The following is a 49,392-nucleotide window of genomic DNA, read 5'->3' as shown; positions in this document are numbered from 1 at the left end:
CGTTTCCGGTGGCGCGCTGCTGGATGGCGCAGGCGCCGCCTATGAGGCGGGCGACTTCCATCAGGCCCGCAGCCTCGCGCAACAGGCCGCCAGCCGGGCACCCACACAGCGCGCGGGCCTCATGCGCGCCGCATGGTCTGATCTTCAGCTCGGGCATGCCACCGAAGCGGCGGGTGCCTTCAGCCGCCTCTATCTTGAACGCCCGGACGCGGAAGCCGCCGAAGGCTACGCGCTGGCCGCAGAACAGTCAGGCGATCTGGACAGTGCCGCGGCCCTCGCGCGCACGCTGGGCGGCCCGCTTGGGGCAATGGTCACTGCGCGCTACGCGGCGGCCGCATTCAATCAGGGCGATTACCTCACCGCCCGCGCCCACGCACCGGATGCCTATGGCGCGCTAGAAGGAGTCGACCGCACCTGGTATCGCCAGGCCGTTACGGCCCGCAGCCAGGGCGGAACCAGCGGCGAGAACCGTCTGCGCGGCTTTGTCTCCACGACATCTTTCGGCACCACCCGCGGCGCCCACCGCCTCGAGGCCGGCATCGCCGTCTACACGCTCGATCCCGGCGCCAGCTCCTCGCCTGCGCGTGCAGCCTCGCGCGAAACCCTCGCCGCACCCTACCTCGCATGGAGCCGGGAAGGCGACACAAGCCTCGCCGCGCGCATTGGCTTGATGCCAGTCGGCGCCGATGCGGATCCGGTCCTCACCGGAGAGATCGCGATTGCGCATGAATCGGCAGGCCGCGCCGTCGAGGCCCGCGCCTATGTCCGCCCGAAAGCCGACAGCGTGCTTGCCCTCGCCGGCCAGCAGGACACCGGCGGTAATACGTTCGGGCGCGTCACGGAAGCGGGCGCATCGGTCCGTGCCCGCCTGCCGGTCGGCAAGCTGCACGCCGTTCAGGCAGACCTGTCTGCCGGTCAGCTGGAGGGAGAGAATGTCGCATCCAACACGGTCGTCTCGGCGGGCATTTCCGCGTCCCGCTCGATCCGGCGCGACGGCTTTGCCTATCTCGTCACCGGGCCGTTCTACCAGTTCCAGTCCTATGACAGGAACACAAACTTCTTCACGCCCGGCCATGGCGGCTATTTCAGCCCGCAGGCCTTCCATCGCGCGGGCTGGTCGGCCAATGCCCAGACCGATCCGCTCAAAAACTGGATCGCCAAGGCGGATATTGCTCTCGCCCACGAGACGGTTGAAGAGGATCCTGCGCGCACCAACCCGCTCCTGCCGGGCCCTCAGCCGCTTGTCGGCGGCAGTGACAGCACAGGCATCGCAGGCGCCCTCGATCTCGCCATCGCGCGGCGTGTCAATTCCGATGTCATCATCTCGGCAAACCTCTCGGCCATTGCGTCTGAGGCCTATGAAGACGTTCGCATCGGCCTCGCGCTGACCTGGGTGCCGGGCGGGCGCGCAGGCCTCGTGCGGACAGACCTGCCGAACGATCCGTTCAATTCCGCTTCCTGGGTACAGCCATGAATACAAACGCCCCCTCCGAGCGCCCCAATCGCGGCGTACAGCTCACCCGCAGGCTGGAACGCAGCGATCCCTTCCTCATGCGCGCCGTTCAGGCCGCCGCGCTGATCGGCTGCATACTCGGTATGCTGATCTATTCGCTGCAGGTCGTCCGCGAGGATACGCAGGCCAACCGGAGTGCGCTGACGAAGGCGGCTGCCGTCGGCCAGGTCGCGGCGGAGGCCGATACTGCCCGGCTCGATGCGGCGGCACTGGAAGCGGCGCCGCTCATCGCGGCTGCGCTGGCCGAGGGCGCCTCGCCCGCTGCGCAACGGACCCTCAAGGCGAGCGTGAGTGAGCGTCTCGCTCCCACGCCTGTTACGGCGATCATAGTGTTCAGCCCGCGCGGCGAAGCGGTGTCGGTGTTCGGGCAGCTGCCTGCGGATGTGGCGGGCACCATCGGCCCCCGGCCGTCCAGCCGCCGAGCAGGCAATGAACTCCTCGGTCTTGAACTCGTCCCTGTGTCGAAAGGCCGGGCCGCCTATTATCGCGACCTGCCAATGCCGGATGGCCAGCCCGTTCAGGCCGCCCTGGTGCTCCGCAAGGACGCCTTTCAGTCCGCATTGCAGATCGGTGCGGCGGCCGGAAATGGCTGGCGCGCAGCCTTGCTCAACCGGGACGGCGACGCGGTCCTGACAGCCGCCGGAGACCAGCGCGCCTTTGACCAGGCCGATGCGGCTCTTGTCGGCTCCGCCCTTGGCTGGCCTCCGCTCCATGCCGATGAATCCTCAGCCGCCGGCCGCGTGTCTGGGCAGCAAAGCGGAACCTTCGTGGAAACCCGGGCCGTCGCAGGTGGCATGCTCCAGGTCGCCTATGTCGGCGAAGCGCCCTCGGTCCTGTCGGTCCTCGCCGCGCGCCGCTACCAGTTCCTCGCCTTGTTCGGGGCCTCCATCCTGGCTGTCCTGCTCGCCATCTCGGTCGTCCAGAACGAATGGCAGCGTCATGACCGCCACGTCCGCGACGCAGACTTGATTGCCGCCCGCGCCGAGATCACCTGCGACCTGCTGGCCGCCGGGGTGATCGACTGGTCGGTGGCAGACGGCGTCGTCGATTATTCCGAAGGTTGGGCCGACATGTTCTCGCAGGGCGACGAACCGGCGTCGGAGGAGATCTTCGACTGGATCGCCCGCATCCACCCGGACGACCGCCTTGCCGCGCGTGAGGCCTACCAGGCCATGCTCGAAGGCACGCAGTCGGAACTCGTCCACCGCATGCGTATCCGCATGTCATCCGGCCTCTGGGTGCAGGTTGTCGAGCGCGGCCGTGCGATTGCGGGCGTTGACGGCCGCGTCAAGCGGATCGTGCTGGTCCAGACCACCGAGCCGGTCGATGGCAGCGCGCTGCGCAATGCCTTTGGCGGCCTGACCCTGCCGGACGTCCGCGCCGGCTAAAGCCGCCGCATTATCTCGCTCGCCCAGTCCGGCACCAGTTCGCTCGCCTTGCCATAGCGCGCCTCGTCGAAAAAGCTCGCCCCGTCCGAGGGTTCGAGGTTCAGCTCCAGCGTCCGCGCCCCGGCCCGGCGCGCCAGCTGCACGAAACCGGCCGCCGGATAGACATTCCCGCTGGTCCCGATCGACACGAACAGGTCGGCCCGGGCAAGTTCTGTTTCGATTTCATCCATGTAGAGCGGCATCTCGCCGAACCAGACGACGTGCGGGCGCATCAGGCCGACGGCTTCGCAGGTGGGGCAGGGCGTCCTGACGCCGATATCATCGGGCCAGCGCACCACACCTCTGCACGCTTCGCACCGCACTTTCAGCAGTTCGCCATGCATGTGCAGCACGTTCTGGCTTCCCGCCTGTTCATGCAGGTGGTCGACATTCTGCGTGATCAGCGTGAAACGGCGCCCGGCAGCCTGCAGGGCGGCCTCAAGCTCGGACAGGGCCAGATGGGCGGCATTCGGTCTGGATGTCTTCAGCTGCGCCCGGCGCGCATTGTAGAATCCCTGAACGAATTCCGGATTGCGCGCAAAGCCCTCCGGCGTGGCCAGGTCTTCGAGCGGGTATTTGGTCCAGATGCCATCCACATCGCGGAATGTGCCGAGCCCGCTTTCTGCGGAAATTCCGGCACCGGTAAGCACAACGACACCGCGCTGTGCGTAAGCATTGGACATGTGGGCGGCCTCGTCATAATCTAAACACACGGTTAATGTAGGGGACCGGGGGCTAAGTTGGCAATTGTAGGGGACATTCTGACATGCTGCCGAACCTGACCGCTAAAACCACCAGATATGCAATCGGTGCGCTTGTTACCAGCTTTCTGGTGCTCGCCGCCTGCGACCAGCAGAATACGCGGCTGGAGCGGGCCCGCGAACTCGCAGGCGCCACGCTCGACCAGATCAGCGGCCGCGCCGTTGTCGAGCCGGGCGCCGAGCAGACCCTGCTTGCCGCCTCCGTCATGGACCGGGCCATTGCCGGCACCGTCGTTAACGAGATCGCCTTCCAGGCCGAGAATGAGCGCGCCATGTTCGCCATCGGCTCGATCATTGCGAAACCCAAGGACATTGTATCCGTCGCTCTTGACGAGGAAGACGTCCTGTTCATGGAAGAAGAAGAGTTCTTCGAGGAGGTTGAACCGGACGCAGCCATGATGGAAATGGCTCCCGGTGCTGCGGACGATGCGCCTGTCATGGCCGCTCCGCCACCGCCAGCCGCCATGGGAGATATCCGCCCGGCGCGCCTCATGCCGACGGTCAAGCTCGATCCGTCTGCGCCCGAGGAAACCCGCGAAGAGATTGCGAAGGCAACGCGCGATATGGAACAGACCGCCGCTGCAGAGCCTGTACCCGTCGCCCGAACCCGCAGCCTTGCGCCCCGGACGATGGAGGCTGCCATTCCGGCGCCCCGAACCCTCGAAGCCAGAAAGCTGGCGCGCCGTTCGGTCATCACCGGTGATGCGATCCGCAAGCAGCAGGACGCCAATTCCGTGATGCTCGATACGCTGTCCAAATACGGCATGGACGGGCAGGTTGCCCTGTCCCGCGAAGGCCAGATGGTGATCCAGATCGGCGCCGATGGTGCCGATCCGACTCAGTTCACGCCCGAGAAGCTCGCGGCAACGCAAGCCAGCTTCCTCGCGGTCGACAGCGGCGCCGGCTGCCCGGATTCGACCGACCTTGTGACGGTGCAGTCGAACGCGGCCCTTGCAACCGAGTGTATCGTGAAAGACCTGCGCGCATCGGGACAGTTCGAATATGTCGAGAAGGACTATATCTTCCAGAACCAGTTCGTCCGGCGTCCCCGCGAGACCGGTCCGGGCACCAGTACCGGCACGACCACGCCCGCCGATGCCATTCCCGGCGACACGCCTGAAACGCCTGTCACGCTGACCGACGTCACGCCCAATGACCCGCTCTGGAGCCTGCAATGGAACTTCCAGAACAATGGCACGGACGAAGGCACGTCGCCTGGCGGCGCGGGCTTCCAGGATTTCTGGACCCGGCAGGCCAATAAAGGCTCCAGCGATGTCATCGTCGCCGTTGTCGATACCGGACTGCAGATGCAGCATCCCGACATCAAGGATTCGCCGAATGTGGCGCCCGGCTGGGACATGGTTTCCGATCCGCGCATGGGCAATGACGGCGATGGCCGCGACGCCGATGCCAATGATCCGGGCGATATGTGCGATCCTTCCCAGCCTTTCGCGGCAGACACGTTCCACGGCACGCACGTGGCCGGCACGATTGGCGCAGCCGCTGCGGACAATGCCACAGGCGTGGTCGGCGGTGCCTGGAACGTGAAGATCGTGCCGGTGCGCGCGCTCGGCAAATGCGGTGGCCGCCTGTCTGACATCAATGATTCCATCCGCTGGGCCGGCGGCCTGATCCCCGGAGAGGATTCTGAAGGCAACGAAGTGTGGAATGACAACCCGGCCGACATCATCAACCTGTCCATCGGCCTGTTCGAATTCTGTCCAGCCTCGCTGCAGGACGCGATCGATTCCGTCACCGAGCGCGGCGTGATCGTGGTCTCTGCAGCCGGCAATGCGCGCGTCTCGACGCAGTATTACGCGCCAGGCGGCTGCCAGAATGTCATCTCGGTTGCGGCAGGCGATGCGCGCGGCCAGATCGCGCCCTACTCGAATTTCGGGCCGAACGTGACCGTCATAGCGCCGGGCGGCGACCTCACCCGCGACGACAATGGCGACGGGCGTCCGGATGGTGTCCTGTCGACCAAGGCGGCCAGTAATTGCTACGATCCGGTCACCGGTGAAGGCGTCGACACCTGCTTCTACGCCTATGAACAGGGCACCAGCATGGCTGCGCCGCATGTCTCGGCCGCGCTCGCCCTGCTCAAGGCCCGCACACCTGAGGCCACCGCAGAGGAGCTGAAAGCCACGCTGATTGCCGCCCTCGATACGCGTGAACCGCTCCAGTGTTCAGGGTCATGCGCGCTCTATCCCGGCACGACACCCATTCCGGGCAGCCCGGACATGTGTGCCCGGCCGTGCGGCGGATTGCTCAATCTCGCCAATGTGCCGCCGGTCAATTCCGGCGGAGGTGCCCAATAGGCATGGCGGGCGTTCGCTCCCCCTTTCATTTTGGCGGCCCGCTCGGTCTTGCGGGCCTCACATTGCTTGCGGGTGCGACCGGCCTCTTCGTCCTTGCCGGCTCGCCGGATGGTACTGACCAGCCGGTCGTGCCGCTCTCGGGCCTGGCGGATATGCAATCAGCGCCTCAACCAGATTCCCGCGTGGATCGGGGGTCTGACCCGCTGATCGGCACCCTGCCGGATGTTCCGTCACGGCGCGATCCGGCCGGGATCCCGTCAGACGATCCCGCCCTCCGGCCTGAACAGGCCGGTCCGAACGTGATCACGGCCCAGGCACAGGGCGCTGAAGTCATCTTCATCGTGCGCATCAAGGGCGCGCCCGAAATCGATTCGGTGGCCCGTCTCTACAAGAAAGACCCCGCCGCAGCGCAGCAGGCGTTTGACGACTATGTCCGGCGCACCCCCGCGCTCCGGGATTTCTCGCTCGTCGGCGCCAGCTATTCCGGAGAGGTCAGGCTGTCCTACCAGATGCCGATGGGTGTGGAACCGACCCGTTCGGAAATCCGTTTGGTGCAGGAGAAAATCATGGCTGTGGAAGGGGTGGCCTATGCCGATCCCGACTATGTTGCCCATCCCGGGAAGGAAAACTGATAATGAACACGTCCAGCATGATCGCCCTTGCGGCGGTCCTCGCCTTCGCCCTGACGGGGTGTGATCGGCTGAAAGCGCCGGATTCGCCGTCGGAAGCCCCCGCCGACCCGGCCACTGAAACAGCCGAATTGACACCGGGCGAGCCAGACCTTGTGGTCCGGCCACAGGCGGTCGAGAACACGGCAGGCATCGATTGGGAAGCAGCTCGCCGCGACATGGCCTCAGTGCCCAGCGACCAGCGCGCGCAGGGCAATTTCCAGGTCGAGTCCGGCGCTGCAGCCGCGCCCGTCCCGGTTCTCCTGCCCACCGGCATTGTCGTGCCCCAGTCGGCTGAAGGCGGCGTCAAGTTCCAGCCCATGAGCGACGGCTATTTCGCGACCTATCCCGGCGTCGACTATGACATCGTGGTCAACGGCACGAACGAAATCATCGGTGCAGGCGATGAGCCCCATGCAGGCGTCGATACCGAACCGGCCTTTGAATCGACCGCGTCCGGGGCCCAGGTCGTGTTCTCGCGTTACGGCGCAGACTATCTGATCGAATTCGAATGCAAGAATATGACGGGCGCGTCCCCGACCTGCATCACGCAAGACGAAGCGCTGGAGATCGCGCGCAAACTGGTTATCGCGGGGACACGCTAATGCTGAAGAAGGCTTCATTCGTCCTGGCAGCCTTTGCCCTGACGGGTCTGGCGGCGTGCGATTTCATCCGGTTTCCGGGTGATGGCGGCCCGCCCCCCAGTACGCCTGAACCCGGTCCCGCTGTCCCCCCCGGGGCGCCCGGACCGCCCCCTCCCGGCACACCCGTCGACGACCCCTATGGCGACACCGGCACGTCCGCGCCGGATAAGCCTGATGACACCGGCACGCCGGACACCGACCCGGTTTCGGCCGATGATCCGGTCACCTCGCCAGATACGGACGTCGACGTGCCCGATGACACGCCCGCCGATGTGCCACCCGCGACAGACCCGGCCGATGCGCCGGATGCGGGCGACACGGTGCCGGACGTCACCGAGCCGGTCGACGACCCCGTTACACCCCCGGCCGACACCACCGACACGCTCGACACCCCTCCTGTCGACCCCGTGACACCTCCCGAGCCCGAGCCCACACCGGAGCCGGTCTTCAGCTATCATGCGCCCGGCGCGCTGCTGCCCGGCACAGGGCAGGGCTCGATTGACCAGATCGTCCATGCGCCGGACATCGTCTTCCCGATCGCGGGTACTCCGGCCTACCTGCAGTCACAGGTCTTCACCTTTGGCGGCGGCGTTGGCGGCGGCGACCAGTGCGACGCGCGCAACTACGCCTATCCCTGGCGTGACAATTTCTGCGAAACGCGCAGTGCCAATCGCGGGTCTCCCCTGTGTCCGGCCCCGAAAATCCACCAGGGACAGGATATCCGCGTCGGCACGCCCGCCCAGTGCAACAGCCTGCGCCAGGCCTCCCCGGCCGACCGCACCCTGCATGAAGCCGTCGCTGTCGAAGACGGCGTGATCTCGAATGTCGGGTCCTATTCGGTCAGTCTTCGCGCCGGTGGCCGTATCTACAAATACCTCCACCTCAACATGGCCAAACTTAAGGTGAAGACAGGCGACGCCGTCACCGCGGGCCAGCCGCTCGGCTATGTCTCGAACGATTTCGGCGGCTCGGCCACCACGTTCCACCTGCACTTCGAAATCGTCCAGAACACGGCTGATATGGGCTGGATCCATGTCCCGCCCTATCTGTCACTGGTTGAGGCCTATGAGCGGCGCGAAAGCGGTCGGGGCGAAGAGGTCGAACAGAACCTGTCGGTCGCCTCCGTTCCCTTCGTCATTCCCGAAGGCATGGAAATCGTCGAATAGGCTCAGGCGGGCCTGAAGGCCAGCGCGACGCCATTGTTGCACCAGCGCTGCCCCGTCGGCGCGGGGCCGTCATCGAACACGTGACCCTGGTGTCCCAGGCAGCGCGCACAATGGTATTCGGTACGTGTGTAAATCAGCTTGCGGTCCAGGCTGGTCGCCATGGCACCCGGCAGCACATCGTAGAAACTCGGCCATCCGGTGCCGCTGTCGAATTTTGTCGCAGACGAAAACAGGGGCAGGTCGCATCCGGCGCAATGATAGGTGCCGTCACGTTTTTCCGCATTCAGCGGCGAAGTGAAGGCGCGCTCGGTATCGGCCTTGCGCAGCACGTTGAACGCTGCCGGTTCCAGGCGCTCGCGCCACTGGTCCTCGGTCAGGGCCCGCCATTCATTCCCGGCATAGGCGTCAGCTGTCTCGCCAGGTTCGGACTTGTCGGCGCCCGCGGAAGAACAGGCCGCCACGGCCAGCGCAGCCGAGCCTGACAGGAGAAGGGTGCGACGGGAAAATCTGTGTGCCATGCGTGTCATACGTTCCTGCCTAGCAAGCGGTTCATACACACGACACACACAAGCGCGTGAGCCCGTCAGATGCTGTCATCGACCCAGACTTCCCCGTCCAGGTCATCCAGCTTGCCCTGCAGATGCGCCCGTACATCCTGGACGGCCTGGTTGTAAACCGCCGGGCCCAGGGCCTTCAGCATCAGGTCGACGATTTCACCGGCCCGGAATTCGCTCAACTGCTCGTCAAACTCGGTCCGGAATTTCTGCCGGACGAGGCGGCACAGCGCGTCGCGGCGCTCCGGGGTCAGCGTGATCTCCTTCACGCCTCCGACCCGGGCTCCGGCAAGGGATTGCGCCCGAAATTCACCGCGCCGGAATCCTGCCCGGCGTCGATGATCGCCTTGCGGATCGTCCGTGCCCGCGAAAATTCGCGCATCAGCATGTCGCCGTCGCCCCAGCGGATGGCGCGCTGCAGCGCCGCCAGGTCTTCGGAAAACCGTCCCAGGCATTCGAGCACGGCGTCCTTGTTGTTAAGGAACACGTCGCGCCACATGACCGGGTCGGAGGCCGCTATACGGGTAAAATCGCGAAAGCCGCCGGCCGAGTATTTCACCACTTCGCCCTGTTCCACGGTCTCCATGTCGAACGCGGTCGAGACAATGTTGAACGCGATGAGGTGGGGCAGGTGGCTGGTAATCGCCAGCACGCGGTCATGGCGCGCCGCATCCATTGTCTCCACCTTGGCGCCAAGCGCCTGCCAGAAGCGCGTCAGCGCATCGACGGCCGCCATGTAGCCGTCTGACGTGTCATTGCCGGGCGTCAGGATATGCCAGGCCCCCTTGAACAGGCTCGCAAATCCCGCTTCCGGGCCGGATTGTTCGGTACCGGCAATCGGGTGGCCAGGGATGATGTGAACCCGTCCGTCACCGGCCGCCGCCAGCGCCACGGCCGCTTCGCCCTTGACCGAGCCGACATCGGTCAGGATGGCCCCGGCCTTCATATGCGGCACGGTGGCTGCCGCAACCGCGCTCAGAGCGCCCACAGGCACGCACAGGATGACGCAGTCCGCCTCCGCCACCGCCGCTTCCAGTGTCTCCGCCACTTCGCCGAGGCCCAGTTCGCCGGCCCGGCGCCGCACATCGTCACTGGCATCATACAGGCTGACAGATCCTGCCGCGCCATACTCGCCGGCAGCGCGCGCAATCGAGGCGCCAATCAGGCCGGCGCCGACAATAGCGATCGATGAAAAGACAGGTTCAGGCATGTGGCGGCACTCGTGTTCAGGCAATCTGCGCTGTTCTCGTGTGCAAAGGCAGGGCCGAGGTCAAGTGCGGTTGCGCGTTAATCGCAGGCCGGGGCGGCCGCAGAATGGCCGCAGCGACGGTTTGGCGCGGGTTACATCTGGCCGCGCCTTACTACATAAAGAAGCAGTTAGCGGAGAATGACATGCCGAATTCGTCCCCCATCCTTGCGGGTCTTCGCCTGCGCTGCGGCCGGTGCGGCAAGGGCAAGCTGTATTCCGGCTATCTCAAGCTGAACATGGCCTGTCCGGTCTGCGGACGCGACATGACCACAGCCGACACGGCCGATGGCCCGGCATTCTTCGTCGGTTTCGGCGTGCTGGTCCTGCTCGCGCCGTTCCTGTTCCTGCTGCCGATGAGCCCGTTGCCGGTCGTCGCCAAGGCCATCGCATTCGCTGTTCTGTGCGCGGCGCTGATCGGGCTTTGCCTCATCCTGTTGCCCATCGCCAAGGCGGTCCTGCTCAACCTCCAGCTTCACCATGATGCCGAACAGGTAACCGCCTCGGACATCAAGCACCGCTAGTTCACCGCGCTCCAGCCGCCATTGCGATGCAGGCTTCCGAGCAGTTCTTCAGGCCGCTTCACACCGTGCAGCTTGTCGGCGGCATCCGGGCGGCCGAGCGCATAGCCCTGGAGGAAATCGCATGCCAGCAATTGCAGGATCGCGGCCTGGTCCTCGGTTTCGACGCCTTCGGCGACGACCTTCATGTTCAGGCTGTGACCCAGGGCAATGATCGATTTCAGCAACTGGCGGCCGGTTGGCCCGATATCCAGCTGCTGGATGAAGGCCCGGTCGATCTTGAGCCCATCGAATTCGAATTGCTGCAAATAGCTCAGCGAGGAATAGCCCGTGCCGAAATCGTCGAGCAGGACCTTCACTCCCAGTTCGCGCAGTCGTTTCATGGTCCGCTGGGCTTCACCCGTATGTGAGATCAGGACGCCTTCGGTAATCTCGATGTGCAGCAGGTTCGGGGCAATGCCATGACGCTCAAGCGCGGCTTCAACGCTACTGGCAAAGCCATCGACCCGGAACTGGACCGGCGACACATTGACGGCGATCGGGATGGTCTTCTGGCGCTTGATTTCCAGCATGGCCTGGTCGAGCGCCCAGGCGCCCAGTTTGGAAATCAGGCCGCTTTCCTCGGCGATCGGAATGAATACGCCCGGTGAGCCTGCCTGGCCCGGCTTGCTCGGCCAGCGCATCAGGGCCTCGGCACTCATCACCTTGCCGGTGCGCGCGCATACGAGCGGCTGATAGACAAGCTGGAGCTGGTTGTTCATCAGCGCCAGGTCGAGTTCGGAATTGATCGTGCGGCGCAATTGCAGCGCCTCGTCCATTTCAGGCGAATAGACGCGGATGCTTTCCTGCTTCTCGCTCTTGGCGGCAAACATCGCCACATCGGCGCGCCGCAGGATTTCCGTCGCAGGCGAATCGTCCTGCCTGGCGGGGGCGATGCCGATACTGGCCTTGATATTGATCACATCCTCACGGATGCGGAAGGGCGCCGACATGGCCTTGTCGATCGACTGCGCCGTCTGGGTGGCGCGGTGGACCGAGTCGGGGCGCGTGATCAGGGCTGCGAATTCCCCGCCGCCGACACGGGCCAGAAGGTCCTTCTCGTGAAGGCAGCTGGTCATCCGCATGGCGACGGCCTTCAGGAGTTCGTCGCCGGTCTCGTGTCCCAGCGTGTCATTGACCACTTTGAACCCGTCCAGGTCCATCACCATCAGCGCGGGCTCGGGGCCATCCTCGCTCAGCGCGGCACTCAGCCGGTCATGCAGGGTGGCCCGATTGGGCAGCTTGGTCACCGGGTCTGTCGAGGACAGTTGGGCGAACTGTTCACGCACGGCGGCCAGCTGGGCCGTATGACGCGTGCCCTGCCACAGGATGATCGCGGCCAGCAGTGCCAGCGAGATGTTGGCGAGGAGGATTGCGGACAGCACGCTCATGCGCCTGCCTCGCCCGAAAGACCCGGAATTGAATTTGACATCGAAGCAGCCCTGACTCTGTCTTTAGGCCTGCTCTTCTAATGTCTCCCGGTGCACGAACGCTTGCGCCGGACATGGAAACATCACTGTCCGGGTTAACTTCAAATTTTCCATCATTGCGGCGTACGTCAGGTCAGCCCGTCAGGGCCTGTTCGTCACGCTCGCCGGTCCGGATGCGCACCACCGAATCCACGGTGAGGACGAATATCTTTCCGTCACCGATCGTCCCGGTATTGGCAGCGGCGGAGATGGCGTCGGAAAAGCGCTCCACATCGGCGTCGGCGCACGCGACTTCCACCCTGACTTTCGGCAGCAGGCGGACTTCGTATTCCGCGCCGCGATAGACTTCGGTCTTGCCCTGCTGGCGGCCATAGCCACGCACTTCTGAAACCGTCAGTCCGGTGGCGCCGGCTTCCGACAGCGCATCAATCACGGCGTCGAGTCGGCTGGGCTTGAAGATTGCTGTGACGAGTTTCATGGTCTGCTGGCCTTTATGTTTTGTGCACTTGCGAACGTATCTGCAGCACGGCGCGCGTCAATGCCTTTCGCGGCCATTGCTTGTCGCAGGCTTGGCCAGGCGCACACGGTCAACGACCGGGGCCACCGCGCCTCCGCCCGGTGAGGCATAGAGCCGCTTGACCGCCTCGACCAGGACCACGCCGCCGAAGCCGGGCGTGATCAGGCGTCCGATCGCGTCCCATCCCTCTGCCGCCGCCGTCACGATCCTGGCCGATACGGGCGGCATGTACAGGGCGCTCGAACTGGCGGTCACCTGGAACAGTCCGATGGACATCAGGTTCATCAACTGGGCCCGGCTCCAGGGGCGGCCCTGCCCGAATGGCGTGCGCGTGGCCCGTGACCAGAGCCCCGCCCGGTTCGAGGCGGCCAGCACAATGCGCCCTTCCGGCGCCATCACGCGCCAGATTTCGCGGAGATAGGCCCGCGGGTCGCCAGTCTCTTCCAGGCCGTGCAGGACGATCACCCGGTCGAACATGCCATCGGGAAAAGGCAGGCGCAGGTCGCCGACCGACACGGCGGCATTGCCCCGTCCGGTCGGGTCCCACTTCACCGGCCCGTGGTCGAAAGGCACGGCCGCCACGCTGCGGCCTGGCTGGTCACCAAACGCATCCAGCACGGGCAGCGCGTATCCAAGCCCCAGCAGGGAGAGATTGTTCGCGTCGCCCCAAAGGTCGATCAGCTTTGTCGACAGGATGCGCGCCGCCGCGCTCCCCAGCGGGGAGGCATAGAACCGTTCGAGCGTGACCGCATCCTGACGCATCGTCTTCCTTGTGTTAGATCAAGGGCTTGTGACCGCTTATAGCGGCAAAGGAGACCCGAAAACATGTTCCAGATACACCAGTTTCCCTGCCTGAATGATAATTACGGATTCCTGGCGCACGACACGGCCTCCGGTGAAACCGCCGCCATCGACACGCCGGATGCGGGAAAATACCTCGCCGAGGCCGCCTCCCGGGGCTGGACCATCACGCAGATATGGAACACGCACTGGCACCCCGACCATGCCGGCGGCAATCTCGCCATCAAGGACGCGACCGGTTGCACGATTACCGGCCCGGCGGGTGAAGCGGCCAAGATTCCCGGCATCGACCGCGCCGTGAAGACGGGTGACTTGGTCACCCTCGGTGCGCTGGAAGCCCATGTGATTGACGTGCCCGGGCATACGCTTGGCCATATCGCCTACCATTTGCCAGCCGAAGCCACCGCCTTTGTCGGCGATGCGGTCTTTGCGCTCGGCTGCGGGCGCGTGTTCGAAGGCAATCCGGGGATGATGTGGGACAGCCTGTCCCGGCTGAAGGCCCTGCCGCCCGCAACCGCGCTTTACTGCGCCCATGAATACACCGCATCGAATGCGAAATTCGCCGTGACGGTCGATCCGGATAATGCGGCGCTTGCTGACTATGCCCGCGAGATCCATGCCAAACGGGCCCGCAACGAATGTACCGTGCCGACACGGCTTGCCCGAGAACTCGCCACCAATCCCTTCCTGCGCGCCGACGATCCGGCCCTGCAGGCGGCGATGGGCCATCCCGGCGACCCGGTCGCCACCTTTGCGGAAATCCGCGGGCGCAAGGACCGGTTCTGATGGACGCCATCTCCGGAGACCTTGGCGCCAATGAGATCATCCGCATGCTTGGCCTGCGGCCGCATCCGGAAGGCGGCCATTATGCCGAGACGTTCCGTGCCCCCTCGCTGCCCGGCTACCGTCCCGCCTCTACCGCCATCTATTTCCTGCTGCAGGCAGATGAAGTCTCGGCCTGGCACCGGGTCGATGCCGACGAGGCCTGGTTCTGGCATGCCGGCGGCCCGCTTTCGCTGACGCTCTCGCCGCCCGGCGGCAATGGCGCGGAAGCCTTCCATCTCGGCCCGGACCTGCGCACCGGCCAGCGCCCGCAGGTCATTGTGCCGGCCCATCATTGGCAGACCTCCGAAACGCTCGGCGCCTGGACGCTCGTCAGCTGCACGGTCGCGCCGGGGTTCGAATTCAAGGGGTTCGAACTTGCTCCGCCTGACTGGCGTCCAAGGCCCTGACGGTCCCTGCCAGACAGGTTTGGCGCCGGGGTCGCCCGCAGGCCGGGCCTCCGGCAGAAACCTGTCCTACAGCGCGCATCCTGGCATATTCTGTGCCCGTTCCGCCCGCGCCCCTGCTGGCGGGACAGCGCGGGAGACGAGGCAGGGAATCGCGACCCTGAACCATCCTCACACACCAGACTGAAACGCGATTCCGGCACTCGCCTCCCGCGTCTTCATAAAAGAAAAACCGGACGGCGCAGGGCCGGTCCGGTTCTTCGGTTTGACTGCAATGCCTGCCAGCCTAGCCCGCGATGTATTGCGCGCCGTTCACGGTCATGGTTGCGCCCGTGATGAAGGCGGCTTCGTCGCTGGAGAGATAGGCGCACATGGACGCAATCTCTTCCGCCTTGCCGAGGCGTCCGACCGGAATGGTCGCGATAATGCCTTCCAGCACCTTTTCCGGCACCGCGCGCACCATTTCCGTATCGATATAGCCCGGACAGACCGTGTTCACGGTGATGCCCTTCTTGGCGCCTTCCTGGGCGAGCGCCTTGGACATGCCGATCAGGCCCGCCTTGGCGGCGGAATAGTTGGCCTGGCCGAACTGGCCCTTCTGTCCGTTGATCGACGAAATATTGATCACGCGGCCGAAATTGCGGTCACGCATGCCTTCCCAGACATGGCGCGTCACGTTGAACGCGGAGGTCAGGTCGATATTGATGACCTCCTGCCACTGCTCGAGCGTCATCTTGTGGAAGGGCGCATCGCGCGTCACGCCGGCATTGTTGATGATGATATCGACGGGGCCGAGGTCGGCTTCGATTGCGGCGATGCCCTTGCCGACCGCGTCATAGTCGGCGACGTCGAACTTGTAGGTCCTGATACCCGTTTCCTGTTCGAACGCTTTGGCGGCTTCGTCATTGCCGCCATAATTGGCAGCCACCTTGTAACCCTTGGTCTTCATCGTCTCACTGATCGCCCGCCCGATGCCGCGCGTGCCCCCTGTGACCAGAACTGTTTTTGTCATGCCTTTTTCCTCCGGCGTTAAGTTGCATCCACTCGTAGCCTTCATGGCCCTCGGACTTCAACTAGGACATTGGTCACACGCAAAATCTGTGCAAACATTGCTGCATAGCACAATAATTGCTTCTCCGATCTGGAGAATAGAGGGCAGGACATGGCCAAGCCAAACGGATCGTCACAGACGATCATCATCAAGAAGTACGCGAATCGGCGTCTCTACGACACATCGACCTCATCCTACGTGACGCTGGACCACTTGTCCGAGCTCGTCCGCGAGGGCCGGGATTTTGAAGTGCGCGATGCCAAATCCGGCGAAGACCTGACCCGTCAGGTCCTCACCCAGATCATTTTCGAGCAGGAAACAAAGGGCGAAGGCGCGCTTCCGCTGAATTTCCTGCGCAAGCTGATCGGGTTCTATGGCGGCGGCGCGCAGACCTTCCTGCCGGCCTTCCTCGACATGTCCATGAACAGTTTCGCTGACACGCAGAAGGAATGGCGCAAGGCGGCCAACCCGATGTCCGCGTTCGAAAAACAGGCCAAGCGCAACATGGCCATGTTCGAACAGGGCATGAAGATGTTCATGCCGACACTCTACAAGGCGTCCCAAACCGAGAAAACCACACCGTCAAATCCGATCCTGGAATTCCAGGCCGAGGCGCTCGCTGCCATGCAGGCACAGATGCAGGCCATCCAGGACCAGCTCGCCGACCTCGCCAAGAAGGAATAGGTCCGGACTCACTGCAAACGAAAACGGCCTGCCCCGGAAACGCGGCAGGCCGTCTTGTTTTCAGCGATTGAAGGCCGTGTCAGACGTCCCCGGCCACCCCGAAGTCGCGCCGTGCCGACACGATGGTCACCACGACACCGGCCAGCACGTCCAGCAAGGCCATCGACATCAGGATGAAGAAGGTCGAGGTCGCGAAGTTCGGCAGGAGCAGGAACTGGATCAGGCAGACGATGAACAGCATCATCGAGATGGCGTGATTGATGATGGTCGAGGTGCCCGTACTGGTCGATTTGAGGATTTCGAGGAACAGGAACACGATCGCCAGCAGCAGGATCGCGTCGCCCTTGGTCAGCATCCAGTCGACGCCGGAAATCATCGGCATGTGCATGAACGGGCCGTTCAGCAGGTTCAGGATCGGCGCGCTGGTCGCCCGCACCAGTTCACCCTGCGCATTCACGGTCTCGACCGCGCCGCCAAAGCCCAGCGCCAGCAGGTTGTAGAGTGCCACCGGAATGACCAGCAGCGGAAAGATTCCGAAAATTGCGCGCATCATGTACCCCTTTTCATTCGAGTCGTTCGAAGCGTGTTTCTCACGCTTCTCGCGTTCCATTTTGGCGACCGCAGCTCCCGCAAGTGCGATCCGTGTCTTGTTGCTCATGTCATCACCACCCGTCATCCGGCTGAGTTAAGATCAGGTTTACCGTATCCGGCACGGCGATGCGAGCGGATTTCCCGAAACGCGGGCAGCGGCCGGGCATATGGGTCGAGAATAGCTGTAATCACGGGCGATTTCGCGTCGCGACGCGAAATTGGCGCCTAGATCTCGTCCGCGCCGCCCGGCTGGCGCCGGCGGCGGATCAGCCACATCACGCCGCGCAGGTCCGACAGGGCATCGTTCAGGCGGCCGAAATTGGTATAGTTCGACGTGCCGCTGCCGCGCGGGCGATGGTTCACGTCCCGGTATTCGACATTGTAGCCCTCGGCCCGCATCAGGGCCGGGACATAGCGGTGCATATGGTCGAAATAGGGAAGGGAGATATAGGCGTCGCGATACAGCGCCTTGGTGCCGCATCCGCTGTCGTCGCAATCATCCTTCAGCAGCCGCTGGCGGATATTGTTGGCAAAACGCGATCCGAACCGTTTCCACGGCGTGTCCTTGCGGCTGGCCCGGCGGCCCATGACCATTTTCAGGTCGGCGGGCGCATCGGCGCGGGTCAGGGCGCGGTAAAGGTCCGGCAGGTCGGCCGGGTCATTCTGGCCGTCGCCGTCCAGCGTACCGATCACCGGCGCCCGCGCAGCCAGGATGCCCGACCGGATCGCACGGCTTTGCCCGGCATTCCTGCGGTGTCCCAGAACCCTCAGCATCGGGAAGCGTGACTTCAGTTCCGACAGCACGGCGCGCGTGTCATCGGTCGAGGCATCGTCGACGAAAACCATTTCAAAGGCGCGCCCGTCCAGGGCCCGCACGATCTCTTCGATCAGCATCTCGACATTGCCGGCTTCGTTGTGCACGGGCACGACAACAGAGAATTCAAGGGAATTGGCCAAATCACTGAGCCTTCAGGCTTGCGGGGAAAACGAACAACGCCTCATAACGAGGCAAACCCGCAAAAGCGAGACCTTACCTCATCTCGTTCTGATACAGGACTTTCTGTCCAAAATCACGAGACGGACCGGACGTGACCCGCTAGAAGGCAGAGCCATGACACTTCTCGACCGCCTCTCGACCGGCTGGAAAGCCTGGGTCCTCCTCTTCGTGCTCACCTTCGCTGCCGCCGCGCCCGGCGTGTTCACCCTGCCGGCGCTGGACCGCGACGAGAGCCGTTTCGCGCAGGCCTCCAAGCAGATGCTTGAATCGGGCGACTATATCCGCCTGCGCTACCAGGACGAGCTGCGCAACAAGAAGCCCGCCGGAATCCACTGGCTGCAGGCCGGCTCCACCGCGCTGTTTACCGGCGCCGAAGCCAAGCAGATCTGGACCTATCGCGTGCCAAGCTGGCTCGGCGTGGCCCTTGGCACGCTTGCCTGTTTCTGGTGCGGCATCCCGCTGATCGGGCGCCGGGCGAGTTTCCTCGGCGCCGCCCTGTTCGGCGCGACCCTGCTGCTCACCAGCGAGGGGCATATCTCGAAGACGGACGGCGTGCTCATCTTCCTGACGACGCTCAGTATCGGCGCGCTCGCCCGGCTCTACATGCAGGGTGACCAGTCGAAACGCATGGCGCTCCTGTTCTGGACCTGCATGGGCCTCGTCTTCCTCATCAAGGGCCCCGTCGGCCCCATGGTCGCCGCCTATGCGGGCGTAGGCGCCTGGGTCTGGACACGGGCGGCGGGCGGCAAGGGCGGCGACTGGTGGCGCGTGCTGCTCTGGTGGCCCGGCCCGCTGATCTTCGTGGCGCTCGTCCTGCCCTGGTTCCTCTGGATACAGGCCGCCACCAGCGGCGAGTACATCAAGGGCGCCGTCGGCAAGGACCTCAAGGACAAGTTCACCGGAGCCTCCGAAGGCCATGGCGGCTGGGCCTTCTACCACCTGACCCATCTGCCCGCCTGGTTCTTCCCGGCCACGCTCCTCCTGGTGCCCGGATGTGCCGCCGCCTGGCAGCGCCTCAAGCCCCGGGGTGACCTTGGCTGGAAATGGCTGCGCGATTCAGCGGCGATCTCGGCCATCGTGTTCGCCTTCCTCCTGGTCCTCTTGTACGTCCTGCCCTTGCTGCCGCGGCCGGACGGCACGGGCCTTGCCGCATCCACCCTGAATTCGCTCGCCTCGCTGAAGACCCTTCCGGCCTATCCGGCCCTGCTGCTCGCCGCCTTCTGGTACATATCGGGCCGCGACGACTGGAAGGCGCGCTGGCCGATCGGCATTGACGGGCTGACGGACGAGACTCGCGCCATCCGCTTTCTCGTCGCCTGGGCGGGCCTGACCTTCATCTTCTTCGAACTGATGCCGACAAGGCTCAGCCACTATATCCTGCCGGCCTATCCGGCCATGGGCCTGCTTTGCGGCTATGCGGCCGTGCAGCTGATGGAAGGCGCGCGCATGCCCGTCAGCCGCTGGATCTCGCTCACCCTGTTTGCCATCGGCGCGATTGCCCTGCTCGCCGCCTCGTTTCCAGGTGTGGCCGTGTACTTCATGGAAGAGACGGCAGGTGATTTCACCACGGCCGCCGCCAGCCAGGTGCTCGAATCCTGGACCGCCTATCGCAGCTTTCCGCTTTGGCTCTGGTGGATCGGCTTTGCCCTGTCAGGCCTCGCCATCATCGAGTTTGCCCGCCGCCATGACGGCCTCGCCATCCTGTTTGCGATTGCCGCCAGCCTCGCGATCGGCTGGCACATCCGCATCTACATGCTGCCGAGCCAGGTCTGGATGCAGCCAACCGAGACCGCCCGCGCCGCGCTGGAAGAGGTCTGCGGCGTCCCGGGCGAGGATGCCGAGTGCAACACGACTGCCCCGCAGCGCATCCTCGCCCTCGGCTATGCCGAACCGAGCTATATCCTCACCCTCGGCACCCAGAACCTGCACCCGCCGGAAACACCGCTCGACCTGCCCGCCGAGCCGTCAGCCTACCCGGTCGTCTACCTCGTCAATTTCGAGGACCGCAAGGCCGAGCCGCCCATCGTGGAAGAAGTCGCCAGCCTGCGCGCCCAGGCCGAAAGCATGGGCCTCTGCGTCACCGAGTCCGAGCCCTACTATGCGCTCAACTATTCGAACGGCGACCCGGTCAATTTCCGCGCCATCCGCTTCGATATGGGCGGGTGTCCGGGCACCGGGCCGGATCAGTGATTTACAGTCCGGCACCGTCCGCCTAGCTTCTCTCCAAAATGGAGAGACAAGATGAACATGAAATCACTGGCCCTGGCTGCCTCCGTCCTTGTGCTTAGTGCAGCGCCAGCGCTTGCAGATGAAGCGCTCCGCGCAGACATTGCCGCGGATTATGACACCCATCTCGGCGCGCTGTTCACCTATTTCCACACCAACCCGGAACTCTCCTTTCGCGAAACCGGTACGGCGAAGATTCTGGCCAGGGAAATCCGCGCCTTCGGCTTTGATGTGACAGAAGGCGTTGGCGGCACCGGCATTGTCGCGGTGATGAAGAATGGCGACGGCCCGACCGTCCTGATGCGCGCCGACATGGACGGCCTGCCGCTGAAGGAAGACAGCGGGCTCTCCTATGCCTCCACGGCCACGCAGGTCGATATTGACGGCGTGGAAAAGCCCGTCATGCATGCCTGCGGCCACGATGTGCACATCACCTCACTGGTCGGCGCGGCGAAGCAACTGGCGGCCCGCAAGGGCGAATGGTCAGGCACACTGGTCCTGGTTGGCCAGCCTGCCGAGGAGCGCATTGGCGGCGCCCATGCCATGATGGATGACGGCCTCTATACCCGCTTCCCCAAGCCGGACTATGCCATTGCCTTCCATGTCGCGGCCGATGTCCCGACCGGACGCATCCAGGTGCCGCTCGATATCGTGGCGTCCAGTTCCGACAGTGTGGACATTCTCGTTCATGGCGTTGGCACGCACGGCGCCTATCCGCACATGGGTATCGACCCGGTCCTCATTGCCTCGCAGATCGTTGTCTCGCTGCAGTCGGTCGTTTCGCGGTCGATTGCTCCGCTTGATCCCGGCGTCATCACCGTTGGCGCCTTCCATGGCGGCGCCAAACACAACATCATCGGTGACAAGGTCGAGATGCAGCTGACGGTTCGCTCCGATCATCCGGACGTGCGCACGCAATTGCTTGACGGCATCGACCGGGTCGCCCGGGGCGTTGCCATTTCCATGGGCGTTCCGGAAGACCTGATGCCGGAGGTCGTCCGCTCAGAGACCGAATCGACACCGCCCACGATCAATGATGCCGATACGGCCCGGCGCCTGCGGGATGTCTTCGTGGCCGCGCTGCCGGAAGGTACGCTGTTTGACCAGCCGCGCGACGGCATGGGCGCAGAAGACTTTGCCTATTTCGTTGCACCTGAAACCGGTGTCAAAGGCGTCTATTTCAGCGTCGGCGGCACACCGGAAGCAGATGTGGCAACAGCACCGTCCCACCATTCGCCCTTCTTCAAGATCGACCCGCAACCTTCCGTCACGCTGGGAACCGAGGCGATGGTTCTGGGCGCAATGGCCCTTATGAAGCCGGTCAGCTAGAAGCTGTAGTCCAGCCGCACGCCGTAAGTGCGCGGGTCTGACCGGAACGTGTTGTAGCCGATGAAGCCATAGCCGGAGAGGGCATAATCCTCATCGGTCAGGTTGCGCCCCCACACGGTCAGGCTGAGGCCTGTATCCGTGAACGTGAAGACCGCCTCGGCCTGCAATGTCGTGAACCCGGCCTGCATCCGCGTCTCGAGGCCTTCCGGGTCGAGATAATAGTCGCCGCGATACTTGGCATGCGCCGCAAGGCTCGCGTCCACGCCCCGTGTCATCGCGAAAGCATAGCGCCCGCCCAGCGTGGCCGACACATCCGGCGCGAAGGGCAGGGGATTGCCGTCGAATTTTGCGGCATTGCCGCCAATATCGGTCACCTGATCGATCCCGGTGTCGAGCAGGGTCAGCCCGGCATTCAGCGTCAGGCCGCTGGCCGGCTGCCATGTCACCTCCCCCTCGGCGCCATGCACGGTCGCGGCATCAAGGTTCGACAGCGAGTTGGACGTGATGCTCGAACCGTCCGGCAAGGGGAAGTTCACGAAAATCCGTGCCTGCGGCGCATCGTAATCCTGCCAGAAGGCGGCAAGGCTCCAGCTCAGCGTATCCGTCGCCCGCGCCTTGTAGCCAAGCTCGTACGCCGTCACCGATTCCGCATCGAACAGGCCTTCGCTCGCAAAATGGGTCGCATTGTTCTGGACTTCGCCATTGAAGCCGCCCGACTTGTAGCTGTCTGAAACGGACGCATAGGCCATGCCCGGACCCATGTCATAGGACAGCGCCGCATTGCCGCTGAGACGCGTTTCGTCAATCGCGTTCGATCCGAAGGCAAGGCCCAGCCCGCCGACATTATTGTAGCCCACAATGCCGTCATCGAACACATGCCGCCCGCCGCCATGCCCTTCGATACGCTCGTCGGTCACGCGCAGGCCCAGCGTGGCCGTCAGGCGCTCCGTCAGGTCGAATTCATTATGCGTGAAGGCGGCCAGCGCCGTGCGCGACTGGTTGATGTCGGTCACCAGAGACATCGCCGTTCCGGGCGATACAGGCGCCGGGCCCGCGCGGCTTCCCGCGCCGACATAGGGGCATGTGCCCAGCAATGTGTCCTGGTCCAGCACGCCGCACCAGATCGTATAGGTCTGGCTGAAATCATCGGCCGATGCGCTGAGGCCCACCAGCGTATGGCCTCCGCTCCAGTCCGTCTGCAGGCGGAACTCCTGCGAATACTGGCGGAACGCACGGTCATAGGCGAGGTTTGCGTTCAGGCCGGGATTACCGAACAGGGCGACGGCGCCGTCAAAGTCAAAACCGTACTGCTGGCCATAACCTTCAAAGGCCGTCAGCGAGGCAAACTCCCAGCGCCCCAGCGCGCGGCTATATTCGGCTGACGCGCCATAGAAGGCATTATCCGTGTCCTGCAGGCCATCGCCCGCAACGGCGATCTCGTGGTTGCCAAGGGCTAGGCTGTCATTGCGCGGCGCGGCATTGACGCCATTTTCTTCCTCGTAATGCGTACGCACCAGCAATTCCCCGCCGCCCGCATTCTCCCAGAGCAGGCCGAGGCGCAGGCCGAATTCGTCGCGCACGCCGCCCGCGTCGACCGGGCCGGCCGTATTGTCCAGCGCCGCATCGCGCGAAAGATACCGCCCGGCAAGGCGGTAGCTGAGGCCGTTACCCGGCGCGGTCCCATAGGCGCCGCCAAGGTCCACGCGGCCGAGATTGCCATAGCCGGCCCGCACATAGCGGCTCTGGCCCTCGCCCGGCCGGACCGAAATGAAATTGATCGCGCCGCCAGAGGCATTGCGGCCATACAGCGTGCCCTGCGGGCCCTTCAGCACCTCGATCCGCTCCAGGTCGTACAGCATCAGGCCGGTCTGGACGTTGGTCGCGAGATAGACGCCATCGGCATAGACGGCCGCCGCCGTCGGCGTCAGCGCCTGATGGTCCACCGCGCCGATGCCGCGGATCTGGAAGGCCACCTGCGTGCCATTGGCCACCGCCGCATCGACGCCGGTCAGCAGGTCGGTCACATCCTCTGCCCCCAGATAGGCATCCGTCAGCCGCAGCGCATCGGCCCCGATAACGCTGACCGACATGGGAATGTCAGCCAATGGCGTAGCGCTGGGCGTAGCGGTCGTCACAACCGGGTCCAGGCGCCGCGCCGGGTCGCTGGGCTCAGCGGCGGCGGGGGCAAAAATTGAGGCAAGGAGAAGCGAGGCGGGGAGGGCGTGAAACGGTTTCATCCGCCGCGCTTAGGCGACCTGAGAATCCTTTGCAACCGTTGCAAATGTTACGGTTCTCATGACGCTGCAGTCACCGTTTTGGTGACGCTGCAGTCATGTTTTCAGGGCCGCAACCCGTGGGTGACGCAGCGCTAGCGCGGCGCGCGCTTGGCCAGGATGCGCTGCAGCGTCCGGCGGTGCATGTTGAGGCGGCGGGCCGTCTCGGAGACATTGTGATTGCACAGCTCATAGACGCGCTGGATGTGTTCCCAGCGCACCCGGTCGGCCGACATCGGGTTTTCCGGTGGCGCAGGCTTCTCGTCCTTCGTGGCGGTGAGCGCGCGAATGATATCGTCCACATCGGCGGGTTTCGACAGATAGTCGACCGCGCCGGCCTTGACTGCGGCAACCGCCGTCGCGATGGCGCCATAACCGGTCAGGATCACGGCGCGGGCCTCCGGGCGGTGCTTTTGCAGCACATCGACCACGTCCAGCCCGCTGCCATCTTCAAGGCGCAGGTCCAGCACGGCAAAGGCCGGCGGGTTCAGGCGGGCAATATCCTTGCCTTCGCTGACGGTTGAAACGGCTGACACAACAAAGCCGCGCTGGGCCAGCGCGCGGGCCAGGCGCTGAACAAAGGGGCCGTCATCGTCCATGACGAGACAGGTGCGGTCCTCCACGTCCTTGAGGCTTTCGTGCACGTTTACAGACACCGGGCGGTCCATGTCCGCATTCCTTCTAGTGATTCCAGAGCAATATAGGTCTTTTGCACGCGCTAGGCCAATTTAGAAGCCTCTAGCGCTGCACGTGGCCAAAGGGCCTGCACAACGGCGCCGCGCTTGGGGGGTGTGCGGTTGCGCGTGGCGATGCGTCCGCCGGTGCGTTCGATCAGGGTTTTGGCGATGAAAAAGCCCAGCCCCATGTCGCCGCCGCCGAGTTGCGCCTCGCTGCGCTGCGAGACATAGGGCTCGCCGAGCTTGGGCATGACCTCGGCGGCAAAGCCCGGGCCGTCATCGGTGATCGTGATCAGGATCTGGTCGTCAGTCCAGGAGGCAACGGCCGTCACCCGCGTATCGGCAAAGCTTACGGCATTCTCGATGAAGGCGCCCAGCGCGTGCAGGATTTCGGGGCTGCGGTTCAGCACGGGCGCCTTGGGTTCGCCCCGCTCGCCGGGACCGGCCCGCACGACCAGTTCCACGCCCAGCCCCTTGAACGGGGCCGCCGATTCCTCGACCAGCGCATCCAGCGGCATCAGGGCGTGCACAATGTCAGTCGCCTCGCGGGCCTCGCGGATGGTCGCCAGGATGGCGCGGCACCGGTCGGCCTGTTCGGCGATCAGGTTCACGTCCTCGAAATGCGGATGGTCAGGGCCGATTTCCGACAGGAGTTCCTTGGACACGAGGTGAATGGTGGCAAGCGGTGTGCCCAGTTCGTGCGTCGTCATGGCCGACATGGCGCCCAGCGCCGACAGTTTTTGCTCACGGGCCATCACCACGCTGGCCGCATCGAGGGCCCGCACGAGGCGTGCTTCGTCCTGGCTCACCCGTACCGCTGACAGGGAGAAGAACACAACGCCGACCGCAAGCGCGGTAAACTGGCCCCACTGGAACAGCGGCGGCAGGCTGATCACTTCGCCGCCCGCCCAGGGCAGGGGCATGGTGAACAGGGACATGGCGGCGGCCGATGCGAGCGCCAGTGCGGCGATCATCGTGGCGCGCGCCTGCGACACCGACAGGGCCGCCACGGTCACAGGCGCCAGCAGCAGCAGCAGGAAGGGGTTTGACAGGCCGCCCGTCACGGTGATCAGCGCGGCCAGCTGCAATGTGTCAAAGGCCAGCTGCAGGCTCGCTTCCCACCCCCGCGTCAGGCGCTGGCTCTGGAAGGCAAAGGCCAGGAACACGTTGAGCCAGGCGGACGCGGCGATGATCGCCAGACACAGGGCCAGCGGCACTTCGAACCCCATGACAAAGGCCACGAACAGGACCGCCGCCGTCTGACCCGCCACGGCCAGCCAGCGCAGCGTGATGAAGGTACGCAGCCGCGTCCGGCCCAGCGCCGATTGCGCCGACCCCAGTCCTTCGGGCGCCAGCGTGAAAACGGCGTCGTCCAGCCCGTAACGGGAATCTCGGGTGATATCATCCATGCCCTGCTTATGCGGCAGCGTGACGCTTGCGCCAAGCGGGCTGATGGCGGCATATCGCGGCCATGACCCTCCCTTACCGCACCCTTGCTGCCGCGCTTGGCGTCCTTGCCGCCACCGCCTGCACCCCCTCCGACACCACGTCCGCACCCGCCAAGGCCCGGTCCGGCGGGGCGCAATCGGGTTGCCTCAGCCGGTCATACCCGGAGATTGGCGGGCCCATCTCGCTCGTCAACGACAAGGGCGAAGCGGTTACTGAGGACAATTTCAAGGGCCGCCCGGCCTTGATTTATTTCGGTTTTACCTATTGCCCGGATGTCTGCCCGATGACGCTGGTCAGCGTGGCGCGCGCCTACAAGATGCTGCCCGACGGCCTGGAACCGCCGCAAACACTGCTGATCTCGGTCGATCCCGAGCGCGACACGCCCGAAACCCTCGCGCAATACGTCACAACGGCTGCGTTTCCCGAGAATCTGGTTGGCCTGACCGGCACCAAGGAACAGGTCCGTGCAGCCGCCGATTCCTTCATCGCCGACTATTCGCGCATCGACGATGACAGCAGCTCAGCCGGCTACACGATGGACCATACGAGCCTGCTCTACCTGATGGACGAGGACTGGAAGCTGAAGACCTTCTTCACCCACGAGGACACGAGCGAAACCATCGCCGCGTGCCTCGCCGAGGTGCTGGAAGACTAGGCAGGGCCCCGTCCGGCGGACAGGGCCCCACAAGGACTATGCGAACAGGCTGGCCGCAAAGAAGGCAAAGAACCCGCCGATCAGGAACGCCGCAAGGCTGATCCACCAGACAATCCAGCTCATGCGCCGGGCCCGCGTGCAGGCCCGCGCGGCGGCCGGATCTATCGGGCAGGGCAAAGAGCGGGCATGCCACTGCGATGCTCCGGAGAGCGCGATCATTGTGCCCGCGATCCCGAACACGAGCGCCTTGTTCCTGCCGAGCCAGGTGATCTGCGGCACGGCTTCAATTAGTCCGGCCATGACCGCGCCAGCCCCCAGGCTCACCAGCAGGGCGGGCAGGGCGCAGCAGACCAGCGTCCCGGTCGAGGTGAACAGGGAGAGAAAGGCCGGCAGCGTGCTTGGCGACCGGATATCTTCGCTCATACGCCACCTGCGCGCTTGATTTCCACGAGCGCGTAGCCGGACTTGCGAATCAGCTCGCCGACAGTTTCGTCATCAAGCGTCTGGCCCTTCTTCATGCCGAGTACGACTTCGCCCTTGTCAAGGTCGACCTTGACGGTCTCCACGGCAGCCTGCTTGCCGAAGACTTTCCGGATCGACTGGGCGCAGAAATCGCAGACCAGGCCGTTGACTCTGGCGGTGACGGTTTCGCCTGAAGCGGCAGGCGGGGCCTCTTCTTGCGCCGCCGGGGCCGGTCGAACGGCGTCGGCATGCGCGGAATGGTCCATGGCGGAATGGTCCATCGTAGAATGGTCCATAGGGGCCGGTTCCGCCGTCTCCTGCGCTAAGGCTGGTGCAGCGAGCAGGCAGAGGGCGAGGGACGAGAGAGCAATCGTGACTGTTTTCATGGGTATATTCCTTTTGGGTTCAGAACCGGATGATCCAGTTCGCAAGCAATTCTTCTGTTTCTACGGTGTAGCCGAGCTCGACCATCTGGACGCCCTTGAAGAACCGTATCAGGGGGGTGGTCGTGACGGGCTCGGCTGCGTCCGGCTGGTTATCCACCTGCAGCATCAGCCAGGTGTGGAGATCGCCATAGTCGCCGATATACGGCGCGACACCGATGCGCCCGCTATGGCTGACACTCTGATTGCCGGGAAAGTCCGTGGCGCGCGTCTCGAAGGACGTGAACCATCGGCGGGTTTCCCAGTCAGCGGCGAAACCGGCAATTCCGGCCAGTTCCGGTCCGGCGCTGCCGAACGGATCTGCCTGTCCTGCGGCCAGTTTCAGGTAGAGATTGCCCTGGCTGGAAGGGCCGTTCCATCGCTTCAGAAGGCGATTGTACTGAATGCCGGTGAACTGGATATCGTCAGCCCAGTTCCGCTCGGTATAAAGGCCAACGGAATCGAAGGCTGTGGGTGAATAGTGGATGTGCAGTGAGGAATAATCCCCATTGTTCATCTGCATGGCTGTCCAGCCGCCCGCATAGGAAACGGGCCTGGCCTCGGCAACCGGCGCAAGGATGGCCCATGCAAGGCAGGCCGCGGCAGGCGCGGCGTATGAAATGAAGGTCAATACCTTCTCCTCTGTTTCGGATTGATCCTGGGTCTACAAGAACAGGATCAGGCCCGCGGAGGTGGCGGTTCCGGAACAGACGGGTAGGAGGTGGCCGACTCGCCAAGGGGCTTGTCGAACAGGGGCGGGTAGGGCGCAGTCAGGCCGCCGGGGTGCGGCGCGCCGGGCAGGGACGCGACAATGGCGGGGCAGCAGCAGGCGGTCATCCCGGGCATGTCCGTGCTGTCGGCTGGCACCGGGTCAGTGTCATGCATTGCGCCCATGTCGCAATCATCTTGCATGGTCATCGCGCCGTGATGGGACATTTGCATGCCGGCGGAACGGCATTCGTCCTGCGCTGCGGCCGCAACGCCTGACGCCAGCAGCCAGAGGCTCAGGCAGAGGATGAAGAGTCTGGAAACCATTCAGCTTCCTCTATCGCCGCGGACGCGTGGCGGGTCAATTCACGAAGGCTTGACCTATTCAGCCGTCCAGCCGCCATCAATGGACAATTCCGCGCCATTGATCTGGTCAGCGTCCGTCGAGCAGAGGAAGGCGGCAAAGCCGGCAATCTGCTCGACGGTCACGAATTCCTTGGTCGGCTGGGCTTTCAGGATCACGTCCTCGATCACCTGGTCGCGCGTCAATCCCCGCGCCTTGGCCGTATCGGCAATCTGTCCATCGACGAGAGGTGTGTGGACATAGCCGGGGCAGATCAGGTTGCAGCGCACGCCATGCTTTGCCCCTTCAAGGGCGGTCACCTTGGTGAGGCCTGCGAGGCCGTGCTTGGCGGTGACATAGGCAGACTTGTACGGCGAGGCGACCTTGGCATGCGCGCTGCCCATATTGATGATGCGGCCCCAGCCCTTTGCCTTCATGCCTGGCAGGGCCATGCGGGTCGTGTGGAAGGCGGCCGTCAGGTTGAGGGCGATGATGAGATCCCATTTTGCAACCGGAAATTCCTCAATCGGTGCAACATGCTGCACGCCGGCATTGTTCACCAGAATGTCCACGCCGCCAAAATCGCGCGCTGCATAGTGCATCATGCCTTCAATCGCATCCGGATGGGTGAGATCGGCCCCGGAATACCCGGCCTTGACGCCAAATTCCTTTGCCAGCCCCGCGCGCTCTGCCTCGATCGCCGCTTCCTCACCAAAGCCATTCAGGATGATATTGCACCCCTGGCGCGCAAGGCGGGTTGCAATCGCTTTCCCGATCCCGCTCGTCGAGCCGGTGACGAGTGCAGTTTTTCCGCTTGGCATGATGATGTCTCCTTGAGGCGCAGGCGCGCTCTGTTTAGGGATAGTGGCGGCCTCGGGAGGGCCATCGCGAATATGTGTTCAGGATAGGTTGGTTCAATGGACGGTGAAATCGGTGCTTTTGTTGAGGCGTTTCCGCGCTTCCTGCTCTGGACGACTTCTGCCGGAGTCATGCTGCTGGTCGCAAGCACTATCTATGTCTTGTTGACGCCCTGGAAGGAACTTGCCCTCGTCAAGGGCGGCAATGCCTCGGCGGGGCTCGCCCTGGCCGGCGCGATTGCCGGGCTGGCGATTCCGATTGCCTCGACCCTGGCCTCGAGCGTGTCGCTGCTGGATCTGCTCATCTGGGGCGTCATCGCGCTGTTGCTGCAATTGATCGTGTACCGATTGGTCGATGTCGTGCTGCGTGACATTCCCCAGCGTATCGAGCAGGATCAGGCGGGTGCCGCCATCGTGCTGATCGCAGCAAAACTCTCGTCCGCGATCATTCTGGCTGCCGGATTGTGGGATCCTGCGCTACAACGGTTTTAATTAGAGGAGGCTCCTGCGCAGATGAGGTCGTTTGATTGGGCACTGTACCTCCTGGTTTTCTGCGTCATTGTCGGGACGCTGTTTGCCAATGAACGCAATGCCGACGCGCCTGAGCCGCCCCCGACCGTTTTCGAGTCCGACGGCCCGACCCTGCCGCCGCCATCTATTCTGGACGAACAGATCCTCGTGCAGGTCGACGCGCCGAAGGATGGCATCGGCACGGCCTTTGCCATCAACAATAATGGCGACTGGATAACGGCCCGGCATGTGGTTGACGGCTGCAACAGCGTCGGCCTTCTGGTCGCTCCGGACCAGTATGTGCCGGTTGAGCGTGTCACAGTTGATCCCGACAGCGATCTTGCGCTGATTTCGACCGGCCGCAGCCCCAGTTCCGTCAAGCTCGCCCTCGGCAAACCCTTGCGGGTCGGCGACGAGGGCTACCATGTCGGCTATCCGCAGGGGCGGCCGGGCGAGGTGGCGACCAAGCTGCTGTCGCGGTCCAAACTGATCACGCGGGGGCGCCGCGATGGCGCTGAACCCATCCTGGCCTGGGCCGAAATAGGCCGCACGCAGGGCCTGACGGGCACGCTTGGCGGTATTTCGGGCGGCCCGGTCTTCGACAAGGATGGCGGCGTGCGCGGCGTGATCGTTGCCGAAAGCCCCCGGCGCGGCCGCATCTACACGGCGGCGCCATCCTCGGTCGAGGCGTTCCTGACCAGCCTTGACGTTTCGACGGTCGACGGACCGCAGGAAAGTTTCTCCGTGCATACTTACGGGCCGCAATCGGACAATGCCCGCCGCAGGCTGCAGGTGGTCAAGGTCGCCTGCCAGGTGCGGCCATGACCGATTTTGCCAGCCGCCTCACCCTTGCATCGCGCACGCTGGGACCGCTCTGCGTCGGCATCGATCCCCACCCCGGACGGGTTCCGGCCCTGTTTGGCGGCGATACGCCTGACGGTCTCGCCAGCTGGGGGGAGGCGATCATTTCGCAGGTTGCCGGACGCGCCTGCGTGATCAAGCCGCAAGTCGGGCTGTTCGAGCGGCTCGGCCCCGATGGCATGCGTGCCTTCCAGCGGGTTTGCGAGGCCGGCAAGGCGGCCGGACTGATCGTGATTGCGGATGCCAAGCGCGGCGATATCGGTTCCACCGCCGAAGGCTATGCGCAGGCCTATCTCGGCAAGGGCGCGCCCTTTGCCTGCGATGCGGTGACCGTCAATCCCTATATGGGCGTGGACACGCTGGAGCCCTTTCTGGCTGCAGCCGAAGCCAACGGCAAAGGCGTTGTCGTGCTCGCCCGCACATCCAATCCCGGCGCGGCGGACTTCCAGACGCGCGACATGGGCGGCGCGCCGCTTTATGCGCGCGTGGTTGAGGCCCTGCAGCCGGCGATTGCGCGGCTTGAGGGCGAAAGCGGCTGGTCGAGCCTCATGCTGGTCGCAGGGGCGACCGGGCCGGACGAGGCGCGCGCCCTGCGGAAGCTGGCGCCGAGCTGCCTGTTTCTCGTGCCCGGCTATGGCACGCAGGGAAGCGGCGCACAGGATGCGCTGGCCGGCTTTGTCCGTCGCGGAAACCATCTGGAAGGCGGCGTCGTCAACGCGGCGAGGTCAGTGAATTTCCCTCCGGGCGCCGCTGAGGCAAGGGACCTGGCTGAATGGCAGTCCGCTATCGCCGGCGCCATTGACAGCGCGCAGGCTGACCTGACCGCATTGAGTGGCGTTGCAGAGACCGCCAGCAGCTAACCCAGCGACATCTCTCGACAAATGCAGCTTAGGGTCTAGCATCCCGTTTCAAATCAACAGGCGGCGAAAGACCGTTCCAGACAAACCGAGGGGAGACATCAGGCCATGACTCATTGGCGATCATTCATCATGGCGGGCAGCGCACTGGCCCTGCTCGCGGGCTGCGCCCCGAAAGAAAAGGCAGAGGTGGCCGACAAGCCGGTCGAAACCGCGTTCGCGGCAGTTGATACCGACCGCATCAGGACGGCGAGCGGCGGGGCCGAATGGCTCACTTATGGCGGCACCTATGACGAGCAGCGCTATTCGACCCTGACCGGCATCAATACCGAAAACGTGGGCCGCCTCGGCGTGGCCTGGACCCATGACCTTGCAACGAACCGCGGCGTCGAGGCGACGCCCATCGTTGTCGATGGTGTCATGTATGTCACGTCGGCCTGGTCGGTTGTCTACGCGCTGGATGCCAAAACGGGCGATCCCTTGTGGACCTACGATCCCGACGTGGACCGCGCCGTTGGCGTGAAGGCCTGTTGCGATGTCGTCAACCGGGGCGTCGCGGTGCTGGATGGCAAGGTCTATGTCGGCGTCATCGATGGCCGCCTCGAAGCGCTCGACGCCAAAACCGGCACGCGCGTGTGGAGCACGGTCACCGTTGACCAGGCCAAGCCCTATACGATCACGGGCGCGCCCCGCGTTGTGAATGGCAAGGTCCTGATCGGCAATGGCGGCGCCGAACTCGGCGTGCGCGGCTACCTGACGGCCTATGATGCGCAGACCGGCAAGAAGCTCTGGCGTTTCTACACGGTGCCCAATCCCAAGAAGCAGCCCGACCTTGAAGTGTCCGACAGCGCCTTTGAAGCCATCGGCAACGTCACCTGGGGTGATGAAGGCGCATGGGTGACAGATGGCGGCGGCGGCACGGTCTGGGATTCGATCGTGTATGATACGGTGAATGACCAGATCATCTTCGGTGTCGGCAATGGTTCGCCGTGGAACCGGACCTTCCGCGACCCGTCCGGCGGCGATAACCTGTTCCTGTCATCCATCGTGGCGGTTGATGCCAGTACAGGCGCGTACAAGTGGCACTTCCAGACGACGCCCGGCGACAACTGGGACTATACCGCCACGCAGTCGATCATACTTGCGGACCTGCCGCTCGGCGAAGATGGTGCCCCGCGCCGTGTCGCCATGCAGGCGCCCAAGAACGGCTTCTTCTATGTCCTCGATGCGGCCACCGGCGAATTCCTGTCAGGCGATGCCTTTGTGCCGATGAACTGGGCGACCGGTCTCGACGAGACTGGCCGGCCGATCGAAGTAGCCGCGGCACGCTATGGCAAGGAGCCATACCAGCAGCTGCCCGGGCCACTCGGCGCGCATAACTGGCAACCGATGGCCTACAGCCCGGACACAAAGCTCGCCTATATCCCGGCGCAGGAAATCCCGCAGGCCTATGTCGAGGACCCGCGCTTTGTTTCCAAGGCAGTGGGCTGGAATACCGGCGCCGACTTCTCGGCCGGCATCCCGCCCATTGCTCCGCCTGACGTGGCCAAATTCCTCCGCTCGACCCTCAAGGGCCGGCTGATCGCCTGGGATCCGGTCAAGCAGGAGCCTCGCTGGACGGTGGAGCATGAGAATGCATGGAATGGCGGCGTCCTGACAACGGCCGGCAATCTCGTCTTCCAGGGCAAGCTGAACGGCGACTTTGTCGCCTACAATGCGGAAACCGGCGAAAAACTGTGGAGCCAGAACGTGAAGTCCGGTGCGGCTTCGGGGCCGGGCACCTATTCGATTGAGGGTGAGCAATATGTCACCATCACGACCGGCTGGGGCAGCGCATTCGCACTGACGGCCGGGTATGCCTATGACGACAAGGTGCCTTCGACCGTCGGCAAGGTCGTCACGTTCAAGGTTGGCGGCACCGGCCTGATTGCCGACGCCGAGTTCGCGCCGATTGACAGGACCGTGAAAGCCGAAGCGTTCGGTGACGAGGCGATGATCGCCCAGGGCGCCATTGCCTTCTCGCGCAACTGCATGGTGTGCCATGGCGCACTGGCGGCAAGTTCCGGCGTGCTGCCCGATCTGCGCTGGTCAGCCATCACGGGCAATGCCGAAGCCTGGAAAGGGGTTGTCCTCGACGGCAACCTGGCGGCCAACGGCATGGTGTCCTTTGCCGAATTCGTCAGCCCTGAAGAGTCGGAGGCCATTCGCGCCTATGTTCTTGCGCAGGGCCACGCCATGACAGCTGGTGACGGCGGCGAAGAATAGGCTCATCATGGCCTGCAAATGATGTGGCGCGTCCCCTTGGGGCGCGCTACACTTTTTTGATGCAGTTCCTGATCGGCATTCTTGGCATCCTTGTGGCTATCGGCATTTGGTCGTGGCGCTTGCGCATGGCGCGCGAAGGCGCGCGCGAAGCGGCCGAGCTCGCCCGGACAGCGGCCAACTTGCCGCGCCGCATGGCCTTCAAGTACAGGTCGGGGCGCAATGGTCTCGACCTGATCGACGATCCGCGCGAAGCGGCCGCCATCATGATGATGGAAGTGGCGCGGGCACGGGGCGGTCCGCTGACAGACCGGCAAAGCCACTCGATGATCGAGGAAATGATGGAGCATTTCCGCTTCACCAGGGCCGAGGCGGACGAACTGGTGGCGCATGCCGCCTGGGTGACGAACAAGGCGCCCCTGCCGCAGGAAACCATGCGCCGCCTCAGCCAGAAGATCGTTGGCGACCGCTACCTTGGCCCGAAGGAAGTGGTTGACCTGGACAGCATGCTGGTGGCCGTTTCCGAGGCGGAAGGCACACCGACGCGGGACCAGCTGTCCCTGCTGCAGATCTTTCGCGACCGCGCCGGCCTGAAGACATGAACCGGCCTTCGGTTGCGAAGTCGGGAAGCAGCCATTAGGGCAGGCGGATGACCGAGACACTTCCTGCTGCCTACCGCGCGCGCATTCGCAACGACAACTGGAACAATTATTCCGTGCTGCGCCACGGCGCGTTTGACGGCATGCTTGTGACGTCGAAGAATTCCGGCACGCACTGGCTGAAATACATGCTGGCGGTTGCGATTGCCGACACGCACGGTATCGAGCGCCCGAAATACTTTTCCGAAAATGCGGTGCGGCCCTATATCGGCTGGCCGAAGGACAAACCCGTTTTCCCGCAGATCCCCCGCCTCGCCTTCAGCCATACAATCCCTCACCGCCTTGTCGACTGGGGCTGGGCCCGGCGCCTGGCCGGCCTGCCGCCTTATGTGCTGGCCGTGCGCCATCCCATGGCGATCCTGGCGAGCCATCACGCCAAATGGGAATATGACATCCAGGTCGACTGGCTGACCTATCTGCAGGGCGACCCGGCCGGGAAGCAGTATCGCTGCGACATCTACTGGCTGGCGCGGTTCTGGAACCGCTGGGGCGATGTCCAGGCGGATGCGCCGGAGCTGATCCTCAATGTCCATTACGAGGACACGCTGAAGGATGCCCGCGCCGTGCTGAAAGCCGTGGCCGAGCACTGGTCGCTTGACCTGGCGCCGGATGCGATCGATGCGGCGCTGGCAGCGGGCACCAAGGAAGAAATGGCCAAGCATACCGATCCGGACGCCGAGCCGAACGTGCTGCAGAACCGCAAGACCTCGCTGGATGAGCTGTTCACGGGCCCGGCCATGGACCTTTACCGCAAGCAGGTGAGAGCCCTGTTCCGGCGCGATCTCGGTTACTACCTGCTCACGCCTCCGGCTTGAGATATCCGCTGGAGCGGCCTTCCGGGCCATACTTGATCCACCAGGGCTCTGCCTTGGCCTGTTCTTCAAGGACAAGGAATTTCGGGTCGTGCAGCACAGCGTCGGCATAGGCCTGAGACACGGGGCCAAGGGGCAGGTCATAGGTGCGGAAGCGGGTGACGACAGGGGTGTAGAAGGCGTCGGCGGCGCTCCATTCGCCGAACAGGAACGGCCCGTCCTGGCCAAAGCGGCCACGCAGTTCGCTCCAGAGGGCGTCGACCCTGGCGACATCGGCTGCCAGTGCGGGTGTCATCTCTGGCCGCGGGTGGCGTGCGCGGATGTCCATCGGGCAGAGACTGCGCAGCGCCTGAAAGCCGGCATGCATTTCCGAAACGGCCGCGCGGGCCACGGCGCGGGCGGCGGCCTCCAGCGGCCAGACCTGGCCGGGCCTTGCCCATTCGGCGATCCATTCGGTAATGGCGAGGCTTTCCCAGACCGTCAGGCCGTCCCAGATCAGGAGCGGCACTTTGGCGGTAGGGCTGATCTCCTTGAGCCTTGCCGACGTGTCCGGGAAGTCGAGCGGCACGATGATTTCTTCCACCGGCAGGCCGACATGGCGGGCGACGAGCAGGGGGCGGATCGACCAGCTGGAATAGTTCAGGTTTCCAAGGACGAGCTGTTTCATGCCGGTTTGCCGTCCCCGATCGACCAGCGCACTTCGTGGATTTTCACCTCACCGAACACACCTGCCTGCGTGTAGGGGTCCTGCGCGGAGAGGGCTCGTGCGGCGGCAAGGCTGTCTGCGGTGACGAGGAAGACCGACCCGATCATGGTTTCGCCATCCTCGGCCAGAAGCGGACCGGCCATGCGGATGGTGTCACCCAGGCTGACCGCCCATTCAAGATGGGCCGGGCGGGCCTTGGCGCGCAGCACGGCGCCGCCATCCGTCTTGTCCAGGCAGTGAAAGCAGAACAATGGCATGGGCGATCCTCGCGACTTGGTTGAGTGTGGGAATCGCTATGGCATATTGCTTGCGAACCGCCTAGGCCGAGACCATTCCGGCAGATATTCACTGAATGAATCATTGATCCTTCAGGAATTGGGAGTATGATTTTGGAATGAACGATATAACAGACACCCGCGAACAGATCCTGAACGCCGCCATGGAGCGGATCCATCACTATGGTTACGGCAAGACGACCATGTCCGAGATTGCCCGTGACTGCAGCATGTCTGCCGGCAATATCTATCGCTTCTTTGCCTCGAAGATCGACATTGCCGAAGCCATGGCGCGCAAGTTCAACGCCAAGGTTTTCGAGGACTATGCCGCCATTGCGCGCAAGAAAACATCAGCGTCTTCAAGGCTCCGCGAGTTTTTCGAGATGAGTCTCGAGCGGACCTACAGCGCCATTGAAGAGGATGCGAAAATCCTGGAAGTGGCCAATGTCCTCAAGCAGGAACGCCCGCTCTATTTCAATGAGCAGATGGCGCAGGAACGCGTCTACATGGTGCAGATCCTGAATGACGGCGTGCAGTCCGGCGAATTCCGCCCGCTCGACCGGCCCGAGGAAACGGCCGAATTCATGCAGTCGGCCTTGATGAAATTCCGCTTTCCGCAACTGTTCTCGGCCCTGTCCCTCCCGAAATTGCAGCGGGAGCTGGATGGCGTTCTCAACCTTCTCCTGGCGTCGCTTTCCTGCGGGGCCCGCACGCCGGACAGTTAACAAAAACTAAACGCTGAATAAAATCGAAATTGTTCATTGATTATTTTTTAGAGCCCGCTATATTGAGGTCATGGAAGACTATGGTGCCTTCCACTAGACCCGATACAGAGCCCTCAAATGACCCTCTCGAAAACTGAAGCCCGCCAATCACTGTATGCCCTGATGGCAGCCATCCCCTTCGCCGTTGCCATCTTCGCAGCCACGCTCGCCCTTGCTGAATTTGCAGTCTAGTGGCGCCTGATCAGGCCTTGGCGCCCTTGAGCCCCGTGGCATAGGCTGGATCCCGCGTCGCCGACGCTTCATCCAGCGGCCACCGGGGTCTCGCACCGGCGCCAAGGTCTCCCGCCCCGTTGACAAGGCCCGCAGCCATACGCTCGGCCCCGACAAGGGCAATCATCGCCGCATTGTCGGTGCAGTGTCGCAAGGGCGGCGCGATGAGCTTCCCCCCGCACGCTATCGCTTCCGTTTCGAGCGCCTTGCGAATGGCCTGGTTTGACGCCACGCCGCCTGCCACCACGAAACGGATGCTTTCCCCCTCACCCGGATCAAAGCCCTCAAGTGCGCGGCGCGCCTTGCCGCCCAGCACATCGCAGACGGCTGCCTGAAAACCGGCGCAGAGATCAGCGAGGCGCTGATCCGTCAGCGGCGCTTCGGCGGCGGCGCGGGCGACGGCTGTTTTGAGGCCTGCAAAACTCATGTCGAGGCCGGGCCGGTTCATCAGCGGGCGGGGGAAATTGAAAACATTCGGATCACCATTCCCTGCAAGCCGTTCCACCGCCGGGCCGCCCGGAAAGCCGAGGCCGAGCAGCTTGGCCGTCTTGTCGAAAGCTTCGCCGACAGCGTCGTCAATGGTCGAGCCGAGGCGTTTGTACCGGCCAAGGCCGCGCACCTCGAGGAACTGGCAATGGCCGCCGGAGACCAGCAGCAGGAGATAGGGAAAGGGGCAGTCGCCGCCGAGCCGGGGGCTGAGCGCATGGCCTTCAAGGTGGTTCACGGCGATGAAGGGCTTGCCCGCGGCCTGCGCAATGGCCTTGCCGGTCATCATGCCGACCAGCACGCCGCCGATCAGGCCGGGGCCGGATGTGGCGGCCACGCCGTCGAGCGCGTCATAGCCAATGCCCGCCTCGCGCATGGCGGCGGCGACCGTCCTGTCGGCAATCTCGGCATGGGCCCGCGCGGCAATCTCCGGCACGACGCCCTGATAGGGCGCATGTTCTTCCAGCTGCGTATGGATCACGTCCGACAGCAGCGTCGCGCGGCCGTTTTCAAGACGCAGCACGGCGGCGGCGGTTTCGTCGCAGGAGGATTCAATGCCGAGGATGGTGAGCGGGCGGGTCATCGGAGGGCATATAGCCCTGTCCGGCCCGTCGTAGAAGCACCGATGTCGGTGCGCATTCCGGGGCGCGAAAAAAAGTTTGTAAGAAATCTGCGGGCCGCCAGACTAAGCGCCTATGACACAGACACGGGATCAGGATGCGCACTACCGCGAAGCGGCCGAGGCCTTCGGCCCGGCGCTGCAGCGTCTGGCGCGCGCCACGGAAGCGAATGCCGAACGCCAGAGCCGACCTGTTGCAGGACATGCATGTCGCCCCCTGGCGCAGCCTGTCCCGGTTTGACGGCCGCTGCAGCCTCAGCACCTGGGTCTACAGGGTGGCGCACAATACAGCGGCGAGCCATGTGGACCGCGAGCGGCGGAGCAACACGGGCGCCGTCACGCTGGACGATGCCGGCGACCTGCCGTATGCCGAAAGCCTGTCTCACATCGTCGAGCGCAGCGACGCCCTGGACCGCCTGAATGGCTGGATCCGGGGGCTAAAAGCCGCTGACCGCCAGATCATGACGCTTTACCTGGAAGACCTGCCGGCCAGTGACATTGCGGAGATCGCCGGCCTGTCGCCCGGCGCGGTGGCGACCCGCATTCCCGCCTCAAACATCAATTATCGAAGGATTTTCAGGAGCAAACCCATGCCTGACCGCGATCCCCTGCAATCCCTGTGGAGCCAGCAACAAGAGGAGACATTTGCCATGTCCATGGCTGAAATACATGCGCGTGCAACCCGGTTCCAGTCCGGCATCCGCTCACGGAACCTGACCGATTATGCGGCGGGCCTGTTCGTCATCGGCGTTCTGGGCTGGGTGGCCTGGCAAGTACCGGAACCGGTCGTGCGGCTGGGCGCGGGGCTGATAATTGCCGGCACGGTCTATGTCATGTGGAAACTACATGTGCTGGCGAGCGCGTCCGCCCGGGCAGTGATTGACCAGGCCGTGAGCCTCGCCGATTTCCACCGCAGGGCGTTGCAGCGCCAACGCGACGCGCTGGCCACGGTCTGGCGCTGGTATCTTGCGCCCTTTGTGCCGGGCATACTGGTCTTTGTTGGCGGCACGTCGCTGGTGGCAGACATCGGATTGCCCCTGATGGCCCGCCTGACCAGTTTTGCCTTCAGCGCTGCCCTGGTGGCAGGCCTGTTCACGGCCATCGCCTGGCTCAATGCCCGCGCCCTGAAGCAGATCGACGCGCAGATTGCAGAACTGGAGCAATAGGCGCTTGCGTGGGGAGGGCCTCATCCTGAGCGACGTCGAAGGATGGGTCCGTGCGCCGATGATGTCTCGCCCGCACCCGCCCTTCGACTTCGCTCAGAGTGAGCGCTTGGGGGCTGCCTAGTCGTTATCCATCCTGAGCGCCGCCACGAACGCTTCCTGCGGGATTTCGACCTTGCCGAACTGGCGCATGCGCTGTTTGCCCTTCTTCTGTTTTTCCAGAAGCTTTTTCTTGCGGGTGGCGTCGCCGCCATAGCACTTGGCGGTGACGTCCTTGCGCATGGCCGAGATGGTTTCGCGGGCGACGACCCGGCCGCCAATGGCCGCCTGGATCGGGATCTTGAACATCTGGCGCGGGATCAGGTCTTTCAGGCGTTCGCACATCTGGCGGCCGCGGCTTTCGGCCCGGTCGCGGTGGACCAGCATCGCGAGCGCGTCGACGGGTTCCTCGTTGACGAGGATCTGCAGCTTCACAAGGTTCTCGGCGCGGTGGCCGACGATCTCATAGTCGAAGCTGGCATAGCCACGGCTGATGGATTTGAGGCGGTCGTAGAAGTCGAACACGACCTCGTTGAGCGGCAGCTCGTATTTCACCATGGCCCTGCCCCCGACATAGGAAAGCTCTTTCTGCACGCCGCGGCGGTCCTGGCAGAGTTTCAGGATGGCGCCGAGATATTCGTCGGGCGTATAGATCGTGGCATTGATCCAGGGTTCGCGGATCTCGGCGACCTTGACGACATCCGGCATGTCGGCCGGATTGTGCAGCTCGATCTCGGTGCCGTCGGTCATCGTGATCTCGTAGACCACGCTCGGCGCAGTGGCGATCAGGTCGAGGTCGAACTCGCGGCTGAGGCGTTCCTGGATGATTTCGAGGTGGAGGAGGCCGAGGAAACCGCAGCGGAAGCCCATGCCGAGCGCGGCGGAGGTTTCCATCTCCCAGGTGAAACTGGCATCGTTGAGGCGCAGCTTGCCCATGGCGGCGCGCAGGTCGTCAAAGTCACCGGCATCCATCGGGAACAGGCCGCAGAAGACGACCGGCTGGACTTCCTTGTAGCCCGGCAGGGCCTTGTCGCAGGGGCGCTTGTCCTCGGTGATCGTGTCGCCGACAGCGGTTTCGCCGACTTCCTTGATCGAGGCGACAAAATAGCCGACTTCGCCGGGGCCTAGGGCATCGGTTTCGGTGAGTTTTGGATTGAATGTGCCGATCTTGTCGATCTCGTAGACGCCGCCGGTGCGCATCATGCGGATCGATTGCTTCGGCCTGAGGACGCCGTCATGGATGCGCACGATGACGACCACGCCGAGATAGGGGTCGTAATAGGCGTCGACGAGGGCGGCCTTGAGGGGTTTGGAGGCGTCGCCGTCGCGCGGGGGCGGCAGGCGCTTGACGATGGCTTCGAGCACGTCGGGAATGCCGAAACCGGTCTTGGCCGAGGTTTCCACCGCATCGGAGGCATCGAGGCCGATGACATCCTCGATCTGGTCCTTGACGCGCTGGACGTCAGCAGCGGGCAGGTCGACCTTGTTGAGGACGGGGACAATCTCGTGGTTCTGGTCGATGGCCTGGTAGACGTTGGCCAGTGTCTGGGCCTCGACACCCTGTGAGGCATCGACGATCAGCAGCGAGCCTTCACAGGCGGCGAGGCAGCGGCTGACTTCATAGGCAAAGTCGACATGGCCGGGCGTGTCCATGAGGTTCAGCTCATAGGTCTCGCCATCCTGCGCCGTATAGGACAGGCGCACCGTCTGTGCCTTGATGGTGATGCCGCGTTCTTTCTCGATATCCATCGTGTCGAGCACCTGGGCGCTCATTTCACGGTCGGTCAGGCCGCCGCAGGCCTGGATCAGGCGGTCGGCAAGCGTCGACTTGCCATGGTCGATATGGGCAATGATCGAGAAATTACGGATTTTGTCGCGTGGGGTCATGGGGCGCATATAGCGGCGCTTGGCACGCACGGGAAGTGGGCTTGGGCGGCATGCCGGAACAGCCGCCGCCACACGCATCGCAGCCGTTACTGGCATTTCGCCTTGAAGCTGCCACATGGTTCACGCAAACAGATGACGGGCGAAGGTGTTAATGGGGGCGAATCGTGGGATTTATGTCCAATGAGCACTGATACGACGGGCCGGTCATCGTCCAACCTACAAGTCCTGTCCGGCCAGCCGGAGCTGAGGCCTACCCAGATTCACGACGATAACGAGAAGATGCCGGCATTGCCGGGCGAACCGGCGCAGGTTCTCGAGCGCCAGTTCGCGCGCCGCATGGAAGCGGTTGAAACCCGCTGGAGCCCGCGGCAGGACAGTTTGCGAGCCCAGCTTGAGCACACGAATGAGATCTGGGACGACATCCAGGCCTCCGAACAGCGCCAGCCGCGCTATTCGTCCGCATGGTTCTACTGGCCCTTCATGTTCGCGCTGGCCGTTGCGGAAGTGCCGATCAACCGGTTCAGTTTCGAATTGTTCTTCCAGGAAAGCCCGGCGGTGGCCCTGCTCGTCTCGTTCCTCGTCGGCGGCCTTCTGGTCACGCTGGCCCACCGGATGGGCATGCTGATGTGCCGGTTCGGCTATAATGCGAAGCGCAAGAACTGGTGGGGCGAGGCGGCGCAGATCGCGCTCGTCGTGGCGCTGGTCATCGGGCTGGCCTATGGCGTATCCATTCTGAGGCAGGGCTATCTCGCCTTCATCACCCAGCCCGACATGGGCTTCGGACAGGCGCTGGAGAGCCAGCAATTTGGCGGCGCCGCGATCGTCGCACTCAAGGCCGGGCTCGGACTGGATGGCTGGATATTCATGCTGATCAACCTGGCCGTCGTCGCCGTTGGGGTATCGGCCGCCTATTTCTGTCACGACCAGCATCCCGATTTCGAAAAGGTCGACCGCCAGAAGCGCAAGCTTGAAAAGCAGGCGGCCCAGATGCGCGCCAAGCGCGCCGATGAAGAGGCGCTCGAAAAACGCCGCTTTGCCAACCAGATGCGCAGGCTTGGCGCCTGAATGAAGCGGGTCCTGCTGGCCGCCGCGCTTGTCCTGACGGGCTGTTCCGGTTCATCGGGCAGCGAGCCGGGCGCACAGACGGCCGGCTATTGCGCATTCGGCCAGACCTCATCGCTGTTCCTGATCGACCAGACAACGCCCTATGACGACACCGACCGGGCCGTCATTACAGAGAGTATCGGCACGGTGGTCGACCGGCTCGGGCCCGGCGACCGGATCGTGCTCGCCACGATTGGCGAACACTATACCCAGTCGAGCCGCCTGATTAATGCCTGCAAGCCCGGATGCCCGGAAGGGCAGGGCGCGCTCGATTCCATGGTCGGCGGCTGCAGCAGCATGAAGGCCCTCGCCGACGAACGCCAGTTCATGGCCAGCCTGGCGCAGACGCTGGCGCCGGCCGTGCAGGGCTCGTCCTCGGGCGACTATTCGGCGATCATGTCGACCATTGCGCAGTGGACGCAGGCCCCTCCCGGCGGCCAGTCGTTCAATCATGTCTATATCTTCTCCGACATGCTGGAAAACAGCCAGGCGGTGCCGTGGAGCGAATTCCGGTCGATGGCGCCTGATGCCGCCATGGCGCTGGCCGAGCAGTACCGGTATCTGCCCGCCGTGCAGGGCGCCGACGTGCGCATCGTGGGCTTCGGGCGCTCTCACAATCCGGGCCGCCCGCCGCTCGATCCGGAACTCGATGCCCGCCTGCGCGAATTCTGGGCGGCGTATTTCCGCGCTGGCGGTGCTTCGGTGACATTCGAAGGCGCGATCCGGAACTGAAATAATGACACACCTGATGGAGACTACAGCATGCTGCGCCCCCTTGTATCCCTCGCGCTCGCGGCAACGCTGATGGCCGCCTGCGTACCCTCGCCCCACGGCGCCGCACCGTCACTGCCCGCAGGCATGCTTTATGCGGGCGCTGAACAGAATGGCGGAGAGGCCGTGATGCGGGCCGGGCAGGTGATCCGTGTCGAACTGGAAAGCATCCCGACGGCCGGTTATGTCTGGCAGATCGACCAGTTGCCGGATTTCCTGGAACTGGCCGGAGAAGCCACCCGCCCGACGGATCCGGACTTCCAGAACCAGCAAGGCGTGACCGGCGGCAACCATTTCATGGCCTTCGACCTGAAAGCCACCGGGCCGGGCACCGGTACGCTTCGCCTCATCGAGGGCAGGCCGTGGGAGCTTGAAGCAGCGGACAGTACCGGGCCGGATGCCGTCTGGACCCTCACTGTCACCGTGCAGCCTGCAGGCTAGGCCCCTCAGCCCCTAGTCGTCGGCACGTCGATATGCACCGGTGCGCCGGGGCCAAGGTCGATGCCGAGGAAGATCCAGGCCATCATCAGGGCGACGCCGGTGATCAGCATCCACATTGAATAGGGGATCATCATCGCCGTCAGGCTGCCGAGGCCGAAATCCTTCTGCCAGCGCTGCGCGAAGACCAGGATCAGCGGGAAATACACCATCAGCGGCGTGATGATATTGGTCGCCCCGTCCCCCACGCGATAGGCCGCCGTGGCGCCTTCCGGGCTGATCCCCAGCAGCATCAGCATCGGCACCAGAACAGGCGCCAGCAGCGCCCATTTCGCACTCGCCGAGCCGACAAACAGGTTCAGCGCCGCCGAGAAGAGCACGATCAGGCCCAGCACGACCGGCAGCGGCAGTCCGCTGTTCTGGATCGCATCGGCGCCGTGCACGGCCGATATCAGGCCGAGGTTCGACCAGCCGAACATGGCCACGAAATGCGCCGCGGCGAAGGCCAGCACGAGGTAATAGCCCATGTCCTTCATCGCCTCGGCCATCATGGCGACGAGGTCGCGGTGGTTGTTGATCGTGTTCGCCGCCGCGCCATAGGCCCAGCCTGCGGCCAGGAAGAGGACGAGGAATCCTGCCACCAGCGAGCGGAAGAAGGGCCCGGCCTTCTGGTACCAGGGGTCGCCCTCCGTGCCCGGGCCGTCGGCCAGCAGCGGCGTGCCCGGCCCCAGCGTCATGAACGCCCACAGCGCACACACGCCGAGCAGCGCAAGCCCCGCATAGCGCAGGCCCTTCTTCTGCTCCGGTGTCAGCGGCTTGTCCTCGTCGCCCACCGCCACCGCAGCCCCCGGCGCAGGCGTCCATGTGCCAAGCCGCGGTTCGATGATGCGGTCGGTCACATACCAGATCACCGGCAGGTAGATGACCAGGAGCGCGATGATGAAATACGTGTTGCCCGCAATGTTCATGGTCCAGCCGGCATCAATGCCGCTCGCGCCATAGGCCGCCTCGGTAATGCCGAACAGCAGCGCATCAAGCTGGCCCGGCGAGATGTTCGCCGAAAATCCGCCCGAAACGCCCGCAAAGGCGGCGGCGATCCCGGCCAGCGGATGGCGCCCGGCCGCAGCGAACAGGATGCCCGCCAGCGGGATCATCACCACATAGCCTGCATCGGCGGCATGGTTTGACAGCATGGCCACCAGCGCCACCATCGGTGTCAGCAGGAATTTCGGCGCCCCGCGTACCGCCGCCCGGATCGCGCTGGAAAACAGGCCGGAGCGTTCGGCCACGCCTGCGCCGAGCATCACCACCAGCACATAGCCGAGCGGATGGAAGTGCGTGAACGTCGCCGGCATGTCCACCCACAGGCGCTGGATATTCTCGGGCGAGAACAGGCTGGCGGATTCGATCACCAGCGCCGTGCCCTGTTCGGTCAGCTGCGTCGGGTGCAGCGCCGCCACGCCTGCCCAGGCGCATATCTGCGAAACCGCCATCAGGCCGAGGATCAGGTAGAAGAACAGGAAAACCGGGTCCGGCAGGCGGTTGCCCGTCTTCTCGATCCAGCCCAGAAATCCCTTGTTCGTGCCCGCTTCGGCCATGCCAGCCCCCTGATGCTGCTATTGGATCAGCCGACTTTATTGCCGAATGCCGTTGTGGCAATGGCAGGGGCGGCATCCGGCGCGGCTGCAGGCTGGTTCCGCCCCGGCAAATGCAGTACCAGAGGGGCAGATTGCACATACGGTTCCCGCCCATGCCCGACACACAGCACAGCCCCGCCCGCACCGGCATCACGGATGAAGGCTATCTCACCGATTGCTGGTATCTCGCCGCGCCATCGTCCGAGCTGAAGCCGGGCAAGCAGCAGCGCGTCACGATGCTGGGAGAGCCGGTCGTGGTGGGGCGCACACCGGCGGGCGAGGCCTTCGCCCTGCGCGATATCTGCCCGCACCGGCTGGTGCCGCTATCGGCGGGCAAGCAGCTGCAGACCGATGGCGAGTGGACACTGCAATGCCCCTATCATGGCTGGCGCTTCGGCACGGATGGCGGCTGCAGGCTGATGCCGAGTCTGACGGCAGATTCCAGCTATGATGCGTCAAAGGTGAAGGTGCGCCGCTATCCGGTGCATGAGGCCAATGGCGCGGTCTATGTCTATATAGCGCACAATGCGCGCGTGGAGGCGGCGCCCGCCGTGCCGCCGCCGGATTTCGGGCCGCTGCCGGACAAGCCCGGTTTCGTCATCCATGACGTGTTCAACGCGCACATGGACGATGCCGTCGTCGGCCTGATGGACCCGGCGCATGTGCCCTTCGTGCATAACCAGTGGTGGTGGCGCCCGCCCTCGGTGGGGCTGAAGCTGAAAGAGAAGCAGTTCGTGCCGGCGACACGCGGCTGGGCGATCGAGCGCCACCAGCCCTCGTCGAACTCATTGCTCTACCGCTGGGTGTTCGGCGGCAAGGTGGAAACCGAGATCGTGTTCCAGCTGCCGGGCTTTCGCTGGGAGATCGTGTCGAACGAGACGGCCCGCCTGCTGACGCTGACCTGCCTTACGCCGGAAGGGCCGAAGCGCACGCGCATCACGCAGTTTACCTGGTGGACCGGCGCGCCGCTTCTGAACCTGGCGGTGCCCATCGCGAAACCGGCGGGCCGCAAGTTCCTGCGCCAGGATGGCGACATGGTGGACCTGCAAAATCAGGGCATGGCGCACCAGAAGGCCATGCTGTGGATCGACGATATCGACGTGCAGGCCAAATGGTACCAGCGCCTGAAGCGCGAATGGACCGAGGCGCGCACCGAAGGGCGGGCGTTCGCAAATCCAATCGAGCCGCGCGTCCTGAAGTGGATGAGCTGAGCAGGGTTCCGGAACACTTCCGGTCCGGGAGGCGTTACCATAGCGCCTGCATCCCTGACGGGAGCGGGTTCCCGCAACCCCGCGATCCTTCCGCCAGTCCCGCCAAGAGGAATACATGTTGAAATCCCTGATGATGCTGCCGGTTGCCGCCAGCGCCCTGCTGCTCGCCGCCTGTTCCGACCAGACCGCAACCACCCCTGAGGCACCCATGGTGGTGGTGCCCGAAACGGCCGAGCCTGTCCCAAGCGAGACGGCCGCCACGCCGACCGAACCTGCCGCCCTGCCGTCGCTGGTCGATGTGCTTGGCTCAAGCCCGGATTTCTCCACGCTGGTCTCGGCCATCGGCGCAGCGGACATGAGCGAAACGCTGTCGGGCACCGGCCCCTACACGTTGTTTGCGCCGACGAACGCGGCCTTCGCTGCGATGGATTCCGTCCTGCTGGAAGACCTGCTGAAGCCGGAGGGCAAGGACAAGCTGGTCACGGTGCTGAGCTATCATGTGCTTCCGGGCAGGATCAGCACGGCTGAACTCGCCGGCAAGTCCGAGGCCAAGGCGTCGCTCAACAACAAGGACATGCTGGTTGACGGCACCGGCGCCAATATCATGGTCAATACCGCCACCGTGGAGATTGGCGACATCGAAGCGGCCAATGGCATGATCCATGTGATCGACCAGGTCCTGGTGCCGCGCTTCGAGGAATAGGCTTTCCAGCCACGCCCTTTGTGGCCGCGCCTTCCCGGAGGCGCGGCCGTTTTTGCATTCACAAAGGAACAAATGGGGAAAATGCAAGCTGTCATTAACCTCGCTCCCTGATAGGGTAGGGGCCATGACAGCGACGATTCGTATTCTCGGCATCGACCCGGGCCTGCGCCATACCGGCTGGGGCGTTGTGGAGCAGACTGGCGCGCGCCTTACGCATGTGGCGCATGGCGTGATCTCCGTGGATCCTGACATGGAGATGGCTGCGCGGCTCGCCGGCATCTTCACGGCGGTTGCCGAAATTACCCGGGAGCATGGCCCGCATGCGGCGGGCATTGAGGAAACACTGGTCAACGCCAATCCGCGTTCGGCGCTGAAACTGGGCCAGGCGCGCGGCGCGGCCATGGCGGCCCTGGCGCTGGGCGGCCTGTCGGTCGCCGAATTTGCCCCGCGCAAGATCAAGCTGGCGGTGGTCGGCACGGGCACGGCGGACAAGACGCAGGTCATGTTCATGGTGAAGCGCCTCTTGCCGCGCGCCGGGGACATGAAGGCGGACGCCGCCGACGCGCTCGCCTGCGCCATCTGCGCGGCGCACCACCTGCCGCTGGAGATGAAACGGGGCGCGGCATGATTATCGGGCGCCTCACCGGGACGATTGCGGCCATGGGCCTTGATCATGTGCTGATCGACGTGAACGGCGTCGGCTATGTTTGCCAGGCGGGCACGCGGCTGCTTAGCCGCGTGCATGCGGGCGAGCAGGCCGTGCTGCATGTCGAGACCAAGGTGACCGAGGCGGCGATCACGCTCTATGCCTTTGGCACGGATGAGGAACGGGCCTGGTTCGTGCGCCTGCAGGATGTGCATGGCGTGGCGGGCAAGGCGGCGATGGCGATACTGGATGCGCTGACGCCGGCCGAGATCATGGATGCGATTGCGCTTGGCGATGCGCGGGTGCTGGAGCGGGCCAAGGGTGTCGGCAAGAAACTGGCGGAGCGGATCGTGCTGGATCTGTCCGGCAAGGCGCCGCCGATGGGCCGGTTCGGCCGCTTCGATGCGGCGAGCGCAGCGGGCATGGCAAGTGCGCCTGCCGCCGCCACGACGGGCCCGCGTTCGGAGGCGATCTCGGCACTCGTAAACCTTGGCTATACGCAGGGTGACGCGGCAAGGGCGGTGGCGGCTGCGGCGTCCACAGTGCCTGACACGGATGTCGGCCCGCTGGTCAAGGCGGCGCTGAAGGAGTTGGCGCGATGAGCCGCGAAGGGGAATTGTCCGATCCTAATGCGCAGGGCGGCGATGCGCTGGACCGGGCGCTGCGGCCGCAGACGTTTGATGACTATGTCGGCCAGCGCAAGGCGAAGTCGAACCTGAAAGTCTATGTCGAGGCGGCGCGCGGGCGCAGCGAGGCGCTGGACCATGTGCTGCTGTTCGGGCCACCGGGGCTGGGCAAGACAACGCTGGCGCAGATACTGGCGCGGGAAATGGGCGTCGGCTTCCGGGCCACATCCGGGCCGGTGATCGCCAAGGCGGGCGACCTCGCCGCGATCCTGACCAATCTTGAGCCGAACGATGTTTTGTTCATTGACGAGATCCACCGCCTGCCGGCCATTGTGGAGGAGATCCTCTACCCGGCGATGGAGGATTACGCCCTCGATATCGTGATCGGGGAGGGGCCCTCGGCGCGCTCTGTCCGGCTGGACCTGTCGCCCTTCACGCTGGTCGGCGCGACGACGCGGGCGGGCCTCTTGGCGACGCCGCTGCGCGACCGGTTCGGCATTCCGCTCAGGCTGGAATTCTATGAGCCGGAAGAACTGGCGCGCATTGTCATGGCGGCGGCGCGCAAGC

General features: G+C 64.3%; 52 protein-coding genes. 29 read left to right on the top strand and 23 right to left on the bottom strand.

Going from position 1 to position 49,392, the window contains the following annotated elements:
* A partial coding sequence (locus VR74_RS10055; RefSeq protein WP_045696389.1) for a cellulose synthase subunit BcsC-related outer membrane protein occupies window positions 1-1,474 on the top strand: 1,474 nt, incomplete at its 5' end.
* A complete protein-coding gene (locus tag VR74_RS10050) occupies window positions 1,471-2,901 on the top strand; it encodes a PAS domain-containing protein (RefSeq protein WP_045696387.1) in 1,431 nt (476 codons plus the stop codon). The genes VR74_RS10055 and VR74_RS10050, both read left to right, overlap by 4 nt.
* On the opposite strand, the gene cobB is transcribed toward VR74_RS10050, so the two are convergent.
* A complete protein-coding gene (gene cobB, locus VR74_RS10045; protein WP_045696385.1) occupies window positions 2,898-3,623 on the bottom strand; it encodes a Sir2 family NAD+-dependent deacetylase in 726 nt (241 codons plus the stop codon). The two genes, VR74_RS10050 and cobB, sit on opposite strands and share 4 nt — an antisense overlap.
* A gap of 83 nt (window positions 3,624-3,706) precedes the next feature.
* Between cobB and VR74_RS10040 the strand changes: the two genes are divergently transcribed.
* Genes VR74_RS10040 through VR74_RS10025 form a run of 4 tightly spaced genes read left to right on the top strand, consistent with a single transcriptional unit; the run spans window position 3,707 to window position 8,497 of the window.
* Window positions 3,707-6,019 (top strand): S8 family serine peptidase, encoded by a 2,313-nt coding sequence (locus VR74_RS10040; RefSeq protein ID WP_299950090.1) that lies wholly within the window; start codon window positions 3,707-3,709, stop codon window positions 6,017-6,019.
* A 2-nt stretch (window positions 6,020-6,021) separates the two neighbouring features.
* Window positions 6,022-6,651: a hypothetical protein gene (locus tag VR74_RS10035; protein WP_045696383.1), complete on the top strand. Its 630-nt coding sequence runs from the start codon at window positions 6,022-6,024 to the stop codon at window positions 6,649-6,651.
* Window positions 6,652-6,653: 2 nt separating this feature from the next.
* Window positions 6,654-7,292 carry a hypothetical protein gene (locus VR74_RS10030; protein WP_299950088.1) on the top strand — a complete coding sequence of 213 codons (639 nt, stop codon included), beginning with the start codon at window positions 6,654-6,656 and terminating at the stop codon, window positions 7,290-7,292.
* A complete protein-coding gene (locus tag VR74_RS10025; protein ID WP_045696382.1) occupies window positions 7,292-8,497 on the top strand; it encodes a M23 family metallopeptidase in 1,206 nt (401 codons plus the stop codon). Before VR74_RS10030 ends, VR74_RS10025 begins: the two co-directional genes overlap by 1 nt.
* 2 nt (window positions 8,498-8,499) lie before the next feature.
* On the opposite strand, the gene msrB is transcribed toward VR74_RS10025, so the two are convergent.
* From msrB to VR74_RS10010, 3 genes are read right to left on the bottom strand one after another with little or no spacing between them, the layout of a single operon-like run.
* Window positions 8,500-9,024 carry a peptide-methionine (R)-S-oxide reductase MsrB gene (gene msrB, locus VR74_RS10020; protein WP_045696380.1) on the bottom strand — a complete coding sequence of 175 codons (525 nt, stop codon included), beginning with the start codon at window positions 9,022-9,024 and terminating at the stop codon, window positions 8,500-8,502.
* Between the two features lie 56 nt (window positions 9,025-9,080).
* Window positions 9,081-9,320 (bottom strand): DUF2164 domain-containing protein, encoded by a 240-nt coding sequence (locus VR74_RS10015; RefSeq protein WP_045696378.1) that lies wholly within the window; start codon window positions 9,318-9,320, stop codon window positions 9,081-9,083.
* Complete coding sequence (locus VR74_RS10010; RefSeq protein ID WP_045696376.1) at window positions 9,317-10,261, bottom strand: prephenate/arogenate dehydrogenase family protein; 945 nt, start codon at window positions 10,259-10,261, stop codon at window positions 9,317-9,319. The genes VR74_RS10015 and VR74_RS10010 overlap by 4 nt, the downstream gene beginning before the upstream one ends.
* Window positions 10,262-10,443: 182 nt before the next feature.
* On the opposite strand from VR74_RS10010, the gene VR74_RS10005 reads away from it, so the two are divergent.
* Window positions 10,444-10,821: a DUF983 domain-containing protein gene (locus tag VR74_RS10005; RefSeq protein WP_045696374.1), complete on the top strand. Its 378-nt coding sequence runs from the start codon at window positions 10,444-10,446 to the stop codon at window positions 10,819-10,821.
* Here VR74_RS10005 and VR74_RS10000 read toward each other — a convergent pair.
* From VR74_RS10000 to VR74_RS09990, 3 genes are all read right to left on the bottom strand, one after another.
* Window positions 10,818-12,248, bottom strand: a complete 1,431-nt coding sequence (locus tag VR74_RS10000) for an EAL domain-containing protein (RefSeq protein ID WP_299950084.1) — start codon at window positions 12,246-12,248, stop codon at window positions 10,818-10,820. The genes VR74_RS10005 and VR74_RS10000 overlap by 4 nt on opposite strands.
* 172 nt (window positions 12,249-12,420) lie before the next feature.
* Window positions 12,421-12,765 (bottom strand): P-II family nitrogen regulator, encoded by a 345-nt coding sequence (locus VR74_RS09995; protein WP_045696373.1) that lies wholly within the window; start codon window positions 12,763-12,765, stop codon window positions 12,421-12,423.
* Window positions 12,766-12,822: 57 nt separating this feature from the next.
* Window positions 12,823-13,566: a methyltransferase domain-containing protein gene (locus VR74_RS09990; RefSeq protein ID WP_045696371.1), complete on the bottom strand. Its 744-nt coding sequence runs from the start codon at window positions 13,564-13,566 to the stop codon at window positions 12,823-12,825.
* 63 nt (window positions 13,567-13,629) lie between these two features.
* Here VR74_RS09990 and gloB point away from each other — a divergent pair, with 63 nt between their 5' ends.
* Together gloB and VR74_RS09980 are read left to right on the top strand one after the other, a co-directional pair.
* A complete protein-coding gene (gene gloB, locus VR74_RS09985) occupies window positions 13,630-14,391 on the top strand; it encodes a hydroxyacylglutathione hydrolase (RefSeq protein WP_045696370.1) in 762 nt (253 codons plus the stop codon).
* Window positions 14,391-14,837: a cupin domain-containing protein gene (locus tag VR74_RS09980; protein WP_045696368.1), complete on the top strand. Its 447-nt coding sequence runs from the start codon at window positions 14,391-14,393 to the stop codon at window positions 14,835-14,837. Before gloB ends, VR74_RS09980 begins: the two co-directional genes overlap by 1 nt.
* 283 nt (window positions 14,838-15,120) lie before the next feature.
* Here VR74_RS09980 and phbB read toward each other — a convergent pair whose 3' ends face one another.
* A complete protein-coding gene (gene phbB, locus VR74_RS09975) occupies window positions 15,121-15,846 on the bottom strand; it encodes an acetoacetyl-CoA reductase (protein ID WP_045696366.1) in 726 nt (241 codons plus the stop codon).
* Between the two features lie 150 nt (window positions 15,847-15,996).
* Between phbB and phaR the strand changes: the two genes are divergently transcribed.
* The gene (gene phaR, locus VR74_RS09970) at window positions 15,997-16,569 is read left to right on the top strand and encodes a polyhydroxyalkanoate synthesis repressor PhaR (RefSeq protein WP_045696364.1); all 573 of its coding nucleotides are present in this window, start codon (window positions 15,997-15,999) and stop codon (window positions 16,567-16,569) included.
* Between the two features lie 79 nt (window positions 16,570-16,648).
* Here phaR and VR74_RS09965 read toward each other — a convergent pair whose 3' ends face one another.
* Together VR74_RS09965 and VR74_RS09960 are read right to left on the bottom strand one after the other, a co-directional pair.
* Window positions 16,649-17,227 (bottom strand): hypothetical protein, encoded by a 579-nt coding sequence (locus VR74_RS09965; protein WP_299950083.1) that lies wholly within the window; start codon window positions 17,225-17,227, stop codon window positions 16,649-16,651.
* Between the two features lie 158 nt (window positions 17,228-17,385).
* Window positions 17,386-18,117: a glycosyltransferase family 2 protein gene (locus VR74_RS09960; RefSeq protein ID WP_045696362.1), complete on the bottom strand. Its 732-nt coding sequence runs from the start codon at window positions 18,115-18,117 to the stop codon at window positions 17,386-17,388.
* A gap of 154 nt (window positions 18,118-18,271) precedes the next feature.
* On the opposite strand from VR74_RS09960, the gene VR74_RS09955 reads away from it, so the two are divergent.
* Together VR74_RS09955 and VR74_RS09950 are read left to right on the top strand one after the other, a co-directional pair.
* Window positions 18,272-20,347 (top strand): glycosyltransferase family 39 protein, encoded by a 2,076-nt coding sequence (locus VR74_RS09955; protein ID WP_045696360.1) that lies wholly within the window; start codon window positions 18,272-18,274, stop codon window positions 20,345-20,347.
* A 51-nt stretch (window positions 20,348-20,398) separates the two neighbouring features.
* Complete coding sequence (locus VR74_RS09950; RefSeq protein ID WP_045696358.1) at window positions 20,399-21,712, top strand: amidohydrolase; 1,314 nt, start codon at window positions 20,399-20,401, stop codon at window positions 21,710-21,712.
* On the opposite strand, the gene VR74_RS09945 is transcribed toward VR74_RS09950, so the two are convergent.
* From VR74_RS09945 to VR74_RS09935, 3 genes are all read right to left on the bottom strand, one after another.
* A complete protein-coding gene (locus tag VR74_RS09945) occupies window positions 21,709-23,949 on the bottom strand; it encodes a TonB-dependent receptor (RefSeq protein WP_045696356.1) in 2,241 nt (746 codons plus the stop codon). The two genes, VR74_RS09950 and VR74_RS09945, sit on opposite strands and share 4 nt — an antisense overlap.
* Before the next feature lie 131 nt (window positions 23,950-24,080).
* On the bottom strand, window positions 24,081-24,653 hold the full coding sequence (locus VR74_RS09940; protein WP_045696354.1) for an ActR/PrrA/RegA family redox response regulator transcription factor: 573 nt from the start codon (window positions 24,651-24,653) through the stop codon (window positions 24,081-24,083).
* A gap of 50 nt (window positions 24,654-24,703) precedes the next feature.
* Window positions 24,704-26,071, bottom strand: a complete 1,368-nt coding sequence (locus VR74_RS09935) for an ActS/PrrB/RegB family redox-sensitive histidine kinase (protein ID WP_045696353.1) — start codon at window positions 26,069-26,071, stop codon at window positions 24,704-24,706.
* Window positions 26,072-26,133: 62 nt separating this feature from the next.
* Between VR74_RS09935 and VR74_RS09930 the strand changes: the two genes are divergently transcribed.
* Complete coding sequence (locus VR74_RS09930) at window positions 26,134-26,766, top strand: SCO family protein (protein WP_045696351.1); 633 nt, start codon at window positions 26,134-26,136, stop codon at window positions 26,764-26,766.
* Between the two features lie 36 nt (window positions 26,767-26,802).
* Here the strand turns inward: VR74_RS09930 and VR74_RS09925 are convergent, their stop codons facing one another.
* The 5 genes from VR74_RS09925 to VR74_RS09905 are packed head-to-tail and all read right to left on the bottom strand — an operon-like array spanning window position 26,803 to window position 29,525.
* Window positions 26,803-27,189, bottom strand: a complete 387-nt coding sequence (locus VR74_RS09925; protein ID WP_045696350.1) for a hypothetical protein — start codon at window positions 27,187-27,189, stop codon at window positions 26,803-26,805.
* Window positions 27,186-27,614 carry a cation transporter gene (locus tag VR74_RS20830; protein WP_299950081.1) on the bottom strand — a complete coding sequence of 143 codons (429 nt, stop codon included), beginning with the start codon at window positions 27,612-27,614 and terminating at the stop codon, window positions 27,186-27,188. The genes VR74_RS09925 and VR74_RS20830 overlap by 4 nt, the downstream gene beginning before the upstream one ends.
* Window positions 27,615-27,633: 19 nt before the next feature.
* Window positions 27,634-28,281 carry a hypothetical protein gene (locus VR74_RS09915; protein WP_299950079.1) on the bottom strand — a complete coding sequence of 216 codons (648 nt, stop codon included), beginning with the start codon at window positions 28,279-28,281 and terminating at the stop codon, window positions 27,634-27,636.
* A 47-nt stretch (window positions 28,282-28,328) separates the two neighbouring features.
* Window positions 28,329-28,685 carry a hypothetical protein gene (locus VR74_RS09910; RefSeq protein ID WP_045696348.1) on the bottom strand — a complete coding sequence of 119 codons (357 nt, stop codon included), beginning with the start codon at window positions 28,683-28,685 and terminating at the stop codon, window positions 28,329-28,331.
* Between the two features lie 54 nt (window positions 28,686-28,739).
* On the bottom strand, window positions 28,740-29,525 hold the full coding sequence (locus tag VR74_RS09905; RefSeq protein ID WP_366462425.1) for a 3-hydroxybutyrate dehydrogenase: 786 nt from the start codon (window positions 29,523-29,525) through the stop codon (window positions 28,740-28,742).
* 93 nt (window positions 29,526-29,618) lie between these two features.
* Between VR74_RS09905 and VR74_RS09900 the strand changes: the two genes are divergently transcribed.
* The 6 genes from VR74_RS09900 (at window position 29,619) to VR74_RS09875 (ending at window position 35,522) form a co-directional block, all read left to right on the top strand.
* On the top strand, window positions 29,619-30,050 hold the full coding sequence (locus tag VR74_RS09900) for a DUF350 domain-containing protein (RefSeq protein ID WP_045696344.1): 432 nt from the start codon (window positions 29,619-29,621) through the stop codon (window positions 30,048-30,050).
* Between the two features lie 21 nt (window positions 30,051-30,071).
* Window positions 30,072-30,893 (top strand): serine protease, encoded by an 822-nt coding sequence (locus VR74_RS09895; RefSeq protein WP_045696342.1) that lies wholly within the window; start codon window positions 30,072-30,074, stop codon window positions 30,891-30,893.
* Window positions 30,890-31,789, top strand: a complete 900-nt coding sequence (pyrF, locus tag VR74_RS09890; protein WP_045696340.1) for an orotidine-5'-phosphate decarboxylase — start codon at window positions 30,890-30,892, stop codon at window positions 31,787-31,789. The genes VR74_RS09895 and pyrF overlap by 4 nt, the downstream gene beginning before the upstream one ends.
* A gap of 105 nt (window positions 31,790-31,894) precedes the next feature.
* On the top strand, window positions 31,895-34,051 hold the full coding sequence (locus VR74_RS09885; RefSeq protein ID WP_299950077.1) for a PQQ-dependent dehydrogenase, methanol/ethanol family: 2,157 nt from the start codon (window positions 31,895-31,897) through the stop codon (window positions 34,049-34,051).
* Between the two features lie 59 nt (window positions 34,052-34,110).
* A complete protein-coding gene (locus VR74_RS09880; protein WP_045696336.1) occupies window positions 34,111-34,650 on the top strand; it encodes a hypothetical protein in 540 nt (179 codons plus the stop codon).
* Between the two features lie 47 nt (window positions 34,651-34,697).
* Complete coding sequence (locus tag VR74_RS09875; RefSeq protein WP_045696334.1) at window positions 34,698-35,522, top strand: hypothetical protein; 825 nt, start codon at window positions 34,698-34,700, stop codon at window positions 35,520-35,522.
* Here the strand turns inward: VR74_RS09875 and VR74_RS09870 are convergent.
* Together VR74_RS09870 and VR74_RS09865 are read right to left on the bottom strand one after the other, a co-directional pair.
* The gene (locus VR74_RS09870; RefSeq protein WP_045696332.1) at window positions 35,506-36,186 is read right to left on the bottom strand and encodes a glutathione S-transferase family protein; all 681 of its coding nucleotides are present in this window, start codon (window positions 36,184-36,186) and stop codon (window positions 35,506-35,508) included. The two genes, VR74_RS09875 and VR74_RS09870, sit on opposite strands and share 17 nt — an antisense overlap.
* Window positions 36,183-36,482: a YciI family protein gene (locus VR74_RS09865; protein ID WP_045696330.1), complete on the bottom strand. Its 300-nt coding sequence runs from the start codon at window positions 36,480-36,482 to the stop codon at window positions 36,183-36,185. The genes VR74_RS09870 and VR74_RS09865 overlap by 4 nt, the downstream gene beginning before the upstream one ends.
* Before the next feature lie 137 nt (window positions 36,483-36,619).
* Here VR74_RS09865 and VR74_RS09860 point away from each other — a divergent pair, with 137 nt between their 5' ends.
* Window positions 36,620-37,225, top strand: a complete 606-nt coding sequence (locus tag VR74_RS09860) for a TetR/AcrR family transcriptional regulator (protein WP_045696328.1) — start codon at window positions 36,620-36,622, stop codon at window positions 37,223-37,225.
* Between the two features lie 241 nt (window positions 37,226-37,466).
* Here the strand turns inward: VR74_RS09860 and tsaD are convergent, their stop codons facing one another.
* Window positions 37,467-38,564 (bottom strand): tRNA (adenosine(37)-N6)-threonylcarbamoyltransferase complex transferase subunit TsaD, encoded by a 1,098-nt coding sequence (gene tsaD / locus VR74_RS09855; protein WP_045696327.1) that lies wholly within the window; start codon window positions 38,562-38,564, stop codon window positions 37,467-37,469.
* A 206-nt stretch (window positions 38,565-38,770) separates the two neighbouring features.
* Here tsaD and VR74_RS20825 point away from each other — a divergent pair, with 206 nt between their 5' ends.
* Window positions 38,771-39,766, top strand: a complete 996-nt coding sequence (locus tag VR74_RS20825) for a sigma-70 family RNA polymerase sigma factor (protein WP_366462411.1) — start codon at window positions 38,771-38,773, stop codon at window positions 39,764-39,766.
* 117 nt (window positions 39,767-39,883) lie between these two features.
* Here the strand turns inward: VR74_RS20825 and lepA are convergent, their stop codons facing one another.
* Window positions 39,884-41,689, bottom strand: a complete 1,806-nt coding sequence (gene lepA, locus VR74_RS09845) for a translation elongation factor 4 (protein ID WP_045696393.1) — start codon at window positions 41,687-41,689, stop codon at window positions 39,884-39,886.
* A 180-nt stretch (window positions 41,690-41,869) separates the two neighbouring features.
* Here lepA and VR74_RS09840 point away from each other — a divergent pair, with 180 nt between their 5' ends.
* Genes VR74_RS09840 through VR74_RS09830 form a run of 3 tightly spaced genes read left to right on the top strand, consistent with a single transcriptional unit; the run spans window position 41,870 to window position 44,005 of the window.
* Entirely contained in the window at window positions 41,870-42,754 is an 885-nt protein-coding gene (locus VR74_RS09840) for a hypothetical protein (protein WP_299950073.1), read from the top strand.
* Entirely contained in the window at window positions 42,755-43,525 is a 771-nt protein-coding gene (locus VR74_RS09835; RefSeq protein WP_045696323.1) for a hypothetical protein, read from the top strand. It begins immediately after the preceding gene.
* Window positions 43,526-43,555: 30 nt separating this feature from the next.
* On the top strand, window positions 43,556-44,005 hold the full coding sequence (locus tag VR74_RS09830) for a protease inhibitor I42 family protein (protein ID WP_045696321.1): 450 nt from the start codon (window positions 43,556-43,558) through the stop codon (window positions 44,003-44,005).
* A 5-nt stretch (window positions 44,006-44,010) separates the two neighbouring features.
* Here the strand turns inward: VR74_RS09830 and VR74_RS09825 are convergent, their stop codons facing one another.
* Window positions 44,011-45,600 carry an AbgT family transporter gene (locus VR74_RS09825; RefSeq protein ID WP_045696319.1) on the bottom strand — a complete coding sequence of 530 codons (1,590 nt, stop codon included), beginning with the start codon at window positions 45,598-45,600 and terminating at the stop codon, window positions 44,011-44,013.
* 152 nt (window positions 45,601-45,752) lie between these two features.
* Between VR74_RS09825 and VR74_RS09820 the strand changes: the two genes are divergently transcribed.
* The 5 genes from VR74_RS09820 to ruvB all read left to right on the top strand — a co-directional run.
* Window positions 45,753-46,850 (top strand): aromatic ring-hydroxylating dioxygenase subunit alpha, encoded by a 1,098-nt coding sequence (locus VR74_RS09820; protein WP_045696318.1) that lies wholly within the window; start codon window positions 45,753-45,755, stop codon window positions 46,848-46,850.
* Between the two features lie 115 nt (window positions 46,851-46,965).
* A complete protein-coding gene (locus tag VR74_RS09815; RefSeq protein ID WP_045696316.1) occupies window positions 46,966-47,553 on the top strand; it encodes a fasciclin domain-containing protein in 588 nt (195 codons plus the stop codon).
* A gap of 124 nt (window positions 47,554-47,677) precedes the next feature.
* Window positions 47,678-48,181 (top strand): crossover junction endodeoxyribonuclease RuvC, encoded by a 504-nt coding sequence (gene ruvC, locus VR74_RS09810; RefSeq protein WP_045696314.1) that lies wholly within the window; start codon window positions 47,678-47,680, stop codon window positions 48,179-48,181.
* Window positions 48,178-48,801: a Holliday junction branch migration protein RuvA gene (gene ruvA, locus VR74_RS09805; protein ID WP_299950072.1), complete on the top strand. Its 624-nt coding sequence runs from the start codon at window positions 48,178-48,180 to the stop codon at window positions 48,799-48,801. Before ruvC ends, ruvA begins: the two co-directional genes overlap by 4 nt.
* On the top strand, window positions 48,798-49,392 hold a 595-nt coding region (gene ruvB, locus VR74_RS09800; RefSeq protein WP_045696313.1), incomplete at its 3' end, for a Holliday junction branch migration DNA helicase RuvB. The genes ruvA and ruvB, both read left to right, overlap by 4 nt.

It is taken from the genome of Hyphomonas sp. BRH_c22 (genome assembly GCF_000961795.1).
Lineage (GTDB): Bacteria > Pseudomonadota > Alphaproteobacteria > Caulobacterales > Hyphomonadaceae > Hyphomonas.
Note: the sequence above shows the minus strand (reverse complement) of the source record. Positions and strands in the feature narration are given on the sequence as shown.

Coding starts and splice junctions, on each gene's coding strand:
- VR74_RS10050 (WP_045696387.1), top strand. CDS start 1,471: ATGAATACAAACGCCCCCTCCGAGCGCCCCAATCGCGGCGTACAGCTC.
- cobB (WP_045696385.1), bottom strand. CDS start 3,623: ATGTCCAATGCTTACGCACAGCGCGGTGTCGTTGTGCTTACCGGTGCC.
- VR74_RS10040 (WP_299950090.1), top strand. CDS start 3,707: ATGCTGCCGAACCTGACCGCTAAAACCACCAGATATGCAATCGGTGCG.
- VR74_RS10035 (WP_045696383.1), top strand. CDS start 6,022: ATGGCGGGCGTTCGCTCCCCCTTTCATTTTGGCGGCCCGCTCGGTCTT.
- VR74_RS10030 (WP_299950088.1), top strand. CDS start 6,654: ATGAACACGTCCAGCATGATCGCCCTTGCGGCGGTCCTCGCCTTCGCC.
- VR74_RS10025 (WP_045696382.1), top strand. CDS start 7,292: ATGCTGAAGAAGGCTTCATTCGTCCTGGCAGCCTTTGCCCTGACGGGT.
- msrB (WP_045696380.1), bottom strand. CDS start 9,024: ATGACACGCATGGCACACAGATTTTCCCGTCGCACCCTTCTCCTGTCA.
- VR74_RS10010 (WP_045696376.1), bottom strand. CDS start 10,261: ATGCCTGAACCTGTCTTTTCATCGATCGCTATTGTCGGCGCCGGCCTG.
- VR74_RS10005 (WP_045696374.1), top strand. CDS start 10,444: ATGCCGAATTCGTCCCCCATCCTTGCGGGTCTTCGCCTGCGCTGCGGC.
- VR74_RS10000 (WP_299950084.1), bottom strand. CDS start 12,248: ATGAGCGTGCTGTCCGCAATCCTCCTCGCCAACATCTCGCTGGCACTG.
- VR74_RS09995 (WP_045696373.1), bottom strand. CDS start 12,765: ATGAAACTCGTCACAGCAATCTTCAAGCCCAGCCGACTCGACGCCGTG.
- VR74_RS09990 (WP_045696371.1), bottom strand. CDS start 13,566: ATGCGTCAGGATGCGGTCACGCTCGAACGGTTCTATGCCTCCCCGCTG.
- gloB (WP_045696370.1), top strand. CDS start 13,630: ATGTTCCAGATACACCAGTTTCCCTGCCTGAATGATAATTACGGATTC.
- VR74_RS09980 (WP_045696368.1), top strand. CDS start 14,391: ATGGACGCCATCTCCGGAGACCTTGGCGCCAATGAGATCATCCGCATG.
- phbB (WP_045696366.1), bottom strand. CDS start 15,846: ATGACAAAAACAGTTCTGGTCACAGGGGGCACGCGCGGCATCGGGCGG.
- phaR (WP_045696364.1), top strand. CDS start 15,997: ATGGCCAAGCCAAACGGATCGTCACAGACGATCATCATCAAGAAGTAC.
- VR74_RS09965 (WP_299950083.1), bottom strand. CDS start 17,227: ATGAGCAACAAGACACGGATCGCACTTGCGGGAGCTGCGGTCGCCAAA.
- VR74_RS09955 (WP_045696360.1), top strand. CDS start 18,272: ATGACACTTCTCGACCGCCTCTCGACCGGCTGGAAAGCCTGGGTCCTC.
- VR74_RS09950 (WP_045696358.1), top strand. CDS start 20,399: ATGAACATGAAATCACTGGCCCTGGCTGCCTCCGTCCTTGTGCTTAGT.
- VR74_RS09945 (WP_045696356.1), bottom strand. CDS start 23,949: ATGAAACCGTTTCACGCCCTCCCCGCCTCGCTTCTCCTTGCCTCAATT.
- VR74_RS09940 (WP_045696354.1), bottom strand. CDS start 24,653: ATGGACCGCCCGGTGTCTGTAAACGTGCACGAAAGCCTCAAGGACGTG.
- VR74_RS09935 (WP_045696353.1), bottom strand. CDS start 26,071: ATGGATGATATCACCCGAGATTCCCGTTACGGGCTGGACGACGCCGTT.
- VR74_RS09930 (WP_045696351.1), top strand. CDS start 26,134: ATGACCCTCCCTTACCGCACCCTTGCTGCCGCGCTTGGCGTCCTTGCC.
- VR74_RS09925 (WP_045696350.1), bottom strand. CDS start 27,189: ATGAGCGAAGATATCCGGTCGCCAAGCACGCTGCCGGCCTTTCTCTCC.
- VR74_RS20830 (WP_299950081.1), bottom strand. CDS start 27,614: ATGAAAACAGTCACGATTGCTCTCTCGTCCCTCGCCCTCTGCCTGCTC.
- VR74_RS09910 (WP_045696348.1), bottom strand. CDS start 28,685: ATGGTTTCCAGACTCTTCATCCTCTGCCTGAGCCTCTGGCTGCTGGCG.
- VR74_RS09900 (WP_045696344.1), top strand. CDS start 29,619: ATGGACGGTGAAATCGGTGCTTTTGTTGAGGCGTTTCCGCGCTTCCTG.
- VR74_RS09895 (WP_045696342.1), top strand. CDS start 30,072: ATGAGGTCGTTTGATTGGGCACTGTACCTCCTGGTTTTCTGCGTCATT.
- pyrF (WP_045696340.1), top strand. CDS start 30,890: ATGACCGATTTTGCCAGCCGCCTCACCCTTGCATCGCGCACGCTGGGA.
- VR74_RS09885 (WP_299950077.1), top strand. CDS start 31,895: ATGACTCATTGGCGATCATTCATCATGGCGGGCAGCGCACTGGCCCTG.
- VR74_RS09880 (WP_045696336.1), top strand. CDS start 34,111: ATGCAGTTCCTGATCGGCATTCTTGGCATCCTTGTGGCTATCGGCATT.
- VR74_RS09875 (WP_045696334.1), top strand. CDS start 34,698: ATGACCGAGACACTTCCTGCTGCCTACCGCGCGCGCATTCGCAACGAC.
- VR74_RS09870 (WP_045696332.1), bottom strand. CDS start 36,186: ATGAAACAGCTCGTCCTTGGAAACCTGAACTATTCCAGCTGGTCGATC.
- VR74_RS09865 (WP_045696330.1), bottom strand. CDS start 36,482: ATGCCATTGTTCTGCTTTCACTGCCTGGACAAGACGGATGGCGGCGCC.
- VR74_RS09860 (WP_045696328.1), top strand. CDS start 36,620: ATGAACGATATAACAGACACCCGCGAACAGATCCTGAACGCCGCCATG.
- tsaD (WP_045696327.1), bottom strand. CDS start 38,564: ATGACCCGCCCGCTCACCATCCTCGGCATTGAATCCTCCTGCGACGAA.
- VR74_RS20825 (WP_366462411.1), top strand. CDS start 38,771: ATGCCGAACGCCAGAGCCGACCTGTTGCAGGACATGCATGTCGCCCCC.
- lepA (WP_045696393.1), bottom strand. CDS start 41,689: ATGACCCCACGCGACAAAATCCGTAATTTCTCGATCATTGCCCATATC.
- VR74_RS09840 (WP_299950073.1), top strand. CDS start 41,870: ATGAGCACTGATACGACGGGCCGGTCATCGTCCAACCTACAAGTCCTG.
- VR74_RS09835 (WP_045696323.1), top strand. CDS start 42,755: ATGAAGCGGGTCCTGCTGGCCGCCGCGCTTGTCCTGACGGGCTGTTCC.
- VR74_RS09830 (WP_045696321.1), top strand. CDS start 43,556: ATGCTGCGCCCCCTTGTATCCCTCGCGCTCGCGGCAACGCTGATGGCC.
- VR74_RS09825 (WP_045696319.1), bottom strand. CDS start 45,600: ATGGCCGAAGCGGGCACGAACAAGGGATTTCTGGGCTGGATCGAGAAG.
- VR74_RS09820 (WP_045696318.1), top strand. CDS start 45,753: ATGCCCGACACACAGCACAGCCCCGCCCGCACCGGCATCACGGATGAA.
- VR74_RS09815 (WP_045696316.1), top strand. CDS start 46,966: ATGTTGAAATCCCTGATGATGCTGCCGGTTGCCGCCAGCGCCCTGCTG.
- ruvC (WP_045696314.1), top strand. CDS start 47,678: ATGACAGCGACGATTCGTATTCTCGGCATCGACCCGGGCCTGCGCCAT.
- ruvA (WP_299950072.1), top strand. CDS start 48,178: ATGATTATCGGGCGCCTCACCGGGACGATTGCGGCCATGGGCCTTGAT.